The organism is Streptomyces sp. CLV115, from assembly GCF_038448545.1.
Taxonomy (GTDB): domain Bacteria; phylum Actinomycetota; class Actinomycetes; order Streptomycetales; family Streptomycetaceae; genus Streptomyces; species Streptomyces sanglieri.
In genome coordinates this window covers 1-49,544 of sequence record NZ_JBCEWQ010000055.1, presented here as the reverse complement: position 1 = coordinate 49,544, position 49,544 = coordinate 1, and the positions used below count along the sequence as shown (strand labels likewise).

Genomic DNA, 49,544 nt, shown 5'->3' with positions numbered 1-49,544 from the left:
CCCTCGCCCCCCTGACCACCTTCCGGCTGGGCGGCCCCGCCACCCGCCTCCTCACGGCGACGACCGACGCCGAGGTGATCGAAGCCGTGCGCGAGGCGGACGGGAGCGGCACTCCGCTGCTCGTCATCGGCGGCGGCAGCAACCTGGTCATCGGCGACAAGGGCTTCGACGGCACCGCCCTGCGCATCGCCACCGAGGGCTTCGCGCTGGACGGCACGGCACTGGAGCTCGCCGCCGGGGAGATCTGGACGGACGCCGTGGCCCGTACCGTCGAAGCCGGTCTCGCGGGCATCGAATGCCTGGCCGGAATCCCGGGATCCGCGGGTGCGACCCCGATCCAGAACGTCGGCGCGTACGGCCAGGAGGTCTCCTCCACCATCACGGAGGTCGTCGCCTACGACCGGCACACCGAGGAAACGGTCACCATTCCGAACGCCGAGTGCGCGTTCTCGTACCGGCACAGTCGTTTCAAGGCCGAACCCGACCGTTTCGTGGTGCTGAGGGTCCGCTTCGAGCTGGAGGACGCGGGCGGCCTGTCCGCGCCGCTGAAGTACGCCGAGACGGCCCGCGCCATGGGCGTCGAACAGGGCGAGCGGGTGCCCGCGGCGGCCGCCCGCGAGACCGTGCTCGGGCTCCGCGCCGGCAAGGGCATGGTGCTGGACCCGGCCGACCACGACACCTGGTCGGCCGGCTCCTTCTTCACCAACCCGATCCTGACGGAGGCGGAGTACGCGGCGTTCCTCACCCGCGCCGCGGACCGGCTCGGCCCGGGGGCGACGCCCCCCGCCTTCCCCGCGGACGGGGGACGCGTCAAGACCTCCGCGGCCTGGCTCATCGACAAGGCCGGTTTCACCAAGGGGTACGGCGCCGGCCCGGCCCGCATCTCCACCAAGCACACCCTCGCCCTCACCAATCGCGGCGAGGCGGCCACCGAGGACCTCCTCGCGCTCGCCCGCGAGGTCGTCGCAGGGGTCCGCGAGGCATTCGGCGTCACGCTCGTCAACGAACCGGTGACGGTCGGCGTGAGCCTGTAGGCCGCGCGGGGCGGGCCCCGGCCCGCTCAGTACGCCACGCCCACGCCCTGCTTCACCGACGCCGGGTCGTCGGTCAGGGCCAGCATCGCGTGCGCCACATCGGCCCGCGAGATGGTCCGGCCGCTGCGCGGAGCGCCGCCGACGACCGTCCGGTACTTCCCCGTCAGCGGCCCGTCGGTGAGCTTCGGCGGCCGTACGGACGTCCAGTCCGTCGCGCTCCGGGCCAGCGCGGCCTCCATCAGCGTCAGGTCCGCGTAGACCTCCTTGAGGACCGCCCCGATCACCTTGCGGGCCAGCCGGTCCGGCAGCGGGTCGTCGGCCGGCCGGGGGCCGACCGGGGCCGCGCTGACGACCAGCAGCCGCCGTACCCCCTCCGCCTCCATCGCGGCCAGCACCGACCCGGTGAGCCGCTCGGCGACCCCGTCCGCCTTCCGGCCGCGCGAGCCGAGCGCGGAGAGCACCGCGTCCCGGCCCGCGACCGCCTCGCGCAGCGCCTCCGGGTCGTCCATGCGCGCGACGGTGTGGACCCGTACGTCGGAGAGCGGGACGGGCAGCCGCGCCGGGTCGCGGACCACCGCCGTCACCTCGTGGCCCGCCGCCAGCGCCTGGCGGACGATCTCCTGACCGACGCCGCCCGTGGCGCCGAACACCGTGATCCTCATTGCGCACCCTCCCAGGGTGGGTAAGTATTCACTCACCCCTAGAGTGAGTGGATACTCACCACCTCGTCAAGCCTCGTTGGAGTACGCATGGAGCAGAAGCCGGCCCGCGTCCGCGTCATCGACGCCGCCCATCAGCTGATGCTCACCATCGGCCTGGCCCGCGCCACCACCAAGGAGATCGCCAGGGCCGCGGGCTGCTCGGAGGCCGCGCTCTACAAGCACTTCGCGAGCAAGGAAGAGCTGTTCGTGACGGTGCTCAAGGAGCGGCTTCCCAGGCTCAACCCGCTGCTGAAACGGCTTGTCGTGTCACCCGGGGCGGGGGAGCGGAGCGTCGAGCAGAACCTCACCGAGATCGCCCGCCAGGCCGCGCTCTTCTACGAGCAGAGCTTCCCGATCGCCGCCTCGCTGTACGCCGAGCCCAGGCTCAAGGAACGCCACAACGAGGCGATGCGGGAGCTCGGCACCGGCCCGCACATGCCCATCAGGGGCCTGGACGCCTATCTGCGCTCCGAACAGGCGGCCGGCCGGGTCCGCGCCGACGCGGACACCTACGCGGCCGCTTCGCTGCTGATGGGGGCCTGCGCACAACGCGCCTTCGCCTACGAGGCCACGGCGGACGGAGAGCCGCCGCAGCCCCTCGACGAGTTCGCCGCGTCCCTGGCGAGCACGCTGATGCGCGGCGTCGGCGCCTGATCCGGAGCCCTACCCCGCGGGCTTCGCCAGCCAGTCGTCGACGCCCGCCAGGAGCTGCGCCCGCACCGGAGCCGGTGCGGCGGAGCCCCGGACCGACTGCCGGGCCAGCTCGGCCAGTTCCTCGTCGGTGAACGCGTGGTGGCGCCGCACCAGGTCGTACTGCGCGGCCAGCCGGGAACCGAAGAGCAGCGGATCGTCCGCGCCCAGCGCCATCGGCACCCCGGCCTCGAACAGTTTGCGCAGCGGTACGTCGGCGGGCTTCTCGTAGACGCCGAGCGCCACGTTCGACGCGGGGCACACCTCGCAGGTCACCCCGGCCTCCGCCAGCCGGCGCATCAGCCGGGGGTCCTCCGCCGCCCGCACCCCGTGCCCGACCCGGGCCGCGTCGAGGTCGTCCAGGCAGTCCCGGACGCTGGACGGGCCCGACAGCTCGCCCCCGTGCGGTGCGGCGAGCAGGCCGCCCTCCCGGGCGATGGCGAAGGCGCGGTCGAAGTCGCGGGCCATCCCGCGCCGCTCGTCGTTGGAGAGCCCGAATCCGACCACGCCCCGGTCCGCGTACCGCACCGCGAGCCGGGCGAGCGTCCGGGCGTCCAGCGGATGCTTCATCCGGTTCGCCGCGATCACCACCCGGATCGGCAGCCCGGTCCCGCGCGAGGCGCTGTCCACCGCGTCCAGGATGATCTCGATCGCCGGGATCAGTCCGCCGAGCAGCGGCGCGTACGAGGTGGGGTCGACCTGGATCTCCAGCCAGCCCGAGCCGTCCGCGACGTCCTCCTGGGCCGTCTCGCGCACCAGCCGCTGAATGTCCTCGGGGGACCTGAGACAGGACCGGGCGATGTCGTAGAGCCGCTGGAAGCGGAACCATCCGCGCTCGTCCGTGGCCCGCAGCTTCGGCGGCTCGCCGCCGGTCAGGGCATCGGGCAGGTGCACGCCGTACTTGTCGGCGAGTTCGAGCAGGGTCGTCGGCCGCATCGACCCGGTGAAATGCAGGTGCAGGTGGGCCTTGGGCAACAGCCGTACATCACGCTCCATTCCAAGATCCTGCCGCACATCCGGGGTCGAGCGGTAGCCGCTTTCCCCATCGGGTTGGCCCCCGAACGCGGGACGTACTAGGCCCTGGCCTCGCCCAGCAGCTTCTGGAGCCGCGAGACGCCCTCGACGAGGTCGTCGTCGCCCAGCGCGTACGAGAGCCGCAGGTAGCCCGGCGTGCCGAAGGCCTCGCCCGGTACGACCGCGACCTCGGCCTCGTCCAGGATCAGCGCCGCCAGCTCGACCGAGGTGGCCGGGCGCCGGCCGCGGATCTCCTTGCTGAGCAGGTCCTTCACCGTCGGGTAGGCGTAGAACGCGCCCTCGGGCTCCGGGCAGAACACGCCGTCGATCTCGTTGAGCATCCGCACGATGAGCTTGCGGCGGCGGTCGAAGGCGGTGCGCATCTCGGCGACCGCGTCCAGGCTCCCGGAGACGGCGGCCAGCGCGGCGACCTGGGCCACGTTGGAGACGTTGGACGTGGCGTGCGACTGGAGGTTGGTCGCGGCCTTGACGACGTCCTTCGGACCGACGATCCAGCCCACCCGCCAGCCGGTCATCGCGTACGTCTTGGCGACGCCGTTGACCACGATGCACTTGTCACGCAGCTCGGGCACGATCGCGGGCAGCGAGGTGAACTTCGCGTCCCCGTAGACCAGGTGCTCGTAGATCTCGTCGGTCAGCACCCACAGGCCGTGCTCGACGGCCCAGTGGCCGATCGCCTCGGCGTCGGCCTCGCTGTACACGGCGCCGGTCGGGTTCGAGGGCGAGACGAACAGGACGACCTTGGTGCGCTCGGTGCGCGCCGCCTCCAGCTGCTCGACGGAGACCCGGTAGCCGGTCGTCTCGTCGGCCACGACCTCCACCGGGACACCGCCGGCCAGCCGGATCGACTCGGGGTAGGTGGTCCAGTACGGGGCGGGGACGATGACCTCGTCGCCCGGGTCGAGGATCGCGGCGAACGCCTCGTAGATCGCCTGCTTCCCGCCGTTGGTCACCAGGATCTGCGAGGCGTCGACCTCGTAGCCGGAGTCGCGCAGCGTCTTCTCCGCGATGGCGGACTTGAGCTCCGGGAGCCCTCCTGCCGGGGTGTAGCGGTGGTACTTCGGGTTGCGGCAGGCCTCGACCGCGGCGTCGACGATGTAGCCGGGGGTCGGGAAGTCGGGCTCACCGGCACCGAAGCCGATCACCGGACGGCCGGCGGCCTTGAGGGCCTTTGCCTTGGCGTCCACGGCGAGGGTGGCGGACTCGGAGATCGCACCGATGCGGGCGGAGACCCGGCGCTCGGAGGGGGAAGTTGCAGCGCTCATGGTCCCCATGGTTCCAGACCGTGATCCCTGTCGGCACAACGGTTTCAGGGACCGGACACGACTCGGACAGCATGCGGACAACATGCGAACAGGAGCGGTCGGGAGCTATCTGTTCGACGCCGGGCCGCTGAACACGTACACTCACCTGTCGTTGGCCTTCACCAGCCGCACCGTTCCTGCACCCGGGCCGTCCGGGGAGATGCGGTAGGTTGGTGGAAACCACAAAGGGTCGTAGCTCAATTGGTAGAGCACTGGTCTCCAAAACCAGCGGTTGGGGGTTCAAGTCCCTCCGGCCCTGCTACACACTCCTTCGCCAGGATGTGTGCGCATGTACGTACTTCAATGCACCGCCGTGCGGCTCCACCGGGCGCGGCACGGCCATGACCCGGAATCAGGTGAGAAGCGTGACGGACGCCGTGGGCTCCATCGACATGCCTGATGCCGAGGATGAAGTACCCGAGTCGAAGAAGAAGACCCGGAAGGGCGGCAAGCGCGGAAAGAAGGGCCCTCTGGGCCGTCTCGCGCTCTTCTACCGCCAGATCGTCGCCGAGTTGCGCAAGGTCGTCTGGCCGACCCGCAGCCAGCTGACGACATACACCAGTGTGGTGATTGTCTTCGTCGTCGTCATGATCGGTCTGGTTACCGTGATTGACTTCGGATTCCAGCGGGTCATCAAGTACGTCTTCGGCTGATCCCGCGGAGGGCGCCTCATGGGCGCCCCTTTCGCATGTTCCACCCATTTGTATCCAGGAAGAAGCAGCCACCGTGTCTGACCCGAACCTGAACGACGCCGTCGAGCCGACGGCGGGCGCCTTCGAGTCCGCCGAGGACGAGCTCGACATCGTCGAGGCGGCGGACGCCGAGGAGCCGGACCAGGCCGAAGCTGCCGACGCCGCCGCGGGTGAGCCCGCCGAGCAGGCCGCCGTGCACGCCGAGGACGAGGAAGAGGCCGCGGAGGCCGACGCCGAATCCGAGAGCGACGAGGACGACGAGGAAGCGGCCGAGCCGGCCGAGCCCGTCGATGCCGTCACCGCCCTGCGCGACGAGCTGCGCGGCCTTCCCGGCGAGTGGTACGTCATCCACACGTACGCCGGCTACGAGAAGCGCGTGAAGGCCAACCTGGAGCAGCGCGCCGTCTCGCTCAACGTCGAGGACTTCATCTACCAGGCCGAAGTGCCCGAGGAAGAGATCGTCCAGATCAAGAACGGCGAGCGCAAGAACGTCCGCCAGAACAAGCTCCCGGGCTACGTCCTGGTGCGCATGGACCTGACGAACGAGTCCTGGGGCGTCGTCCGCAACACCCCCGGCGTCACCGGCTTCGTGGGCAACGCCTACGACCCGTACCCGCTGACCCTGGACGAGATCGTCAAGATGCTCGCCCCGGAGGCCGAGGAGAAGGCCGCCCGCGAGGCCGCCGAGGCCGAGGGCAAGCCGGCTCCGGCCCGCAAGGTCGAGGTTCAGGTGCTCGACTTCGAGGTCGGCGACTCGGTCACCGTCACCGACGGCCCGTTCGCGACGCTGCAGGCGACGATCAACGAGATCAACGCCGACTCGAAGAAGGTCAAGGGTCTCGTCGAGATCTTCGGCCGCGAGACCCCGGTCGAGCTCAGCTTCGACCAGATCCAGAAGAACTAGCGGTATTCCGCCAGTCTCTGGACACATGCCTACCGAGCAGGTCAGACCGGCTGCAAAGCCCGTCTGACCTGCTTGGTTTTTGGTCGCGCAGCTATACCCGTTATCGTTGTGCGGTATGCCTCCATCCGGATGACCGGAAGGCGGCGAAACACTCTCACTAGGACCCGGAGAGAGCAATGCCTCCCAAGAAGAAGAAGGTCACGGGGCTGATCAAGCTCCAGATCAACGCCGGTGCGGCCAACCCGGCCCCGCCGGTCGGCCCCGCGCTCGGCCAGCACGGCGTCAACATCATGGAGTTCTGCAAGGCCTACAACGCCGCGACCGAGTCGCAGCGTGGCATGGTCGTGCCGGTGGAGATCACGGTCTACGAGGACCGTTCCTTCACCTTCGTGACCAAGACTCCGCCGGCCGCGAAGCTGATCCTCAAGGCCGCGGGCGTGGAGAAGGGCTCCGGCGAGCCGCACAAGACCAAGGTTGCCAAGCTGACGGCTGCCCAGGTCCGTGAGATCGCCACGACGAAGCTCCCCGACCTGAACGCCAACGACCTCGACGCCGCGTCGAAGATCATCGCTGGCACCGCCCGTTCCATGGGCATCACGGTCGAAGGCTGATTCAGCCCCTCAGATCCTCAGTGGTAGGGCCAAGCGCTGGCCCGCACCACGACTCCACACCCTGAAACCCACAGGAGTAGAAGTGAAGCGCAGCAAGAACCTCCGCGCTGCGGACGCCAAGGTCGACCGGTCGCGCAACTACGCGCCGCTCGAAGCCGTCCGTCTCGCCAAGGACACCGCCTCCACGAAGTTCGACGGCACCGTCGAGGTCGCGTTCTGCCTGGGTGTCGACCCGCGCAAGGCCGACCAGATGGTCCGTGGCACCGTGAACCTCCCGCACGGCACCGGCAAGACCGCCCGGGTCCTGGTCTTCGCGACCGGTGACCGTGCTGCGGCCGCGGAAGCCGCTGGAGCCGACATCGTCGGCGCCGACGAGCTCATCGACGAGGTGGCGAAGGGCCGTCTGGACTTCGACGCCGTCGTCGCCACTCCGGACCTCATGGGCAAGGTCGGCCGCCTCGGCCGCGTGCTCGGTCCGCGTGGTCTGATGCCGAACCCGAAGACCGGCACCGTCACCCCCGACGTCGTGAAGGCTGTCAACGACATCAAGGGCGGCAAGATCGAGTTCCGCGTCGACAAGCACTCGAACCTGCACTTCATCATCGGCAAGACGTCGTTCGACGACACCAAGCTGGTGGAGAACTACGCAGCGGCGCTGGAGGAGATCCTCCGTCTGAAGCCGTCCGCCGCCAAGGGCCGCTACATCAAGAAGGCCACCCTGGCCACCACGATGGGCCCCGGCATCCCGCTGGACGCCAACCGCACCCGTAACCTCCTCGTCGAGGAGGACCCGGCCGCAGTCTGAGCCCCAGCGCTCGGCAGCAAGCCGCGTCACGTGTGACATGGACGGGCCCCGCAACCTTTCGAGGTGCGGGGCCCGTCCTTGTATCCGTATTGCCGGAGGCCCTGTCGGACCCGTGCGTTAGCGTGAGGCCCCGACAGAGCCGAACGAGGGGTGGAAGCTGACATGAGGACCAGTACCGTGCGACGCGTGTGTCTGTCGGTGGCGGCGGCAGCGGCGCTGACGTCGGTCGCGGCCTGCAGCGGATCGGACAGCGGCAAGAGCGACAAGCAGGGCAGCGGCGTCGTCAAGGCCGACCCGATAGCCGCGCTGCTCGACGTGCAGAAGAAGACCGGCGGGGAGAACTCCGCGAAGGTCGAGGGCACCACTCAGATGGGCACCACCATGTCCATGGAGCAGACCGGTGTCATCGACTGGACCGACGGCCTCACCGGCACCATGGAGATCACGTACACCGGCGGCAGCATGGCGGACGCCATGAAGCAGACCGGTGGCACCGGCACGATGCAGGCCCGCTACTTCAAGGACGGATACGTCGTCAACATGGGCGACGGCTTCGCGAAGCAGACCGGCGGCAAGCACTGGATCAACTACGGCTACGCCGACCTCGCCAAGATGGCGGGTGCCTCCGGCGAGGCGATGAAGCAGCAGATGCAGAACACCACCCCCGACCAGGGAGTGAAGTCGCTGCTGGCCTCCGGCGACGTCAAGAAGGTCGGCAAGGAGGACGTGCGGGGCGTCTCCGCCACGCACTACTCCGGCACCGTCGACGTCGCCGCGCTGACCGCGAAGAACTCCGAGCTCGACGCCGACCAGCTGGAACAGCTGAAGAAGCAGCTGAGCGACGCCGGCATCACCACGGAGACGGTCGACATCTGGGTCGACGACAACGACCTGCTGGTCAAGAAGACCGAGCGCGGCCAGATGAAGACCGGCGAGCTCAACTCCACGGTGTACTACAGCGACTACGGGACGAAGGTCTCCGTCGAGCAGCCGCCGGCCTCGGACACGGTCGACTTCGCCGAGCTCCTGAAGCAGCAGCAGGGTGCGGGCGCGGGCGCGTCCTAAACCTCATCCACCGCATTGAACGGGACGGATTTGCTCGGCGCGACCCCGGTCGCGTACTCTCCTACAGAAGCCAAAGACCGCTGGTCGTTGCTGTGCTCTCGCAAGAGGGAACAGTGACCGAAGGATCCGTTGAGTACGGGCGACCTGCGCAGGTGACTGTGGAAAGCTCCCGGATTCTTTCGGTCGAGCTACGCCCTGGCGCCTGCGCCGGGGCGTTTCGTCTTTCCCGGCCCCTTCTGAGCGGTCCTCATCACCCGGAAGGAGGCCGACGCTCATGGCAAGGCCCGACAAGGCTGCCGCGGTAGCCGAGCTCGCGGACCAGTTCCGCAGCTCGAACGCCGCTGTGCTGACCGAGTACCGGGGTCTCACCGTGGCGCAGCTCAAGACGCTGCGTCGTTCGCTCGGTGAGAACGCCCAGTACGCCGTGGTGAAGAACACGCTGACCAAGATTGCGGCCAACGAGGCCGGGATCACTTCGCTGGACGACCAGTTCACTGGTCCGACGGCGGTTGCCTTCATCACCGGTGACCCGGTGGAGTCGGCGAAGGGTCTTCGTGACTTCGCCAAGGAGAACCCGAACCTGATCATCAAGGGCGGTGTCCTTGACGGTAAGGCGCTGTCCGCCGATGAGATCAAGAAGCTTGCGGACCTCGAGTCCCGCGAGGTTCTGCTCAGCAAGCTGGCCGGTGCCTTCAAGGGCAAGCAGTCCCAGGCTGCTTCGCTCTTCCAGGCGCTGCCGTCGAAGTTCGTCCGCACCGCGGAGGCGCTTCGCGTCAAGCTCGAAGAGCAGGGCGGTGCCGAGTAACTCGGCTCGCGCAATGACCGCCGCCCACTAGGGAGACGGTCGCAGCGGGCCGAACGTACGCCCGCCTACATGTACATCCGGCACCTGCCGAATTAGTGGAAGGACGCCATCATGGCGAAGCTGTCCCAGGACGACCTGCTCGCGCAGTTCGAAGAGATGACCCTCATCGAGCTCTCCGAGTTCGTGAAGGCCTTCGAGGAGAAGTTCGACGTCACCGCCGCCGCGGCCGTCGCCGTCGCCGGTCCGGCCGGCCCGGGCGCCGTTGCCGAGGCCGCCGAGGAGCAGGACGAGTTCGACGTCATCCTCACCGGCGCCGGCGAGAAGAAGATCCAGGTCATCAAGGTCGTGCGTGAGCTGACCTCGCTGGGTCTGAAGGAGGCCAAGGACCTCGTCGACGGCACCCCGAAGCCGGTCCTCGAGAAGGTCGCCAAGGAGGCCGCCGAGAAGGCTGCCGAGTCCCTCAAGGCCGCCGGCGCTTCCGTCGAGGTCAAGTGACTCAGGGAGTCTGCTGACTCCTCCTGACGCCTCCTGCCGTACGGCACGGACGTCATCACACGAAGGGCGATCACCCATCCGGGTGGTCGCCCTTCGGCGTACCCGAGGCGGCTGCCTTGCTCTTCCGGTGGCGACGAGTATGGTGATCTTCGCCGTTGCCTCTCCGGGACGGCCGGCCGGCGCCGGGAGGCGGTCGGGTGCGGACCTCGGGGCGTTGTCCCCGCAGGGGGGCCTTGACGAACCGCACGCGGCGCGCAATTCTCAGGACGCGTCGTCACATCGATCCGAATCCGAGGCATGGATCGTGGGCGAAGCGGGCAGTAAAGAAGAGCGCACCACGCGCAAGGTCTACACATAGGTGTTGAGAACAGCTGTTGAGAGCAACGTGGGTCTCTGAGAACCCCGACTGGACATCAGTGTGCCGTTTGGCTACACTGACCCTTTGCGCTGCCTGTTAGCTGCCTCCTGCCCGTCACCAGGGGCATGCCCTCGCTTGAGCACCGATGACTGATCGTCTCTGACCTGGCCTTATTCGGTCGAATCAGGAACCGACTGTCTCCGTGTCCGGCTTGGGACCGGTACGCGCGTAGTGAGTCCGAGCCCTCGGAAGGACCCCCTCTTGGCCGCCTCGCGCAACGCCTCGACCGCGAATACGAACAACGGTGCCAGCACCGCCCCGCTGCGCATCTCCTTTGCAAAGATCAAGGAGCCCCTCGAGGTTCCGAACCTCCTCGCGCTGCAGACCGAGAGCTTCGACTGGCTCCTCGGCAATGCCGCATGGAAGGCTCGCGTCGAGGCTGCTCTGGACAGTGGACAGAACGTCCCGACCAAGTCCGGCCTGGAAGAGATCTTCGAGGAGATCTCGCCGATCGAGGACTTCTCCGGGTCGATGTCGCTGACTTTCCGCGACCACCGCTTCGAGCCCCCGAAGAACTCGATCGACGAGTGCAAGGAGCGCGACTTCACGTTCGCCGCCCCGCTCTTCGTCACCGCCGAGTTCACCAACAACGAGACCGGCGAGATCAAGTCCCAGACGGTCTTCATGGGCGACTTCCCGCTCATGACCAACAAGGGCACCTTCGTCATCAACGGCACCGAGCGTGTCGTCGTGTCGCAGCTGGTCCGCTCGCCGGGTGTCTACTTCGACTCCTCCATCGACAAGACGTCCGACAAGGACATCTTCTCCGCCAAGATCATCCCGTCCCGGGGTGCCTGGCTGGAGATGGAGATCGACAAGCGCGACATGGTCGGTGTCCGTATCGACCGCAAGCGCAAGCAGTCCGTCACCGTTCTCCTGAAGGCTCTCGGTTGGACGACCGAGCAGATCCTGGAGGAGTTCGGCGAGTACGAGTCCATGCGCGCCACCCTGGAGAAGGACCACACCCAGGGCCAGGACGACGCGCTGCTCGACATCTACCGCAAGCTGCGTCCGGGTGAGCCGCCCACCCGTGAGGCCGCTCAGACGCTGCTGGAGAACCTCTACTTCAACCCGAAGCGCTACGACCTCGCGAAGGTCGGCCGCTACAAGGTGAACAAGAAGCTCGGCGCCGACGAGCCGCTCGACGCCGGTGTGCTCACCAGCGACGACGTCATCGCGACGATCAAGTACCTGGTCAAGCTGCACGCCGGTGAGACCGAGACGGTCGGCGAGTCCGGTCGCTCGATCATGGTCGAGACCGATGACATCGACCACTTCGGCAACCGTCGCATCCGCAACGTCGGCGAGCTGATCCAGAACCAGGTCCGTACGGGTCTCGCCCGTATGGAGCGCGTCGTGCGCGAGCGCATGACCACCCAGGACGTCGAGGCGATCACGCCGCAGACCCTGATCAACATCCGGCCGGTCGTCGCCTCCATCAAGGAGTTCTTCGGCACCAGCCAGCTGTCCCAGTTCATGGACCAGAACAACCCGCTGTCGGGCCTGACGCACAAGCGTCGTCTCAACGCGCTCGGCCCCGGTGGTCTCTCCCGTGAGCGGGCCGGCTTCGAAGTCCGTGACGTGCACCCCTCGCACTACGGCCGCATGTGCCCGATCGAGACGCCCGAAGGCCCGAACATCGGTCTGATCGGCTCGCTGGCCTCCTACGGCCGGATCAACGCGTTCGGCTTCATCGAGACGCCGTACCGCAAGGTCGTCGACGACCAGGTCACCGACGAGGTCGACTACCTGACCGCCGACGAGGAGGACCGCTTCGTCATCGCGCAGGCCAACGCGCCGCTGACCGACGAGCTCCGGTTCGCCGAGTCCCGCGTGCTGGTCCGCCGCCGTGGCGGCGAGGTCGACTACGTGCCCGGCACGGACGTCGACTACATGGACGTCTCGCCGCGCCAGATGGTGTCCGTCGCGACCGCGATGATCCCGTTCCTGGAGCACGACGACGCCAACCGTGCCCTCATGGGCGCGAACATGATGCGTCAGGCGGTGCCGCTGATCAAGTCCGAGGCCCCGCTCGTCGGCACCGGCATGGAGTACCGCTGCGCCACCGACGCCGGCGACGTGCTCAAGGCCGAGAAGGACGGTGTGGTCCAGGAGGTCTCCGCGGACTACATCACCGTCACGAACGACGACGGTACGTACACCACGTACCGCATCGCCAAGTTCATGCGCTCCAACCAGGGCACCTCGGTCAACCAGAAGGTCGTCGTCTCCGAGGGCGACCGGGTCATCGCCGACCAGGTCCTCGCCGACGGTCCGGCCACCGAGTTCGGTGAGATGGCCCTCGGCAAGAACCTGCTCGTGGCGTTCATGCCGTGGGAGGGTCACAACTACGAGGACGCGATCATCCTGTCGCAGCGCCTCGTGCAGGACGACGTCCTCTCCTCGATCCACATCGAGGAGCACGAGGTCGACGCCCGTGACACCAAGCTCGGCCCGGAGGAGATCACCCGGGACATCCCGAACGTCTCCGAGGAGGTCCTCGCCGATCTCGACGAGCGCGGCATCATCCGTATCGGTGCCGAGGTCGTCGCCGGCGACATCCTCGTCGGCAAGGTCACGCCCAAGGGTGAGACCGAGCTGACCCCCGAGGAGCGTCTGCTCCGCGCGATCTTCGGTGAGAAGGCGCGCGAGGTGCGCGACACCTCGCTGAAGGTGCCGCACGGTGAGATCGGCAAGGTCATCGGCGTCCGCGTCTTCGACCGCGAAGAGGGCGACGAGCTGCCGCCGGGCGTGAACCAGCTGGTCCGCGTCTACGTCGCGCAGAAGCGCAAGATCACCGACGGTGACAAGCTCGCCGGCCGTCACGGCAACAAGGGCGTCATCTCGAAGATCCTGCCGATCGAGGACATGCCGTTCCTGGAGGACGGCACCCCGGTCGACATCATCCTCAACCCGCTGGGTGTCCCGTCCCGAATGAACCCGGGACAGGTCCTGGAGATCCACCTCGGCTGGCTCGCCAGCCGCGGCTGGGACGTCTCCGGCCTCGGTGACGAGTGGGCCAAGCGCCTGCAGTCCATCGGCGCCGACCAGGTCGCCCCCGGCACCAACGTCGCCACCCCCGTCTTCGACGGTGCGCGCGAGGACGAGATCTCCGGTCTCTTCGAGGCCACGATCCCGAACCGCGACGGCGACCGCCTGGTGCAGCCCTCCGGCAAGGCCAAGCTGTTCGACGGCCGCTCCGGCGAGCCGTTCCCGGACCCGGTCTCGGTCGGCTACATGTACATCCTCAAGCTGCACCACCTCGTCGACGACAAGCTGCACGCTCGTTCGACGGGTCCGTACTCCATGATCACCCAGCAGCCGCTGGGTGGTAAGGCTCAGTTCGGTGGTCAGCGATTCGGTGAGATGGAGGTGTGGGCCCTTGAGGCATACGGTGCCGCATACGCCCTCCAGGAGCTCCTGACGATCAAGTCCGACGACGTGACCGGCCGCGTGAAGGTCTACGAGGCCATCGTCAAGGGCGAGAACATCCCCGAGCCCGGCATCCCCGAGTCCTTCAAGGTGCTCATCAAGGAAATGCAGTCGCTCTGCCTCAACGTGGAGGTGCTGTCCTCGGACGGCATGTCCATCGAGATGCGCGACACGGACGAGGACGTCTTCCGCGCGGCGGAGGAGCTCGGTATCGACCTGTCCCGGCGCGAGCCGAGCAGCGTCGAAGAGGTCTGACGGGTTGGCCGGCCGGATCCCAGTGATCCGGCCGGCTCTCCCCGGACCCGTTCAGACCATTGCTGAAGTGCCCCGATTTCTCGCCTGACGCGAGGGGGCTCGAACCCCCGAAAGAGGGATTGACGACAAGTGCTCGACGTCAACTTCTTCGACGAGCTGCGGATCGGCCTTGCCACCGCGGACGACATCCGGACCTGGTCCCACGGCGAAGTGAAGAAGCCGGAGACCATCAACTACCGCACGCTCAAGCCCGAAAAGGACGGACTCTTCTGCGAGAAGATCTTCGGTCCGACCCGGGACTGGGAGTGCTACTGCGGCAAGTACAAGCGTGTCCGCTTCAAGGGCATCATCTGTGAGCGCTGTGGCGTCGAGGTCACGCGCGCCAAGGTGCGCCGTGAGCGCATGGGTCACATCGAGCTTGCCGCTCCCGTCACCCACATCTGGTACTTCAAGGGCGTCCCGTCGCGCCTGGGCTACCTGCTCGACCTCGCGCCGAAGGACCTGGAAAAGGTCATCTACTTCGCCGCGTACATGATCACGTTCGTGGACGAGGAGCGCCGTACGCGCGACCTGCCGTCGCTGGAGGCGCACGTCTCCGTCGAGCGTCAGCAGATCGAGAACCGCCGCGACGCCGACCTCGAAGCCCGTGCCAAGAAGCTTGAGACCGACCTGGCCGAGCTGGAGGCCGAGGGCGCCAAGGCCGACGTGCGCCGCAAGGTGCGCGAAGGTGCCGAGCGCGAGATGAAGCAGCTGCGCGACCGCGCGCAGCGCGAGATCGACCGTCTCGACGAGGTGTGGAGCCGCTTCAAGAACCTCAAGGTCCAGGACCTGGAGGGCGACGAGCTGCTCTACCGCGAGCTGCGTGACCGCTTCGGCACGTACTTCGACGGCTGCATGGGCGCCGCCGCCCTGCAGAAGCGCCTGGAGTCCTTCGACCTCGACGAGGAGGCCGAGCGCCTCCGCGAGATCATCCGCACCGGCAAGGGCCAGAAGAAGACCCGTGCGCTCAAGCGCCTCAAGGTCGTCTCCGCGTTCCTGCAGACCAGCAACAAGCCCAAGGGCATGGTGCTCGACTGCGTGCCGGTCATCCCGCCGGACCTGCGTCCGATGGTGCAGCTGGACGGTGGCCGCTTCGCGACCTCCGACCTGAACGACCTGTACCGCCGTGTGATCAACCGCAACAACCGTCTGAAGCGTCTGCTGGACCTGGGCGCTCCGGAGATCATCGTCAACAACGAGAAGCGCATGCTTCAGGAGGCTGTTGACGCCCTCTTCGACAACGGTCGTCGTGGTCGCCCGGTCACCGGTCCCGGCAACCGCCCGCTCAAGTCCCTCAGCGACATGCTGAAGGGCAAGCAGGGTCGATTCCGTCAGAACCTTCTCGGCAAGCGTGTGGACTACTCCGCGCGTTCCGTGATCGTCGTCGGCCCGCAGCTCAAGCTGCACCAGTGCGGTCTGCCGAAGGCCATGGCACTGGAGCTCTTCAAGCCGTTCGTGATGAAGCGCCTGGTCGACCTGAACCACGCGCAGAACATCAAGTCGGCCAAGCGCATGGTCGAGCGCGGCCGCACGGTCGTGTACGACGTCCTGGAAGAGGTCATCGCCGAGCACCCGGTTCTCCTGAACCGTGCGCCGACGCTGCACCGCCTCGGCATCCAGGCCTTCGAGCCGCAGCTGGTCGAGGGCAAGGCCATCCAGATCCACCCGCTCGTCTGCACCGCGTTCAACGCGGACTTCGACGGTGACCAGATGGCCGTGCACCTGCCGCTCTCCGCGGAGGCGCAGGCCGAGGCCCGCATCCTGATGCTGTCCTCGAACAACATCCTGAAGCCGGCCGACGGTCGTCCCGTCACCATGCCGACCCAGGACATGGTGCTGGGCCTGTTCTTCCTCACCACGGACGAGGAGGAGCGCGAGGTCATCGGCCAGGGCCGCTCCTTCGGCTCCACGGCCGAGGCGATCATGGCCTTCGACGCCCGCGAGCTGTCGCTCCAGGCGAAGGTCGACATCCGCTTCCCGGTGGGCACCATCCCGCCGCGTGGCTGGGTGCCGCCGGTCGCCGAGGAAGGCGAGCAGGAGTACCAGCAGGGCGACACGTTCCGGCTGCGTACGTCCCTGGGCCGCGCGCTCTTCAACGAGCTGCTGCCCGAGGACTACCCGTTCGTCGACTACTCGGTCGGCAAGAAGCAGCTCTCCGAGATCGTCAACGACCTCGCCGAGCGCTACCCCAAGGTCATCGTGGCGGCGACGCTCGACAACCTGAAGGCGGCCGGCTTCCACTGGGCGACCCGTTCCGGTGTCACCGTGGCCATCTCCGACGTCGTGGTCCCCGAGGCCAAGAAGGCGATCGTCGCCGGCTACGAGGCGCAGGACGAGAAGGTCCAGAAGCAGTACGAGCGCGGTCTGATCACCAAGGACGAGCGCACGCAGGAGCTCATCGCGATCTGGACCAAGGCGACCAACGAGGTTGCCGAGGCGATGAACGCGAACTTCCCCAAGACGAACCCCATCTTCATGATGGTTGACTCGGGTGCCCGAGGAAACATGATGCAGATGCGTCAGATCGCCGGTATGCGTGGTCTGGTGTCCAACGCCAAGAACGAGACGATCCCGCGTCCCATCAAGGCGTCCTTCCGTGAGGGCCTCACCGTTCTGGAGTACTTCATCTCCACGCACGGTGCCCGTAAGGGGCTGGCGGACACCGCCCTGCGTACCGCCGACTCGGGTTACCTGACCCGTCGTCTGGTGGACGTCTCGCAGGACGTGATCATTCGCGAGGAGGACTGCGGCACCGACCGCGGCCTCAAGCTGAAGATCGCCGTCAAGGGTGCGGACGGCGTGCTCCGCAAGACGGAGGACGTCGAGACCTCGGTCTACGCCCGCATGCTCGCCGAGGACGTCGTGGTGGACGGCAAGGTCATCGCGCCTGCCAACGTCGACCTCGGTGACGTCCTGATCGACGCCCTGGTGGGCGCCGGCGTCGAGGAGGTCAAGACCCGTTCGGTCCTGACCTGTGAGTCCGCGGTCGGCACCTGTGCCTTCTGCTACGGACGCTCGCTCGCCACCGGCAAGCTGGTCGACATCGGTGAGGCGGTCGGCATCATCGCCGCCCAGTCCATCGGTGAGCCCGGTACCCAGCTGACGATGCGTACCTTCCACACCGGTGGTGTGGCCGGTGACGACATCACCCAGGGTCTGCCCCGAGTCGTCGAGCTCTTCGAAGCCCGTACGCCCAAGGGTGTCGCCCCGATCTCGGAGTCCGCGGGCCGGGTCCGGATCGAGGAGACCGAGAAGACCAAGAAGCTCGTGGTCACGCCGGACGACGGCAGCGACGAGATCCCGTTCCCGATCTCGAAGCGCGCCCGTCTGCTGGTGGGCGAGGGCGACCACGTCGAGGTGGGCCAGAAGCTCACCGTGGGTGCCACCAACCCGCACGACGTGCTGCGGATCCTCGGTCAGCGCGCGGTCCAGGTCCACCTGGTCGGCGAGGTCCAGAAGGTCTACAACTCGCAGGGTGTGTCGATCCACGACAAGCACATCGAGATCATCATCCGGCAGATGCTGCGCCGCGTGACGATCATCGAGTCCGGCGACGCGGAGCTGCTGCCGGGCGAGCTCGTCGAGCGCTCGAAGTTCGAGACCGAGAACCGTCGTGTGGTCACCGAGGGCGGTCACCCCGCCTCCGGCCGTCCGCAGCTGATGGGTATCACCAAGGCCTCGCTGGCGACGGAATCCTGGCTGTCGGCCGCCTCCTTCCAGGAGACGACCCGAGTCCTGACGGATGCGGCGATCAACGCCAAGTCCGACAGCCTCATCGGCCTCAAGGAAAACGTCATCATCGGTAAGCTCATCCCGGCCGGTACGGGCCTGTCCCGCTACCGCAACATCCGGGTCGAGCCGACCGAGGAGGCCAAGGCCGCGATGTACTCGGCCGTCGGCTACGACGACATCGACTACTCGCCGTTCGGCACGGGCTCCGGCCAGGCCGTTCCGCTGGAGGACTACGACTACGGTCCGTACAACCAGTAGGCGAGTCGCTTGACCGACCGGAGGGCGGTCACCCCGTTTCGTACGGGGTGGCCGCCCTCCGGCGTGTGATACGTCACGTCCTTCCCGGCGGCCTGAGCGGCCCGGCTGCCGGGAGTGGGGCCCGGAGGCCCTGTGCGGGGCTGTGGACGGCCTTCGGGGCGCGGGAAGCCACAGGTACGGGTCGGGACAAGCCGGGCACACGGTCCGGCGTGTCGTGGCGGACAGCATTTGTTTTGACCGGAGTCGACGAGGTAGGTACGCTCAGACCTTGTGCCTGGGGTGTGCCTGGGCTCGTGTGCGTGTCCTCAACCGCATGGCGAGTCCGTCAGTGGCTACCGCAATCTGCGCTCCTTCTGCCTTGCGGCAGAAGCCTGCAGTATTCGACACACCCGACCGCGTGGGTCGGTGACGTTCCAGGTTAGTTTCACGAACGGCACACAGAAACCGGAGAAGTAGTGCCTACGATCCAGCAGCTGGTCCGGAAGGGCCGGCAGGACAAGGTCGAGAAGAACAAGACGCCCGCGCTCGAGGGTTCGCCCCAGCGCCGCGGCGTCTGCACGCGTGTGTTCACGACCACCCCGAAGAAGCCGAACTCGGCCCTCCGTAAGGTCGCGCGTGTGCGTCTGACCTCCGGTATCGAGGTCACGGCCTACATCCCGGGTGAGGGACACAACCTGCAGGAGCACTCCATCGTGCTCGTGCGTGGTGGCCGTGTGAAGGACCTGCCGGGTGTTCGTTACAAGATCATCCGCGGCTCGCTCGACACCCAGGGTGTCAAGAACCGCAAGCAGGCCCGCAGCCGCTACGGCGCCAAGAAGGAGAAGTAAGAATGCCTCGTAAGGGCCCCGCCCCGAAGCGCCCGGTCATCATCGACCCGGTCTACAGCTCTCCTCTTGTCACCTCGCTGATCAACAAGATCCTGCTGGACGGCAAGCGCTCCACCGCCGAGCGAATCGTGTACGGCGCCATGGAGGGCCTCCGCGAGAAGACCGGCAACGACCCGGTCATCACGCTGAAGCGCGCGCTTGAGAACGTCAAGCCCTCGCTTGAGGTCAAGTCCCGCCGTGTCGGTGGCGCCACCTACCAGGTGCCGATCGAGGTCAAGCCCGGTCGCGCCTCCACCCTCGCACTGCGCTGGCTCGTGGGTTACTCCCGCGCCCGCCGTGAGAAGACCATGACCGAGCGCCTCATGAACGAGCTGCTCGACGCCTCCAACGGTCTTGGCGCTGCTGTCAAGAAGCGTGAGGACACCCACAAGATGGCCGAGTCCAACAAGGCCTTCGCGCACTACCGCTGGTAGTCGCTACCCACATCGAGACCGAGAGAAGATTGAGCCTTATGGCCACCACTTCGCTTGACCTGGCCAAGGTCCGCAACATCGGGATCATGGCCCACATCGACGCGGGCAAGACGACCACCACTGAGCGGATCCTGTTCTACACCGGCGTCTCGTACAAGATCGGTGAAGTCCACGACGGCGCTGCCACGATGGACTGGATGGAGCAGGAGCAGGAGCGCGGCATCACGATCACGTCCGCCGCGACGACCTGCCACTGGCCGCTCAATGATGTTGACCACACCATCAACATCATCGACACCCCGGGTCACGTCGACTTCACCGTCGAGGTGGAGCGTTCGCTCCGCGTCCTCGACGGCGCCGTCACCGTGTTCGACGGTGTGGCGGGCGTCGAGCCGCAGTCCGAGACCGTCTGGCGTCAGGCGGACCGCTACGGCGTGCCGCGTATCTGCTTCGTCAACAAGCTCGACCGCACGGGCGCCGACTTCCTGCGCTGCGTCCAGATGATCGTGGACCGCCTCGGCGCGACCCCGATCGTCATGCAGCTTCCGATCGGCGCGGAGGCCGACTTCACGGGCGTCGTCGACCTCGTGTCGATGCAGGCCTTCGTGTACCCGGAAGAGGCCGCCAAGGGCGAGATGTACAACGTCGTCGAGATCCCGGACAACCTGAAGGAGTCCGCCGCGGAATGGCGCGGCAAGCTCCTTGAGGCCGTGGCCGAGAACGACGACGCCATGATGGAGCTGTACCTGGAGGGCAACGAGCCCACCCAGGAGCAGCTGCACGAGGCCATCCGCCGGATCACCCTCGCATCGAAGGGCGGCGCCGACTCCGTCACCGTCACCCCGGTGTTCTGTGGCACCGCGTTCAAGAACAAGGGCGTCCAGCCCCTGCTCGACGCGGTCGTCCGCTACCTGCCCTCCCCCCTGGACGTCGAGGCCATCGAAGGCCACGACCCCAAGGACCCGGAGAAGGTCATCGAGCGCAAGCCCTCGGACGACGAGCCGTTCTCCGGCCTGGCGTTCAAGATCGCGAGCGACCCGCACCTCGGCAAGCTCACCTTCGTCCGGATCTACTCCGGTCGCCTGGAGGCCGGCACCGCGGTGCTGAACTCCGTCAAGGGCAAGAAGGAGCGCATCGGCAAGATCTACCGCATGCACGCGAACAAGCGTGAGGAGATCGCGTCGGTGGGCGCCGGTGACATCATCGCCGTCATGGGCCTGAAGCAGACCACCACCGGTGAGACGCTGTGCGACGACAAGAACCCGGTCATCCTGGAGTCCATGGACTTCCCGGCGCCGGTCATCCAGGTCGCCATCGAGCCCAAGTCCAAGGGTGACCAGGAGAAGCTGGGTGTCGCCATCCAGCGCCTCTCCGAGGAGGACCCGTCCTTCCAGGTGCACTCCGACGAGGAGACCGGCCAGACCATCATCGGTGGTATGGGCGAGCTTCACCTTGAAGTGCTCGTCGACCGCATGAAGCGCGAATTCCGCGTCGAGGCGAACGTCGGCAAGCCGCAGGTCGCGTACCGCGAGACGATCCGCAAGGCCGTCGAGCGCATCGACTACACGCACAAGAAGCAGACTGGTGGTACCGGCCAGTTCGCGAAGGTGCAGATCGCCCTTGAGCCCATCGAGGGTGGCGACGCGTCCTACGAGTTCGTCAACAAGGTCACCGGTGGCCGCATCCCCCGTGAGTACATCCCCTCGGTGGACGCGGGTGCCCAGGAAGCCATGCAGTTCGGCATCCTGGCCGGCTACGAGATGGTGGGCGTCCGCGTCACCCTTCTCGACGGTGGTTACCACGAGGTCGACTCCTCCGAGCTCGCCTTCAAGATCGCCGGTTCGCAGGCGTTCAAGGAGGGTGCTCGCAAGGCGTCCCCCGTGCTCCTTGAGCCGATGATGGCCGTCGAGGTCACCACGCCCGAGGACTACATGGGCGATGTCATCGGTGACCTCAACTCCCGCCGTGGCCAGATCCAGGCCATGGAGGAGCGCAGCGGCGCTCGCGTCGTGAAGGGCCTCGTGCCCCTCTCGGAGATGTTCGGCTACGTCGGAGACCTCCGCAGCAAGACCTCGGGTCGCGCAAGCTACTCGATGCAGTTCGACTCCTACGCCGAGGTTCCGCGGAACGTCGCCGAGGAGATCATCGCGAAGGCCAAGGGCGAGTAACTCTCCCGAGCTCACGCTTTAGGCTTGTCACCGGAGCCTGGTGGGGCATTCGTCGCAGAGCGGAAGTTCTGCGGTGATTGCCCCCGGCACCGGCATCCCAGCAAAGATCACCTGGCGCCGATGAAGCAAGGCGTACAGAACCACTCCACAGGAGGACCCAGTGGCGAAGGCGAAGTTCGAGCGGACTAAGCCGCACGTCAACATCGGCACCATCGGTCACATTGACCACGGTAAGACGACCCTCACGGCCGCCATTACCAAGGTGCTGCACGACGCGTACCCGGACCTGAACGAGGCCTCGGCCTTCGACCAGATCGACAAGGCTCCCGAGGAGCGCCAGCGCGGTATCACGATCTCGATCGCGCACGTCGAGTACCAGACGGAGTCGCGTCACTACGCGCACGTCGACTGCCCGGGTCACGCGGACTACATCAAGAACATGATCACGGGTGCCGCGCAGATGGACGGCGCCATCCTCGTGGTCGCCGCCACCGACGGCCCGATGCCGCAGACCAAGGAGCACGTGCTCCTGGCCCGCCAGGTCGGCGTTCCGTACATCGTCGTCGCCCTGAACAAGGCCGACATGGTGGACGACGAGGAGATCCTGGAGCTCGTCGAGCTCGAGGTCCGTGAGCTCCTCTCCGAGTACGAGTTCCCGGGCGACGACCTGCCGGTCGTCAAGGTCTCGGCGCTCAAGGCTCTTGAGGGCGACAAGGAGTGGGGCCAGACCGTCCTCGACCTGATGAAGGCCGTCGACGAGAACATCCCGCAGCCCGAGCGTGACGTCGACAAGCCGTTCCTGATGCCGATCGAGGACGTCTTCACGATCACCGGTCGTGGCACCGTCGTCACCGGTCGTATCGAGCGCGGTATCCTGAAGGTCAACGAGACCGTCGACATCGTCGGTATCAAGCAGGAGAAGACCACCACCACGGTCACCGGCATCGAGATGTTCCGCAAGCTGCTCGACGAGGGCCAGGCCGGTGAGAACGTCGGTCTGCTCCTCCGTGGCATCAAGCGCGAGGACGTCGAGCGCGGCCAGGTCATCATCAAGCCCGGTTCGGTCACGCCGCACACCGAGTTCGAGGCCCAGGCCTACATCCTGTCGAAGGACGAGGGTGGCCGTCACACCCCCTTCTTCAACAACTACCGCCCGCAGTTCTACTTCCGTACCACGGACGTGACGGGCGTTGTGACCCTTCCCGAGGGCACCGAGATGGTCATGCCGGGCGACAACACCGTCATGAGCGTCTCGCTGATCCAGCCCGTCGCCATGGAAGAGGGCCTGAAGTTCGCCATCCGTGAGGGTGGCCGGACCGTGGGCGCCGGCCAGGTCACCAAGATCGTCAAGTAATTACCTGACTGTCTGACCTGGTTGCTCCGCACAGAGCACCGAGAAGGGCCCCGGCCCGCCGCGCGAGCGGTGGACCGGGGCCCTTTTCTTCATGTCTTCATGTGCGGACCATGTGCGGCGGGGGCACCGCTCAGGGCCGCCAGAGCCAGGGCAGGGCGTCCGGGCCCATCGCCACCACCGTCGGCCGTCCGTCCTCCCCGACGTGCAGGGCCGGCCCGTCCAGCGCCACCGGTCCGCGCCGTCGTACGGAGTGCCCGGCGGGCGTACGGAGCTGGAGGAGGCCCGAGGCGGTGCGGCCGAGCAGCACCGGGGCCCCCGGCGAACCGGCGGCGGCCACCGGTCCGTAACCGTCCAGGCCCGCCCGGCCCCCGACCGGCCGCCCGAACCCGTCGATGCCGGTCTCGTCGGCCGTCTCCCCGGTCCGTACGGTCGTCAGGGCGGCCTTCGCCGCCGCCCGGTAGAACAGCTCGACGGTGCCGTCCGCGCCGGGCAGCGCGGCCGGGCCGTCCCCGGGCACCGGCACCCCGGAGATCTGGGTGCGCGCGGTCAGCGCCTCGCCGGGCGCGTCCTGCGTCCAGTGGTGCACCGCGAACCGGCCCGCCGCGTAGACATGGACGCACCCCTCGGAGTCCACCACGGCGCTCAGCCCGTCCTGGATCTCGCCGCCGCCCATGTCCTGCCACCGGCTCCACCGGCCGGCCGTGTCCCGTACCCGGGTGCTGACGCCCTTCTCCGCGTTCCGCACGAAGAGATGCACCCGCCCGTCCGGCGCGGCGACCGCGACCGGGACGCCGATCCGGCGCCCGCCGTCGTGGCCGTGCACCGGGTTCCCCAGCCCCTGCCAGGCGCGGAAGGGGCCGCCGGGGGAGCGCTGCTCCAGCGCGACGATCTCGCGCTCGTTGTCCGCGCCGTGCCCGCCGATCGCCGAGAACCGCAGCCCGAAGAGCAGATGGCGCCCGTCCGGCAGCGTCGCGCTCCCGAGCACCGGTGCGAGCGGTCCGCCGCCGAGGTCGTCCGGCGCGTCCCACACCCCGCTGCCCGGCGCGCTCTCGCGCCACCGGACCGCCCGCAGGCCCAGCACCCCGTAGGCGACGAGCCGGTTGTCCGGTTCGGCGGCGACGGCGGGGCGGGGGCCCGGGTAGCGGTAGTGGGTGGAGCGCACCCAGCCCTTCCGGTTGGTCAGCGGCCGGTCGCCGCCGACGTTGTAGTCCCCGCAGCCCGCCGGATTGCCGCACCGCCAGTCCGCGGAGCCGCCGTACGGCACCAGGTGCGACGCCTTCTCGGCCAGCACGACGGGCGGCAGGTTCTTCGGCCAGTGCCGGTTGTAGTAGGCCCGGAACGCCGCGGTGGCGAAGCTCGGCACCTGGCCGCCGTCCCGGGTGGTCCGGGCCACCCACCGGATCAGCGACGCCCAGGTGAACAGGGCCGCGGCGGTGTGGTCGGGGTGGTCGGAGTAGCCCTGCTGCTCGCTGTCCCGGCGCCGGACGGCCTCGCTGCTGTGCTGGATGTCGGGGTCCGGGTCCATGGTGTGCAGGACGCTGGGCCGGTACCGCTCGAACAGCCCGGCCAGTACGTCGATCAGCCCGTCGTAGGTGTACGAACCCACCTTCCTGAGCGGCGAGCCGTCGGCGACGACGGTCGGCAGCACCAGCCGCCGGTCCTGCCAGAGGCTGGGCAGGCCGAGCCGCCCGTAGGTGGTGTGCATGGCGGTGTTGATGAAGATCAGCTCGACCCGCCGGCCGCGGTCGGCGAGGGTGTCGATCTCGGCGCGGTGGCCGCCGTGCAGCTCGATGACGGACTTCTGCCACGGGGTGAACCTGCCGAGGCCGAGCAGGGTCGCGTACGCCTGGCGGAGACCCTGGTGGCGCGAGGAGGAGTACGCGGCCTTGTCGGGCACGGGCACCGGCCGGCCCGGCATGCGGTTTATGCCGGTGGCCTCACCGCCGGTCAGATAGACGCAGACCAGCGGGGTTCCGGCGTCGAGGGCCTGCTGCGTGTCCGGGTTCATGAAGTACAGGTCGTCGTCCGGGTGGGCGAGGACCTGCATCATCAGGGCCGGGTGCGAGGTGCTTATCCGCAGTCCGGGCATCGGGTCCGCGGCCGGATCGCGGCGGCGGGGCGGCGAGGGCGCCGTGCAGGCGCTGAGGGCCGCCAGGCCGGTCGCGCCGGCCGCCGCCAGCAGGGTGCGCCGCGGCATTCCCGGGCGTGCTGCGCCCGGGGCGGGTCGATCCGTCACGCCGTGCTCCGTCCACTTCCCCCGCAGCGGGCGGCCGGACGGCCCTGTGCTGCGTACCGAATCCATGCAGGTCGCGGCGGGTGGCGAGCCGCTGCTGCGGGGGGATAGACGGAGATTCCCGGAGGCGGGTTGCCTGGATATCCGATGATGTGACCCAGGCAGTTCAACGCGCGGGTGGACGCACCATGAACACATCGATCGGGTCCTGGCGCTCCTCGGTGAACCCGTGCCGTTCGTAGAGTGCGCGGGCGGCGCTGCCCCGGAGCACGTCCAGCCGCACGGTCGCACCCTGCTCGTCGGCCCGCGCGAGCAGCGCGCGGAGCACCGCGGTGCCCGTGCCGCGTCCGTGGAGTGCGGGGGAGAGGCAGAAGTTCTCCAGCCGCAGCCCACTGTCGACCGGGCGCAGGGTGACGGTCCCGGCGATCTCGCCGTCCACGATCACGACCGAGGTGTGCCCCGGTACGTAGCCGTCCCGCATCCGCCGGCGTACGCGGTGCTCGTCGTAACGCCCGAGCCGCTCCAGGTCGGGACGCATCGCGGTGGCCCTGAGTTCGGCCAGGGCCTCGATGTCCTCGGGCAGGGCGGGGCGCAGGGCCCAGGTGGCGGTGGTGCTCGTGTTCATGGACGGATCCTCGCGGGGCAGGAGGGGCGGGAGGGGAGGGGCGGGCCCGTTCCGGCCGCCCTCACCGCAGGTCCGGCGCCTGGGCGCGGTCCGTCCGGCGCAGCCCCGCCTCCGGGATGCCGCGCAGCAGCGCCGCGCCGATCTCCGCGAGCCGGTTCCCGTCGGGCGGGGTACGGCCCAGGCCGATGGCGTACTGGACGTGGGTCGGGTCGCTGCCGCACGGGCGGGGCCAGGCGTGCGCGTCCGGGGAACCGGCCTCCGCGAGGGCGGCGAGCAGGGCCAGGAGGCGGCCGCGCAGCCGTCCCTCGTCGGCGCCCCGCCGCACGGAGACGATCGCCCAGGCGGCGTGGCGCAGGCGCAGCGGCGGCGGGGTGCGGAGCAGGTCGTGCGGTACGGGGCCGGTGTCGCCGGCGGACTCCAGGATCTCCCAGGCGCGGAAGAGCTCCTCGGCGATCAGGTCGCGGCCGGCGGGGGAGACCTGTGTGGTGCAGGAGCGGACGGGGGCGGTCGGGGTGAGGACGGTGAGGGGGAGTGCGTTGGGGTCGTTGGCGTTGTTGGCGTTGTTGGGGCTGCCGGGGCTGCTGGTGCAGCCGGGCCCACTGGTCCCGCCGGTGCCGCCGGGGCCACCGGGACTGCCGGGTCCACCGGGTCCACCGGTCTCACCGAGTCCGCCGGTCCCGGCGGCCGTGCCGGAGCCGTCAGTGCCGCCGGCCCCGCCGGAGCCGACCGGGCGGTCCCAGTCCCAGGTGGCCCAGGTCGCGAAGAAATGCCTGAGCAGGGGGAGTGGAGGCAGGTCGCCCGACTCGTGGGCGGTACGGGCCGCGAGTACGGACCAGGCGAGGCCCGGCAGTCCGCCGCACGGCGCGGAGTCCAGGCCGCGCGCCCGCGCCCACCCCTTCACCTCGCGGGCGAGCCCCGCGAACGCCGCCCGGTGCGGGTCCGCCGCCGCGAGCACCGCATCCGCGTCGCTCACCGCGCTGAGCGCCGCGGCCGCCGCCTCGCCCAGCCCGGCGCGCCCGGCCACCGCCCCGGCCGGGGCGAGACCGCCCGTCGCCACGGTCACCAGGTCCACCTTCAGGCCGCCGAGGGCGAAGCGCAGGCCCGGTACGCGGGCGCCGGTCACCTCGTGCAGGTCCACGGCGTCCGGCAGGGCCGCGGCCAGCCGCTCCCGTACCCCCGGCAGATCCACGGCGCCCGGCAGCGCCGCGACCAGGTCCACGTCCGCGCCGGGCAGCGCACAGCCCATCCGCCGGGAGCCGGCCAGGTGGACAACGCCTTCAGGCAGGGCAGCGGCCACCCGGCGCACGACATCGGCCGCGCACGCCTCCTCGGCCGCGTCCACCCGCTCCTCCTCCGCAGCGTCCGCACGGACCGCTTCCGCCGCCCCGGCGGCCAGCTCCACGCGTACCCCGAAGTGGTCCGAGACGTACAGCCCGTCCGGTGCGGGGACATCGCCCAGCAGTACCGCCGACACGGGCCGCAGCCGCTCCGGACGGACGAGCACCCGGTCCAGCCGGGAGACCCGCCCGGTCAGGGATGAGACCGCGGCCAGCGGATTGACCGACGGGTCGAAGGTGGGAGTCCGGTCGTCCGCGCCGTGCACCCGGCTCCAGGCGTCCGTCATCCCCAACCGGACCTGCGGGGTGTCCCCGCCGTCGTTGAAGTCGCCGAGCAATGTCACATCGCCCTCGACCGCCGCCAACCCCGTTGCCAGATCGGTCAGTTCGGCATCGCGCCGGGCGGCGCCGTCGGCCGAGTGGTCGCTGCTGAGATGGGTCGCCGCGACCGTGACCGGTCCGCCCGGCCCGTCCACGACGACCGCCGCGACCGCCTTGTGCGGGCCGAGCACATGCAGGCCCGCCTCGCGCACCGGCACCCGGCTGAGCAGCAGCAGACCGCAGTCGGCGGCGTCCCGGCCCGCCGGGTCGGCCCAGAACGTGTAGTCCTCGCGGACCCAGGGCGCCGCCAGCAGCAGGGCGAGCAGGGCGGGTTCGGCCTCCTGGAGGGCGATCACATCGGTGTCCGCGGCGCGCAGCGCGTCGAGCAGGAGCGGCCGGCGCCGGGCGGTGTCGATGCGGTCGCTGTCGTAGCGGTCCCACAGAGTGTTCCAGGTCAGCAGCGTCAGGGGGCCGGAGGCCGGCTCGGGCTCCGGCGCGTCCTCGGGCACCGGCGTCCAGGCGGCCTCCGGCGCGGAGAACGCGTGCGGGGTGCGGGAGACGAAGTACGGGGACGGCAGCCGGCGCGGGGCGCGTATCCGCCCGGCGTCCGTCGCGTCGATCCGGTCCACGCCCGAGGACCGGTCCCACACCACCTCGCCGTCCGCCTCGAAGAACAGCACCCGGTGCCAGGGGATGTCCCCGCCGGGCGTGAAGCGGGGCAGCGGCACCCGCTTGGGCACGGTCCCGCGCTGCGCCACGCCCAGCACGAAGCGCGCCGGGTCGAACCGGGCGTCCCAGCGGACCCGGTGGTAGATCTCCTCGCTCGTACGCATTCAGACCCTTCCGTCCGGATCACGTCGGGCCCGTGTGCCCCGGTGCCGTGCCTCGCTGTGCCGTTGCTCGCGACGGCTCTGCCATCGCGCTCCTACGCCCGGTCCTCCACCGTTCCGCTCGCGCCGATGTACCAGGTGCGGTGCGCCTGGCCGGGGTACGGGGGCACGAATCGGCGCAGCTGGGAGGTCAGCACCTCGGGCGGTACGGGGTGGCTGCGGCAGCCGTTGCGGCGGATCAGCTCCGCCTCGTCGACCAGCGCCACGGCATGGGTGAGCAGCGCGTCCCTGCGCCTGGCGACCCCGTGCACCAGGGAGCGCTGATGGGCATTGAGGGAGGTGGCGTCCCAGACGACCGTGGAGCCCGCCGCGAGCGCGGCGTCCAGCCGGTCGAGCCCCTCGCGCAGCACGTCCCCGTTGGCCTTCTGGTCGGCGCGCGAACCCCGGGCGGAGCGCAGATCGTCGAGCGAGAGATACGTGTCGACACCGGGCAGGGCGCGCCCGAAGGTGCTCTTGCCGCTGCCGGACGGGCCCACCAGGTGGACCAGGCGCGGGAAGTCCCCGTCCCGCCAGCGCCAGGTCGCGGCGACCGCCTCCTCGGCGGTGGCGACCCGGCCCAGGGCGTACGCCTCGCGGGCCTGCGCCAGGCAGCGGTCGGCGGCGTCCGGTACCAGATCCGCGAACGCCTCCCGCAGCCCGGCCGGTTCGCGCACGCTCTCCGCGTGCAGCGCCGACCACTCCACCTGTTCGTGCGCCTCGGCGGTGTCCGCCACCGTGGCGGCCAGCGCGTGCAGCAGCGGCAGATCGGCGGCGAAGGACATCCGGACCAGCCCGGTGCGGCGCTCCTCGTCCGGGTACGGGCGGTGCAGCCCGGGGTGCAGTCCGACGAGGTCCGCGACGCGCCGCGCGAGCGGCATCCCCAGCGCCGGAGCCAGCGCGGGCGTGAGCCCGGCGCGCCGGGACCGGTGCAGCAGCGCGGCCAGCACCCCGGTCAGCCGGTCCTCGCCCGTCCGGCCCGCCGCGTCCAGGGCGTCGCCCATCGCGGCGGCGGCCCCGGCGTCCCCCGGGTCCGTCCCGGTGGCGGCGGCCAGCGCAGCCGCGTCGGCCGGGGCCCCGGACCTTACGGCCCACAGGGCCGCAGCCGGGCCCAGCCCGTTCGCCACGACGGCGGCGTGCATCCAGTGCGTATCGGTCCGTACGTGTCCGGGCCGCACCCACTTGGCCACCAGGCGCCGGAAGTCCGCCGCGCCGAAACCGTCCGCGGGCCGCACGACATATCCCTCCTGCCGGCCGGTGTCCAGCTTCAGCGCCCGCAGCGCCTTCTCGGCGCGGGCGTCGAACACCCCGCGCCACAGCACCGGCGGCACCGGTATCCCCAGGTCCCGCAGGAACGCCACGGTCCGGTCCCAGTCCAGGCAGTGCTCCCCGTCCCAGACGGAGAAGCCGTAGAAGAAGCTCTCCAGCTCCTCGTAGGGGATCGAGTGGCGCGCGAACATGTTCTCGCCGCACACCCGCCACCCCTCGGGGATCCGTGCCCCGACCCGGCCCTGGAGCGCCTTCACCCAGCCCCGTGAGGGGTGGTGTGCGGAGTCCAGGGAGCGGGCGTGCAGCCCGTCGGCGTAGAGCGTGGTGTTCTCGCCGTCCAGCTTCTCGGTGACGACGACCTCGCGGCCGGTCAGCGCGGTGAGACCGGCGATCCGTATGTCGTCCGAGGTGGCCCCGGGGGACCAGGGCAGATGGGCGGTGCGCGGATAGTGCGTACGCATGATCGATGCCCCTGGTGACGACGGTTTGCCCGGCCGGTCACTGTAGGCACGGCGGTGCGGACCGCTCGACCGAATTAGGGTCGGGACCGCCCGGCACGGCTCCCGCTGCGCGCCCGCGTTTGACCGGGCGACCACGCGAGGTAGGATCCTCGGCCCGATTGGCCAGGCTCAGGCCCCGTATGGCACACTGACCAGGTTGCTCGGTTGAGTGTCAATGCTGCGCGCCTCCCGCCGGGAGGACCGGAAGCGAGTCCCACAGTACTCGTCGACCCCTCGCGGGTCGGACGTACGGGAATCTTCCGGGAAGCGTCAGTGGGGCACCGGCCAGGCACCCGGTGGGTGTTTCGCCCCCGGTCCTGCGGTCCTCGGGCCCGCACCCCCTTGGTTGGGAAATCCTTCGGGAGATCTGCGTAGAGGGGATGCGACACGCCCGACCGCGTGGGTCGGAGGTGGAGTCGTTAGAACTCCCGGGTTCCAGAGCGTTATTGAGAGACAGGACTACTAGTAGCCATGGCGGGACAGAAGATCCGCATCCGGCTCAAGGCCTACGACCACGAGGTCATCGACTCCTCGGCGAAGAAGATCGTCGAGACGGTGACCCGCACTGGTGCGTCGGTCGCGGGCCCGGTGCCGCTGCCCACTGAGAAGAACGTGTACTGCGTCATCAAGTCGCCGCACAAGTACAAGGACTCGCGCGAGCACTTCGAGATGCGCACGCACAAGCGCCTCATCGACATCCTCGACCCCACGCCGAAGACGGTTGACTCGCTGATGCGTCTCGACCTGCCGGCGGGCGTCGACATCGAGATCAAGCTCTGAGGTGACGCGCGAGATGGCTAAGAACATTAAGGGCGTCCTGGGCGAGAAGCTCGGCATGACCCAGGTCTGGGACGAGAACAACCGGGTCGTCCCGGTGACCGTCGTCAAGGCCGGGCCCTGCGTCGTCACCCAGGTCCGCACCAACGACAACGACGGCTACGAGGCAGTCCAGATCGCCTTCGGCGAGATCGACCCCCGCAAGGTGAACAAGCCCCTCAAGGGCCACTTCGCCAAGGCCGACGTGACCCCGCGCCGCCACCTGGTGGAGCTCCGCACCCCTGACGCCAGCGAGTACACGCTGGGCCAGGAGGTCACTGCCGAGGTGTTCGAGTCCGGCGTCAAGGTCGACGTCACGGGCAAGAGCAAGGGCAAGGGCTTCGCCGGTGTGATGAAGCGTCACAACTTCAAGGGTGGCAAGGCGTCCCACGGTGCCCACCGTGTGCACCGTATGCCCGGCTCCATCGGTGGCTGTGCCACCCCCGGCCGTGTCTTCAAGGGCATGCGCATGGCGGGTCGCATGGGCAACGAGCGTGTCACCACCCAGAACCTGACCATCCACGCGGTTGACGCGGAGAAGGGTCTGCTCCTCATCAAGGGCGCAGTCCCCGGTCCGAACGGCGGCCTCGTCCTGGTCCGTACCGCGGCCAAGGGGGCTTGAGGTAATGAGCACCATTGACATCCTTTCGCCGGCAGGCGACAAGGCCGGTACCGTCGAGCTCCCCGCGGAGATCTTCGACGCGAAGACCAGCGTTCCGCTGATCCACCAGGTCGTCGTCGCACAGCTGGCAGCTGCCCGTCAGGGCACGCACAAGACCAAGACCCGCGGCGAAGTCCGTGGTGGTGGCCGCAAGCCGTACCGCCAGAAGGGCACCGGCCGCGCGCGCCAGGGTTCGACCCGTGCGCCGCAGTTCGCCGGCGGTGGCGTCGTCCACGGCCCGCAGCCGCGTGACTACTCGCAGCGGACCCCGAAGAAGATGAAGGCCGCCGCCCTGCGCGGTGCCCTCTCCGACCGGGCCCGTCACTCCCGCATCCACGTCGTCACCGGCGTGGTCGACGGAGCTGTCTCCACGAAGGCCGCCAAGACGCTGTTCGGCAAGATCTCGGAGCGCAAGAACCTGCTCCTGGTCGTCGACCGTGCCGACGAGGCCGCGTGGCTGTCCGCCCGCAACCTGCCCCAGGTGCACATCCTGGAGCCGGGCCAGCTGAACACGTACGACGTGATCGTCTCTGACGACGTGGTCTTCACCCAGGCCGCCCTCGAGTCCTTCGTGTCTGGCCCCCAGACCGCTGAGACCGAAGGGAGCGACGCCTGATGAGCGAGGCGACCGTTACCAGCAAGACCTACTCGGACCCGCGCGACGTTCTCGTCAAGCCGGTCGTTTCCGAGAAGAGCTACGCGCTGCTCGACGAGAACAAGTACACGTTCATCGTCGCGCCCGGCTCCAACAAGACCCAGATCAAGCAGGCCGTGGAAGCGGTCTTCTCGGTCAAGGTCACCGGGGTCAACACGATCAACCGGCAGGGTAAGCGCAAGCGCACCAAGACCGGTTTCGGCAAGCGCGCTGACACCAAGCGCGCCATCGTGACCCTCGCCGAGGGCGACCGTATCGACATCTTCGGCGGCCCGACCTCCTGACGGAGGTCGAGTCGTCCGGAATCGGACGAGGACTGAGAAATGGGTATCCGCAAGTACAAGCCGACGACCCCGGGCCGTCGTGGCTCCAGCGTCGCCGACTTTGTCGAGATCACGCGGTCCACGCCGGAGAAGTCGCTGGTCCGCCCCCTGCACAGCAAGGGCGGCCGTAACAACGCCGGTCGTGTGACCGTTCGCCACCAGGGCGGTGGCCACAAGCGCGCCTACCGAGTGATCGACTTCCGTCGTCACGACAAGGACGGCGTGCCGGCCAAGGTCGCGCACATCGAGTACGACCCGAACCGCACCGCGCGCATCGCGCTCCTGCACTACGCGGACGGCGAGAAGCGCTACATCATCGCGCCGCGTGGCCTGACGCAGGGCGACCGTGTCGAGAACGGCCCGGCCGCCGACATCAAGCCCGGCAACAACCTGGCGCTGCGCAACATCCCGGTCGGTACGACCATCCACGCCATCGAGCTGCGGCCCGGCGGCGGCGCGAAGTTCGCCCGTTCCGCGGGTGCCTCCGTGCAGCTGCTGGCGAAGGAGGGCACCATGGCCCACCTTCGTATGCCGTCGGGTGAGATCCGCCTGGTCGACGCCCGCTGCCGCGCCACCATCGGCGAGGTCGGCAACGCCGAGCAGTCGAACATCAACTGGGGCAAGGCCGGCCGCATGCGCTGGAAGGGCGTTCGCCCGACCGTCCGCGGTGTCGCGATGAACCCGGTTGACCACCCGCACGGTGGTGGTGAAGGCAAGACCTCCGGTGGTCGCCACCCGGTCTCGCCGTGGGGTCAGAAGGAGGGTCGTACTCGTTCGCCGAAGAAGGCATCGAACAAGTACATCGTCCGCCGCCGCAAGACGAACAAGAAGCGCTAGGAGCGGGTTTAGATGCCGCGCAGTCTCAAGAAGGGGCCCTTCGTCGACGGCCACCTCATCAAGAAGGTGGACGTACAGAACGAGGCAGGCACCAAGAACGTCATCAAGACCTGGTCCCGTCGCTCGATGATCGTCCCGGCCATGCTGGGTCACACCATCGCGGTGCACAACGGCAAGATTCACGTCCCGGTGTTCGTCACCGAGTCGATGGTCGGCCACAAGCTCGGCGAGTTCTCGCCGACTCGCACCTTCCGCGGCCACGTCAAGGACGACCGGAAGTCGAAGCGCCGCTAACGCGGGGTGACTGACTATGACTTACACCGAAGGGACAACCATGGAAGCCAGGGCCCAGGCGCGGTACATCCGCGTCACGCCCATGAAGGCCCGCCGCGTGGTGGACCTCATCCGTGGCATGGATGCCACGGAGGCTCAGGCGGTCCTGCGTTTCGCCCCGCAGGCCGCGAGCGTGCCGGTTGGCAAGGTGCTGGACAGCGCCATCGCCAACGCTGCACACAACTACGACCACACCGACGCCTCTTCGCTGGTCATCAGCGAGGCGTACGTGGACGAGGGCCCGACCCTGAAGCGGTTCCGTCCGCGTGCTCAGGGCCGTGCCTACCGGATCCGTAAGCGGACCAGCCACATCACCGTGGTCGTCAGCAGCAAGGAAGGAACCCGGTAATGGGCCAGAAGGTAAACCCGCACGGGTTCCGGCTCGGCATTACCACGGACTTCAAGTCCCGTTGGTACGCCGACAAGCTGTACAAGGACTACGTCAAGGAAGACGTCGCCATTCGTCGCATGATGACGAAGGGCATGGAGCGGGCCGGCATCTCGAAGGTCGAGATCGAGCGCACCCGCGACCGCGTCCGCGTTGACATCCACACCGCCCGCCCGGGCATCGTCATCGGCCGCCGCGGCGCCGAGGCCGACCGCATCCGTGGCGAGCTGGAGAAGCTGACCGGCAAGCAGGTCCAGCTGAACATCCTTGAGGTCAAGAACCCCGAGGTGGACGCTCAGCTGGTGGCCCAGGCCGTCGCCGAGCAGCTCTCCTCCCGCGTCTCCTTCCGTCGGGCCATGCGCAAGAGCATGCAGTCCTCGATGAAGGCCGGCGCCAAGGGCATCAAGATCCAGTGCGGTGGCCGCCTCGGCGGCGCCGAGATGTCCCGCTCGGAGTTCTACCGCGAGGGCCGTGTGCCCCTGCACACGCTCCGCGCGAACGTCGACTACGGCTTCTTCGAGGCCAAGACGACCTTCGGCCGCATCGGTGTGAAGGTCTGGATCTACAAGGGCGACGTCAAGAACATCGCCGAGGTCCGCGCCGAGAACGCCGCTGCCCGCGCCGGCAACCGCCCGGCCCGTGGCGGCGCTGACCGCCCGGCCGGCCGTGGTGGCCGCGGTGGCGAGCGTGGCGGCCGCGGTCGCAAGCCGCAGCAGCAGTCGGCTCCGGCTGCCGAGGCCCCCAAGGCCGAGGCTCCCGCCGCTGCCGCTCCGGCTGCCGAGAGCACCGGAACGGAGGCCTGACCGAAATGCTGATCCCCCGTAGGGTCAAGCACCGCAAGCAGCACCACCCGAAGCGCAGCGGTATGTCCAAGGGTGGCACGCAGGTTGCGTTCGGCGAGTACGGCATCCAGGCGCTGACCCCGGCGTATGTGACGAACCGCCAGATCGAGGCAGCTCGTATCGCGATGACCCGCCACATCAAGCGTGGCGGCAAGGTCTGGATCAACATCTACCCGGACCGCCCCCTGACGAAGAAGCCGGCCGAGACCCGCATGGGTTCCGGTAAGGGTTCTCCCGAGTGGTGGATCGCGAACGTCAAGCCCGGTCGGGTGATGTTCGAGCTGTCCTACCCGAACGAGAAGATTGCTCGTGAGGCGCTCACCCGCGCTGCTCACAAGCTTCCGATGAAGTGCCGGATCGTTCGGCGCGAGGCAGGTGAGTCGTGATGTCGGCCGGTACCAAGGCGTCCGAGCTGCGCGAGCTGGGCAACGAGGAGCTCCTCAACAAGCTCCGCGAGGCCAAGGAAGAGCTGTTCAACCTCCGCTTCCAGGCGGCGACCGGGCAGCTTGAGAACCACGGCCGGCTCAAGTCCGTCCGTAAGGACATCGCCCGGATCTACACCCTGATGCGCGAGCGCGAGCTGGGCATCGAGACGGTGGAGAGCGCCTGATGAGCGAGAAGACTGTGACTGAGACGAACACCGACCGCGGTTTCCGTAAGACCCGTGAGGGTCTCGTCGTCAGCGACAAGATGGACAAGACCGTCGTCGTCGCTGTCGAGGACCGTGTCAAGCACGCGCTGTACGGCAAGGTCATCCGCCGTACGAACAAGCTCAAGGCGCACGACGAGCAGAACGCCGCCGGCGTTGGCGACCGCGTCCTCCTGATGGAGACCCGGCCGCTGTCCGCCACGAAGCGGTGGCGCATCGTCGAGATCCTCGAGAAGGCCAAGTAATTCCTGAGGGGCATTCCCCTCAGGCAAGTTCCGCCAGGCTCGGCGGGGGCTCGTTCCGGTGACGGAGCGGCCCCCGCCGGGAACCGGCAGACGATCAGGAGATAGACGTGATCCAGCAGGAGTCGCGACTTCGCGTCGCCGACAACACGGGTGCGAAGGAAATCCTCACCATCCGTGTTCTCGGTGGTTCGGGTCGCCGCTACGCGGGCATCGGTGACGTCATCGTCGCCACCGTCAAGGACGCGATCCCCGGTGGCAACGTGAAGAAGGGTGACGTCGTCAAGGCCGTCATCGTTCGCACCGTCAAGGAGCGTCGCCGTCAGGATGGCTCGTACATCCGCTTCGACGAGAACGCCGCCGTCATTCTGAAGAACGACGGTGACCCCCGCGGCACCCGCATCTTCGGCCCGGTGGGCCGGGAACTGCGCGAGAAGAAGTTCATGAAGATCATCTCGCTCGCGCCGGAGGTGCTGTAAGCATGAAGATCAAGAAGGGCGACCTGGTTCAGGTCATCACCGGTAAGGACAAGGGCAAGCAGGGCAAGGTCATCGTGGCCTACCCCGCTCAGGACCGCGTCCTCGTCGAGGGTGTCAACCGGGTCAAGAAGCACACCAAGGCCGGCCAGACCGCTCGCGGTTCGCAGACCGGTGGCATCGTCACGACCGAGGCCCCCATCCACGTGAGCAACGTTCAGCTCGTCGTGGAGAAGGACGGCAACAAGGTCGTCACGCGCGTCGGTTACCGCTTCGACGACGAAGGCAACAAGATCCGCGTTGCCAAGCGGACGGGTGAGGACATCTGATGGCTACCACCACCACTCCGCGTCTGAAGACGAAGTACCGCGAGGAAATCTCCGGCAAGCTGCGTGAGGAGTTCTCGTACGAGAACGTCATGCAGGTCCCCGGCCTGGTCAAGATCGTGGTCAACATGGGTGTGGGCGACGCCGCCCGCGACTCCAAGCTGATCGACGGCGCCGTGCGCGACCTCACCACGATCACCGGCCAGAAGCCGGCCGTCACCAAGGCCCGCAAGTCCATCGCGCAGTTCAAGCTGCGCGAGGGTCAGCCGATCGGCTGCCACGTCACCCTCCGCGGTGACCGCATGTGGGAGTTCCTGGACCGTACGCTGTCGCTCGCGCTGCCGCGTATCCGTGACTTCCGTGGTCTGTCGCCGAAGCAGTTCGACGGCCGTGGCAACTACACCTTCGGTCTCACGGAGCAGGTCATGTTCCACGAGATCGACCAGGACAAGATCGACCGGGTCCGGGGCATGGACATCACCGTGGTCACCACGGCGACCAATGACGACGAGGGTCGTGCCCTCCTTCGTCACCTCGGCTTCCCGTTCAAGGAGAACTGACCGTGGCGAAGAAGGCTCTGATCGCTAAGGCCGCCCGTAAGCCGAAGTTCGGCGTTCGCGGGTACACCCGCTGCCAGCGCTGCGGCCGGCCCCACTCCGTCTACCGCAAGTTCGGCCTGTGCCGCGTGTGCCTTCGTGAGATGGCTCACCGTGGCGAGCTGCCGGGCGTGACCAAGAGCTCCTGGTAATTCTCCTTCGCCCTCCGGGCGTTGGGAATTGACGGAAGCTCTCGGTAAGCATCTGGTCGGCAGGAGCCCGCCCTCACATGCCGTAGGCTTGTGGGGTTGGGCGCCTGCCGCCCAAGACCGACTTACTACGCCGTAGGTCCCCGCACCGCACCCGTCCCGCCTATGAGTGGGGAGAGGGATGGCGCATACAGGAAACCCCGGCGAGAGAGGCCGAAGGCCAATTCATGACCATGACTGATCCCATCGCAGACATGCTCACGCGTCTGCGCAACGCGAACTCGGCGTACCACGACTCCGTCGTGATGCCGCACAGCAAGATCAAGTCGCACATCGCGGAGATCCTCCAGCAGGAGGGCTTCATCACCGGCTGGAAGGTCGAGGACGCCGAGGTCGGCAAGAACCTCGTCCTTGAGCTGAAGTTCGGCCCGAACCGCGAGCGCTCGATCGCCGGCATCAAGCGAATCTCGAAGCCGGGTCTGCGTGTATACGCAAAGTCCACCAACCTGCCGAAGGTCCTCGGCGGCCTGGGCGTGGCGATCATCTCCACGTCCCACGGTCTCCTGACCGGCCAGCAGGCCAGCAAGAAGGGCGTAGGTGGGGAAGTCCTCGCCTACGTCTGGTAGTCGGGAACGGAGGAATAGCTCATGTCGCGAATCGGCAAGCTCCCCATCCAGGTTCCCGCCGGTGTGGACGTCACCATCGATGGCCGCACGGTCGCGGTGAAGGGGCCCAAGGGCACCCTCACGCACACCGTCGCGTCGCCGATCGAGGTCACCAAGGGTGAGGACGGCTTCCTCAGCGTCACCCGCCCGAACGACGAGCGTCAGAACAAGGCCCTTCACGGCCTGTCCCGCACGCTGGTGGCGAACATGATCACCGGTGTGACCCAGGGATACACCAAGGCGCTCGAGATCAGTGGTGTCGGTTACCGCGTCCAGGCGAAGGGCTCCAACCTGGAGTTCGCCCTGGGCTACAGCCACCCGATCCTGATCGAGGCCCCGGAGGGCATCACCTTCAAGGTGGAGTCCCCCACGAAGTTCTCCGTCGAGGGCATCGACAAGCAGAAGGTCGGCGAGACCGCGGCCAAGATCCGCAAGCTGCGGAAGCCTGACCCGTACAAGGCCAAGGGCGTCAAGTACGCCGGCGAGGTCATCCGCCGCAAGGTCGGAAAGGCTGGTAAGTAGCCATGGCATACGGCGTGAAGATCGCCAAGGGCGACGCCTACAAGCGTGCCGCCCTCAAGCGTCGCCACATCCGCGTCCGCAAGCACATCTCCGGTTCGCCGGAGCGTCCGCGCTTGGTCGTGACGCGGTCCAACCGCCACATGGTGGCTCAGGTCATCGACGACATCGCGGGCCACACGCTCGCGTCGGCGTCGACCCTGGACGTCTCCATCCGTGGTGGCGAGGGCGACAAGAGCACCCAGGCCAAGCAGGTCGGCGCCCTGGTCGCTGAGCGCGCCAAGGCCGCAGGCGTCGAGGCCGTCGTGTTTGACCGCGGTGGTAACCAGTACGCCGGGCGGATTGCCGCTCTGGCTGACGCCGCCCGTGAAGCCGGTCTGAAGTTCTGAGCCCGGTTCCTACGCACAGCGGACGTAACAGAGAGAGGTAAATCCAATGGCTGGACCCCAGCGCCGCGGAAGCGGTGCCGGTGGCGGCGAGCGGCGGGACCGGAAGGGCCGTGACGGCGGCGCAGCTGCCGCCGAGAAGACCGCGTACGTTGAGCGCGTTGTCGCGATCAACCGCGTCGCCAAGGTTGTGAAGGGTGGTCGTCGCTTCAGCTTCACCGCGCTGGTCGTGGTGGGCGATGGTGACGGCACCGTCGGTGTCGGTTACGGCAAGGCCAAGGAAGTTCCCGCGGCCATCGCCAAGGGTGTCGAGGAAGCCAAGAAGAACTTCTTCAAGGTTCCGCGCATCCAGGGCACCATTCCTCACCCGATCCAGGGCGAGAAGGCTGCGGGCGTCGTCCTGCTGAAGCCTGCTTCCCCCGGTACCGGTGTTATCGCCGGTGGCCCGGTGCGCGCCGTTCTGGAGTGCGCCGGCGTTCACGACATCCTGTCGAAGTCGCTCGGCTCCGACAACGCGATCAACATCGTGCACGCGACCGTGGAGGCCCTCAAGGGCCTGCAGCGTCCCGAGGAGATCGCGGCCCGCCGCGGTCTGCCGCTCGAGGACGTCGCCCCCGCGGCTCTGCTTCGCGCACGTGCGGGAGCGGGTGCGTAATGGCTCGCCTCAAGATCACGCAGACGAAGTCGTACATCGGCAGCAAGCAGAACCACCGCGACACCCTGCGTTCGCTCGGGCTCAAGCGCCTGCACGACGTGGTTGTCAAGGAGGACCGCCCCGAGTTCCGCGGAATGGTGCACACCGTCCGCCACCTCGTGACGGTTGAGGAGGTCGACTGACATGGCGGAGAACAAGCCGCTGAAGGCCCATGACCTCCGGCCCGCCCCGGGCGCCAAGACCGCCAAGACCCGTGTGGGTCGTGGTGAGGCGTCCAAGGGTAAGACCGCCGGTCGTGGCACCAAGGGCACCAAGGCCCGTTACCAGGTTCCGGAGCGCTTCGAGGGTGGGCAGATGCCCCTCCACATGCGTCTCCCGAAGCTCAAGGGCTTCAAGAACCCGTTCCGCACCGAGTACCAGGTCGTGAACCTGGACAAGCTCGCGACGCTCTACCCCGAGGGTGGAGAGGTCACCGTGGCCGACCTGGTCGCCAAGGGTGCGGTGCGCAACAACCACCTCGTCAAGGTCCTCGGACAGGGCGAGATCTCCGTGGCGCTGCAGGTTTCGGTTGACGCCGTCTCCGGCTCCGCCAAGGAGAAGATTGCCGCCGCCGGCGGCACCGTCACCGAGCTCGTCTGAGACAACTCGATGGCCTGAACATCCGACCGGGGATGCCTCTCATATGGGGCATCCCCGGTTGGTCGTTCCTAGGGGGGCATGGTCGCCGGTAAGGTGGCGTGCGTTGTTGTGTGGTACCCCCCTGGGCACCCGCCCCGGGGACTTTGACTTTTACGTATTCGTCGATCCTCAAGACCGTCACCTCTACGCATTGCGCGGGGGTCGCAGGAGGCACCGTGCTCACCGCGTTCGCCCGGGCGTTCAAGACGCCCGACCTGCGCAAGAAGCTGCTCTTCACGCTCGGCATCATCGTGCTCTACCGGCTCGGGGCGCACATCCCGGTACCGGGAGTGAGCTACGAGAACGTCCAGACCTGTGTTGATCAGGCCAGCAAGGGCAACAACAGCCTCTTCGGCCTGGTGAACATGTTCAGCGGTGGTGCACTGCTGCAGATCACGATCTTCGCGCTCGGCATCATGCCGTACATCACGGCCAGCATCATTCTTCAGCTGCTGACCGTGGTCATCCCCCGACTAGAGGCGCTCAAGAAGGAGGGGCAGTCCGGCCAGGCGAAGATCACGCAGTACACGCGTTATCTGACCGTCGCGCTCGCCATCCTCCAGGGCACCGGCCTGGTGGCCACCGCCACCAGTGGCGCGCTCTTCAGCGGCTGCCCGGTCGCCGACCAGATCGTGCCGAACCAGTCGATCTTCACGACCATCGTCATGGTCATCACGATGACCGCGGGCACCGCGGCCGTCATGTGGCTCGGTGAGCTCATCACCGACCGCGGCATCGGCAACGGCATGTCGATCCTGATGTTCATCTCGATCGCCGCCAGCTTCCCCGGCGCCCTGTGGGCCATCAAGACCAGCGGCAAGCTGGCCGACGGCTGGATCGAGTTCGGCACCGTCATCCTGATCGGCTTCGTGATGGTGGGCCTCGTCGTCTTCGTCGAGCAGGCCCAGCGCCGCATTCCGGTGCAGTACGCGAAGCGCATGATCGGCCGCAGGTCGTACGGCGGTACCTCGACGTACATTCCGCTGAAGGTCAATCAGGCGGGTGTGATTCCCGTCATCTTCGCTTCTTCGCTGCTCTACATTCCCGCCCTGATCGTCCAGTTCTCCAACTCCACTGCGGGCTGGGCGACCTGGATCAAGGACAACTTCGTCAAGGGCGACCACCCGTACTACATCACGGCGTACTTCCTGTTGATCGTCTTCTTCGCCTTCTTCTATGTGGCGATTTCGTTCAACCCCGAGGAAGTCGCCGACAACATGAAGAAGTATGGTGGGTTCATCCCGGGTATCCGGGCTGGTCGACCTACTGCCGAGTACCTGAGCTACGTGCTCAACAGGATCACTTGGCCGGGCTCGCTGTACCTGGGTCTGATCGCTCTTGTGCCGACGATGGCGTTGGCAGGCTTCGGTGGAGCCAACCAGAACTTCCCGTTCGGCGGGACGAGCATCCTCATCATCGTGGGTGTGGGTCTGGAGACCGTGAAGCAGATCGAGAGTCAGCTCCAGCAGCGCAATTACGAAGGGTTCCTCCGCTGATGCGAATCGTCCTCGTCGGGCCGCCCGGTGCCGGCAAGGGAACGCAGGCTGCGTACCTTGCCAAGAACCTGTCGATTCCGCAGATCTCCACGGGCGATCTCTTCCGCGCCAACATCAGCCAGGGCACCGACCTTGGCAAGCGGGCCCGCGCCTTCATGGACGCAGGTCAGTTGGTTCCGGACGAGGTCACCATCGGGATGGCCAAGGACCGCATGTCCCAGCCGGACGCCGAGAACGGCTTCCTGCTGGACGGCTTCCCGCGCAACGTGGGTCAGGCCGAGGCTCTTGACGCCATGCTCAAGGACGAGGGCACCAAGCTCGACGCGGTCCTGGACCTGGAGGTCCCCGAGGACGAGGTGGTCAAGCGCATCGCCGGCCGCCGGATCTGCCGGAACGAGGGCTCCCACGTCTTCCACGTGACGTACAACCCGCCGAAGACCGAGGGCGTCTGCGACGTCTGCGGCGGCGAGCTGTACCAGCGGGACGACGACACCGAGGAGACGGTGCGTACCCGGCTGGAGGTCTACCACACGCAGACCGAGCCGATCATCGACTACTACCGGGCCCAGAACCTGGTGGTCACCATCTCCGCGCTCGGCAAGGTCACCGATGTGACCGAGCGGGCGATGGAGGCCCTCAAGTCCGACAAGGGCTGAGTGCAGAACCCCGCAGTACTTGTGCAGTCGGCCGCGGCGTCCATGGGCGCCGCGGCCGACTGTTTGCGCCGTATCGTTGTGTGAGTACGCCGCAGACATCACCGTTCGATGCAGTCCGATGCAGAGAGGCGCCGCGCAATGGTGCAGATCAAGACCCCCGAGCAGATCGCGAAGATGCGCGAGGCGGGGCTGGTGGTCGCTGCCATTCACGCGGCCACCCGCGAGGCGGCGGTGCCCGGCGCCACCACGCTGGACCTGGACCAGGTCGCCCGCAAGGTGATCGCCGACCACGGTGCGAAGTCGAACTTCCTCGGTTACGGCGGGTTCCCCGCGACCATCTGCACCTCGGTCAACGAGGTCGTCGTCCATGGCATCCCGGACGAGAAGACGGTCCTCAAGGACGGGGACATCATCTCCATCGACGCCGGCGCGATCGTCGACGGCTGGCACGGCGACGCCGCGTACACGGCCTTCGTCGGTACCGGTCACGCACCGGAGCTGGTCGAGCTCTCCCGGGTGACCGAGGAGTCCATGTGGGCCGGCATCGCCGCGATGAAGGTGAACAACCGCCTGGTCGACATCTCGAAGGCGATCGAGTCCTACATCCGCCGCCAGCCCCGCCCCGCCACCGGCAAGTACGGGATCATCGAGGACTACGGCGGCCACGGCATCGGCACCGAGATGCACATGGACCCGCACCTGCTGAACTACGTCGCCCGCAAGCGCGGCAAGGGCATCAAGCTGGTCCCCGGCGTCTGCCTGGCCATCGAGCCGATGGTCTCGCTCGGTACGGCGCAGACCGAGGTGCTCCAGGACGACTGGACGGTCATCACGACGGACGGCACCTGGTCCTCCCACTGGGAGCACTCGATCGCCCTCACCGAGCAGGGCCCCCTGGTCCTGACCGCCCCCGACTGCGGCAGGGCGAGGCTGGCGCAGTACGGAATCGAGGCGGCACCGGACCCGCTGGGGTGAGGTGAACCCCCGGTGGAGGTCTAAGGATCTACTCCGGTGGGCAAACTTGACGGATTCGTCTTTTGGGGTCCGCTGACGTAGACTGACTCGTCGGCTGTCGTGCATCAGTGTGTCCGCATGCGATGCCGAAAGTCGATCAAGGTAGCCGATTCGAAAGGCGAAGCGTGGCCAAGAAGCAAGGTGCCATCGAAATTGAGGGCACCGTGATCGAGTCCCTCCCGAACGCCATGTTCAAGGTGGAGCTCCAGAACGGTCACAAGGTCCTCGCGCACATCAGCGGCAAGATGCGGATGCACTACATCCGAATCCTTCCGGATGACCGGGTCGTCGTGGAGCTCTCCCCGTACGACCTGACGCGTGGCCGGATCGTCTACCGCTACAAGTAGATCTTGCCTCCACCTCGCTTCCGCGTGGTGACGGCACTGACCCGGAGAACCTGACATCCCATGAAGGTCAAGCCGAGCGTCAAGAAGATCTGCGACAAGTGCAAGGTGATCCGCCGTCACGGTCGGGTCATGGTCATCTGCGACAACCTGCGCCACAAGCAGCGCCAGGGCTGACGCACGACCCCCTGCATCTCGCAGTACTTCGCGCGACGCACGTAAAACGTACATACGCAGAGTCCGTCCAAGCTTCGGCTGACGACACCTCCGGTGGGGGCCGGGGACCTGGGCGTACCACCTCTCGTCATGAGAGGTCGGCGGTCGGGAGCGGCTCTGCGGAAGACCCCCGAATTAACAACTGGAGCCATTGAATGGCACGCGTTTCAGGTGTTGACATCCCGCGCGAAAAGCGCGTGGAGGTTGCCCTCACCTACGTCTTCGGTATCGGGCGCACCCGGTCCAAGGAGATTCTCGCCACCACTGGCGTGAACCCCAACACCCGCGTTCGCGACCTGGCCGAAGAGGAACTGGTCAAGATCCGCGAGTACGTGGACGCCAACCTCCGCACCGAGGGTGACCTCCGTCGCGAGATCCAGGCCGACATCCGCCGCAAGGTCGAGATCGGCTGCTACCAGGGCCTGCGTCACCGCCGCGGCCTGCCGGTCCACGGCCAGCGCACCAGCACGAACGCTCGTACCCGCAAGGGCCCGCGTCGCGCGATCGCCGGCAAGAAGAAGCCGGGCAAGAAGTAGTCCTCAGCGGACGCACTGCGGGCGTCCGGGCCACCGGTCATCCGCAGCAACCAGCGGTCTTCGCTGTAGGACCGATCACCTCCCCTCTCCATCTGGAGTCAAGACATGCCCCCCAAGGGTCGTCAGGGCGCAGCCAAGAAGGTGCGTCGCAAGGAAAAGAAGAACGTCGCTCACGGCCACGCGCACATCAAGAGCACGTTCAACAACACGATCGTCTCGATCACGGACCCCTCGGGCAACGTGATCTCCTGGGCCTCCGCCGGCCACGTCGGCTTCAAGGGCTCGCGCAAGTCCACCCCCTTCGCCGCGCAGATGGCCGCCGAGTCGGCCGCCCGCCGCGCGCAGGAGCACGGCATGCGCAAGGTTGACGTCTTCGTCAAGGGTCCGGGCTCCGGCCGCGAGACCGCGATCCGTTCGCTCCAGGCCACCGGCCTGGAGGTCGGTTCGATCCAGGACGTCACCCCCACCCCGCACAACGGATGCCGCCCGCCCAAGCGTCGCCGCGTCTGATTTTTTCGGGCTCTGCTCCAGGCAGTAGCTCGTGGGTCCGGGCGGTACGGCCCCTTCGGGGTCGTGCCGCCCGTACCCTTGTCAGTATCTGGGGGCGTCAAATAGTGGGCGCCCACGACTGAAGGAACGCAACATGCTTATCGCTCAGCGTCCGTCGCTGACCGAAGAGGTCGTTGACGAGTTCCGCTCCCGGTTCGTCATCGAGCCGCTGGAGCCGGGCTTCGGTTACACCCTCGGCAACTCTCTTCGCCGCACGCTCCTCTCCTCGATCCCCGGTGCCGCTGTCACCAGCATCCGGATCGACGGTGTCCTGCACGAGTTCACCACCGTGCCGGGCGTCAAGGAGGACGTCACCGACCTCATCCTCAACATCAAGCAGCTGGTCGTCTCCTCGGAGCACGACGAGCCGGTCGTGATGTACCTGCGCAAGCAGGGCCCCGGCCTGGTCACCGCTGCCGACATCGCCCCGCCGGCCGGTGTCGAGGTGCACAACCCGGACCTGGTCCTGGCCACGCTCAACGGCAAGGGCAAGCTGGAGATGGAGCTGACCGTCGAGCGCGGTCGCGGCTACGTCTCCGCCGTCCAGAACAAGCAGGCGGGCCAGGAGATCGGCCGTATCCCGGTCGACTCCATCTACTCGCCGGTGCTCAAGGTCACGTACAAGGTCGAGGCGACCCGTGTCGAGCAGCGCACCGACTTCGACAAGCTGATCGTCGACGTCGAGACCAAGCAGGCCATGCGTCCCCGTGACGCCATGGCTTCGGCCGGCAAGACCCTGGTCGAGCTGTTCGGTCTGGCGCGCGAGCTCAACATCGACGCCGAGGGCATCGACATGGGCCCGTCCCCGACGGACGCCGCGCTCGCCGCCGATCTGGCGCTGCCGATCGAGGAGCTGGAGCTCACGGTCCGTTCGTACAACTGCCTCAAGCGCGAGGGCATCCACTCCGTGGGTGAGCTCGTGGCCCGTTCCGAGGCCGACCTGCTCGACATCCGCAACTTCGGTGCGAAGTCGATCGACGAGGTCAAGGCGAAGCTGGCCGGTATGGGCCTCGCGCTGAAGGACTCGCCTCCCGGCTTCGACCCGACCGCCGCCGCCGACGCCTTCGGCGCCGACGACGACGCGGACGCCGGTTTCGTGGAGACCGAGCAGTACTGAGCCTGTGCCCCGGCGGTCGAGGCGTTGTCCTCGACCGCCGGACGGGCTTGATTCGAGACTTCCGTGCGGCGACCGTCGCACGGGAACTGACACCGGTACCTGATACGGCCGGTGCAGCACACAAGGAGAAAAACCATGCCTCAGCCCGCCAAGGGTGCCCGTCTGGGCGGCAGCGCTGCGCACGAGAAGCTTCTTCTCAACAACCTCGCGAAGTCGCTGTTCGAGCACGGCCGCATCACCACGACCGAGGCCAAGGCCCGCCGCCTGCGTCCGGTCGCCGAGCGTTTCATCACCAAGGCGAAGAAGGGCGACATCCACAACCGTCGCCTGGTGCTGCAGTCGATCACGGACAAGGGCGTCGTCCACACGCTCTTCACCGAGATCGCCCCGCGGTACGAGAACCGCCCCGGTGGTTACACCCGCATCACCAAGATCGGCAACCGTCGTGGCGACAACGCCCCGATGGCGGTCATCGAGCTGGTCGAGGCGCTGACCGTGGCCCAGCAGGCCACCGGTGAGGCCGAGGCCGCGACGAAGCGCGCGGTCAAGGAAGACGCCCTCAAGAAGGACGAGGCTCCGGCCGAGGCCGTCGAGGACGCCAAGCCGGCCGACGACGCCGAGTCGAAGGACGCCTGAGCGTTCTGAGACCACTGGACGGGCCCGCACCACCCTTCGGGGCGGTGCGGGCCCGTTCCGCATGTACCCGCGTGTGCCGCGTGCACCGGTAGAAAAGGACCCATGGGTGAGTGACGAGGTGGAGCCCGGCTTCGTACGGGTGCGGCTGGACCTGGCCTACGACGGCAAGGACTTCTCGGGCTGGGCGAAGCAGACCGCCAGGCGGACCGTCCAGGGTGAGATCGAGGACGCGCTGCGGACCGTGACGCGGTCCTCGCGGACATACGACCTGACCGTCGCCGGCCGGACCGATGCCGGGGTGCACGCCCGGGGCCAGGTCGCGCACGTCGACCTGCCCGACGAGGTGTGGGCCGAGCACGGCGACAAGCTGCTGCGGCGGATGGCCGGACGGATGGCGCCGGACGTGCGGATCTGGCGGATCGCGCCCGCCCCGGAGGGCTTCAACGCGCGGTTCTCGGCGCTGTGGCGCCGCTACGCCTACCGCGTCGCCGACCGTCCCGGCGGGGTGGATCCGCTGTTGCGCGGTCATGTGCTGTGGCACGACCGGCCGTTGGACGTGACCGCCATGAACGAGGCGGCCGCCCGGATGGTCGGCGAGCACGACTTCGCGGCGTACTGCAAGAAGCGCGAGGGCGCGACGACCATCCGTACGCTGCAGAAGCTGAGCTGGGTCCGGGACGGGGCGAGCGGCATCATGACGGCGACCGTGCAGGCGGACGCGTTCTGCCACAACATGGTCCGCGCGCTGATCGGTGCCGCGCTCTTCGTGGGCGACGGGCGCCGCCCCGCCGAGTGGCCCGCCCAGGTGCTCGCGGCCCGCGTCCGTGACCCCGGCGTGCACGTGGTGCGTCCGCACGGCCTGACGCTGGAGGAAGTGGCCTACCCCGCCGACGAGTTGCTGGCCGCCCGTGCCCGGGAAGCGCGCAATGTGCGGACGCTTCCCGGGGGCGGATGCTGCTGAGGGGCGCGGGCCGGCCGGGGCTGGGCCGTCAGCGTCTGCGCACGATCCGGGCGACCCGGCCGAGCAGGCGCGACGTGCGGGGCCGGGGAGCGGCGGCGGCCGGCTTCGGCGGCTCGGGGACGTCGACGCGCAGCGACAGGTCGCGGTGCGGATCGGTCCAGTACGGGGTGATGCGCAGGGCCCGCTCGGTGGGGTGCGCCACGGCGGTGAGCTGTGCGGGGACCTCGGGCGCTCGTACCCTGCCGAGGCGGGCGGACTTGGTCCAGCCGAGCGCGTTGAGGCGTACGGACAGGTCCCAGACGCCCCGGCCGAGCGGTGAACCGGCGACCGCGCGGGCGGGATCCAGCCCGGTGGAGCCGGTCACCTTCAGGCCCCCGTCGCCGCGTACGACGGTGCTCCTTGTGACCATGCGGTACTCGGCGCCGCTGCTGCGCTCCCGCAGGACCAGGACCACGGACGCCTTGTCCGGGGAGGCGCCGCCGGTGAGCGGTTCGGCTGCGAAGCGATCGAGGAGGGGCCGGGGGAGGCCCGTCGGGGCGAGGACGTGCCGGTCCCCGTCGGCGCCGTCGTCGGTGGTGACTCCGACCGGGCCGTCGGCGGCGTGCAGCCGGGCGTCGAAGGCGATGTGCATCGTGCCGTCGTCCTGCCACGACAGTTCGGTGAGGATGGGGCGGCAGGCGATGGAGTTCTCCCACTCGACGATCCGCGCCAGGGAGTCCTGGTCCTCGTCCTCGATCAGGCCGACGGCCACGCGCCGGGAGACCGGAAGGCCCGCAACCGCGGTCTCGGACACCCGGCCGCTCAGCGCCTTGCGGATCTCGTGGAGGGACTCGGTGCGGGCCTCCTCGTCCAGTGCCAGGAACTGTTTGCCGCCGATCCGGTCGAGCACCTCGACGCGCAGCCAGCGCCGGTGCAGCCGGTCGCGTGCCGCTCCGGGACCTGCCAGGGTGTCGGCGGTCTCCAGGAGTGCGGGCAGCGCCGCGTAGAACTCGGCGGCCGGTACGGGGGCGGCGGGCCGCTTCGGGCCGTAGTGGTAGCAGACCTGGCCGCCGAGCACGGAGGCGTGGGCCGCCCGCAGATACGCCTGTGCGGTGAACAGCTGCTCGGACAGCGGGTGCCGGTCCTCCGGGAAACGGAGGGCGTGCTCGGTGAGGAAGGCCCGGTCGAAGAGCTTGTTGGCGGTGAGGCTGTCGGCGAGGGGGTCCTTGGCGAGCGTCGCCCGGGGCCGGTCCCGTACGAAGAGTTCGCGCGGCAGGGCACGGTCCTTGCCGGCGAGCTTGCCCACGACGATGTCGGCGTCGTGCTCCACTCCGTAGTCGTACATCCGCCGCAGCGCCTCGGGGGCGAGACGGTCGCCGGGCTCCATGAACATCACGTACTGGCCGATGGCCGCGTCGATTCCGGTGTTGCGGGACGCGGCGTCGCTCGGCGGGAGCACCTCTCCCTCGCCGTCGCCGACGAGGACGACGTCGATGTCGTGGGCGGGCAGCGTCTGGGCGGTGAGCGAGTCGAGCGTTTCGCGCAGGGACTCCGGCGCGGCCCCACGGGTGGGGACGACGACGCTGACCTTGGGCG

The 49,544-nt window shown here is 68.2% G+C and carries 54 protein-coding genes and 1 tRNA gene; 47 read left to right on the top strand and 8 right to left on the bottom strand.

Annotated features, from left to right (window positions below; all coding sequences use genetic code 11):
• The coding region (locus AADR41_RS20255) for a UDP-N-acetylmuramate dehydrogenase (RefSeq protein WP_342282795.1) at window positions 1-1,034 on the top strand (1,034 nt) is incomplete at its 5' end.
• A 26-nt stretch (window positions 1,035-1,060) separates the two neighbouring features.
• On the opposite strand, the gene AADR41_RS20250 is transcribed toward AADR41_RS20255, so the two are convergent.
• Window positions 1,061-1,696, bottom strand: coding sequence for an NAD(P)-dependent oxidoreductase (locus AADR41_RS20250; RefSeq protein ID WP_342282794.1), 636 nt, complete (start codon window positions 1,694-1,696; stop codon window positions 1,061-1,063).
• An 87-nt stretch (window positions 1,697-1,783) separates the two neighbouring features.
• Here AADR41_RS20250 and AADR41_RS20245 point away from each other — a divergent pair, with 87 nt between their 5' ends.
• Window positions 1,784-2,389, top strand: a complete 606-nt coding sequence (locus tag AADR41_RS20245) for a TetR/AcrR family transcriptional regulator (protein WP_342282793.1) — start codon at window positions 1,784-1,786, stop codon at window positions 2,387-2,389.
• Window positions 2,390-2,398: 9 nt separating this feature from the next.
• On the opposite strand, the gene AADR41_RS20240 is transcribed toward AADR41_RS20245, so the two are convergent.
• Window positions 2,399-3,421: an adenosine deaminase gene (locus tag AADR41_RS20240; RefSeq protein WP_342282792.1), complete on the bottom strand. Its 1,023-nt coding sequence runs from the start codon at window positions 3,419-3,421 to the stop codon at window positions 2,399-2,401.
• A 77-nt stretch (window positions 3,422-3,498) separates the two neighbouring features.
• Window positions 3,499-4,725, bottom strand: coding sequence for a pyridoxal phosphate-dependent aminotransferase (locus AADR41_RS20235; protein WP_342282791.1), 1,227 nt, complete (start codon window positions 4,723-4,725; stop codon window positions 3,499-3,501).
• Between the two features lie 225 nt (window positions 4,726-4,950).
• Between AADR41_RS20235 and AADR41_RS20230 the strand changes: the two genes are divergently transcribed.
• The 14 genes from AADR41_RS20230 to tuf all read left to right on the top strand — a co-directional run bounded on the left by AADR41_RS20230 (window position 4,951) and on the right by tuf (window position 23,097).
• Window positions 4,951-5,023 (top strand) — tRNA-Trp (locus AADR41_RS20230).
• A gap of 106 nt (window positions 5,024-5,129) precedes the next feature.
• Window positions 5,130-5,417, top strand: a complete 288-nt coding sequence (gene secE, locus AADR41_RS20225) for a preprotein translocase subunit SecE (protein ID WP_072485564.1) — start codon at window positions 5,130-5,132, stop codon at window positions 5,415-5,417.
• A gap of 73 nt (window positions 5,418-5,490) precedes the next feature.
• On the top strand, window positions 5,491-6,360 hold the full coding sequence (gene nusG / locus AADR41_RS20220; RefSeq protein WP_342282790.1) for a transcription termination/antitermination protein NusG: 870 nt from the start codon (window positions 5,491-5,493) through the stop codon (window positions 6,358-6,360).
• A 176-nt stretch (window positions 6,361-6,536) separates the two neighbouring features.
• Window positions 6,537-6,971, top strand: coding sequence for a 50S ribosomal protein L11 (gene rplK / locus AADR41_RS20215; protein WP_006126872.1), 435 nt, complete (start codon window positions 6,537-6,539; stop codon window positions 6,969-6,971).
• An 82-nt stretch (window positions 6,972-7,053) separates the two neighbouring features.
• A complete protein-coding gene (rplA, locus tag AADR41_RS20210; protein WP_093540773.1) occupies window positions 7,054-7,776 on the top strand; it encodes a 50S ribosomal protein L1 in 723 nt (240 codons plus the stop codon).
• Between the two features lie 162 nt (window positions 7,777-7,938).
• A complete protein-coding gene (locus tag AADR41_RS20205; RefSeq protein ID WP_342282789.1) occupies window positions 7,939-8,841 on the top strand; it encodes a hypothetical protein in 903 nt (300 codons plus the stop codon).
• A 274-nt stretch (window positions 8,842-9,115) separates the two neighbouring features.
• Complete coding sequence (rplJ, locus tag AADR41_RS20200; protein ID WP_093540771.1) at window positions 9,116-9,646, top strand: 50S ribosomal protein L10; 531 nt, start codon at window positions 9,116-9,118, stop codon at window positions 9,644-9,646.
• Window positions 9,647-9,757: 111 nt separating this feature from the next.
• Window positions 9,758-10,141: a 50S ribosomal protein L7/L12 gene (gene rplL / locus AADR41_RS20195; protein WP_010058811.1), complete on the top strand. Its 384-nt coding sequence runs from the start codon at window positions 9,758-9,760 to the stop codon at window positions 10,139-10,141.
• Between the two features lie 619 nt (window positions 10,142-10,760).
• The gene (rpoB, locus tag AADR41_RS20190) at window positions 10,761-14,246 is read left to right on the top strand and encodes a DNA-directed RNA polymerase subunit beta (RefSeq protein ID WP_342282788.1); all 3,486 of its coding nucleotides are present in this window, start codon (window positions 10,761-10,763) and stop codon (window positions 14,244-14,246) included.
• Window positions 14,247-14,375: 129 nt separating this feature from the next.
• The gene (locus tag AADR41_RS20185) at window positions 14,376-18,275 is read left to right on the top strand and encodes a DNA-directed RNA polymerase subunit beta' (protein ID WP_342282787.1); all 3,900 of its coding nucleotides are present in this window, start codon (window positions 14,376-14,378) and stop codon (window positions 18,273-18,275) included.
• A gap of 455 nt (window positions 18,276-18,730) precedes the next feature.
• Window positions 18,731-19,102: a 30S ribosomal protein S12 gene (gene rpsL, locus AADR41_RS20180; RefSeq protein WP_003948652.1), complete on the top strand. Its 372-nt coding sequence runs from the start codon at window positions 18,731-18,733 to the stop codon at window positions 19,100-19,102.
• A gap of 2 nt (window positions 19,103-19,104) precedes the next feature.
• Window positions 19,105-19,575, top strand: coding sequence for a 30S ribosomal protein S7 (gene rpsG, locus AADR41_RS20175; protein ID WP_007445917.1), 471 nt, complete (start codon window positions 19,105-19,107; stop codon window positions 19,573-19,575).
• A gap of 38 nt (window positions 19,576-19,613) precedes the next feature.
• Entirely contained in the window at window positions 19,614-21,743 is a 2,130-nt protein-coding gene (gene fusA, locus AADR41_RS20170; protein ID WP_342282786.1) for an elongation factor G, read from the top strand.
• A 160-nt stretch (window positions 21,744-21,903) separates the two neighbouring features.
• Window positions 21,904-23,097 (top strand): elongation factor Tu, encoded by a 1,194-nt coding sequence (gene tuf / locus AADR41_RS20165; RefSeq protein ID WP_072485548.1) that lies wholly within the window; start codon window positions 21,904-21,906, stop codon window positions 23,095-23,097.
• Between the two features lie 130 nt (window positions 23,098-23,227).
• On the opposite strand, the gene AADR41_RS20160 is transcribed toward tuf, so the two are convergent.
• The 4 genes from AADR41_RS20160 to AADR41_RS20145 all read right to left on the bottom strand — a co-directional run bounded on the left by AADR41_RS20160 (window position 23,228) and on the right by AADR41_RS20145 (window position 30,209).
• Window positions 23,228-25,294, bottom strand: coding sequence for a PIG-L family deacetylase (locus AADR41_RS20160; protein WP_342282796.1), 2,067 nt, complete (start codon window positions 25,292-25,294; stop codon window positions 23,228-23,230).
• A gap of 202 nt (window positions 25,295-25,496) precedes the next feature.
• Window positions 25,497-25,955: a GNAT family N-acetyltransferase gene (locus tag AADR41_RS20155; protein WP_342282785.1), complete on the bottom strand. Its 459-nt coding sequence runs from the start codon at window positions 25,953-25,955 to the stop codon at window positions 25,497-25,499.
• A 61-nt stretch (window positions 25,956-26,016) separates the two neighbouring features.
• Entirely contained in the window at window positions 26,017-28,446 is a 2,430-nt protein-coding gene (locus AADR41_RS20150) for an RNA repair domain-containing protein (protein WP_342282784.1), read from the bottom strand.
• A 92-nt stretch (window positions 28,447-28,538) separates the two neighbouring features.
• Window positions 28,539-30,209: an RNA ligase family protein gene (locus AADR41_RS20145; protein ID WP_342282783.1), complete on the bottom strand. Its 1,671-nt coding sequence runs from the start codon at window positions 30,207-30,209 to the stop codon at window positions 28,539-28,541.
• Window positions 30,210-30,719: 510 nt separating this feature from the next.
• Here AADR41_RS20145 and rpsJ point away from each other — a divergent pair.
• From rpsJ to truA, 31 genes are all read left to right on the top strand, one after another.
• Window positions 30,720-31,028, top strand: a complete 309-nt coding sequence (gene rpsJ, locus AADR41_RS20140; protein ID WP_003948644.1) for a 30S ribosomal protein S10 — start codon at window positions 30,720-30,722, stop codon at window positions 31,026-31,028.
• Window positions 31,029-31,041: 13 nt separating this feature from the next.
• On the top strand, window positions 31,042-31,686 hold the full coding sequence (gene rplC / locus AADR41_RS20135; RefSeq protein WP_072485542.1) for a 50S ribosomal protein L3: 645 nt from the start codon (window positions 31,042-31,044) through the stop codon (window positions 31,684-31,686).
• 4 nt (window positions 31,687-31,690) lie between these two features.
• Complete coding sequence (gene rplD / locus AADR41_RS20130; protein WP_072485541.1) at window positions 31,691-32,341, top strand: 50S ribosomal protein L4; 651 nt, start codon at window positions 31,691-31,693, stop codon at window positions 32,339-32,341.
• The gene (gene rplW / locus AADR41_RS20125; RefSeq protein WP_014154589.1) at window positions 32,341-32,664 is read left to right on the top strand and encodes a 50S ribosomal protein L23; all 324 of its coding nucleotides are present in this window, start codon (window positions 32,341-32,343) and stop codon (window positions 32,662-32,664) included. The genes rplD and rplW overlap by 1 nt, the downstream gene beginning before the upstream one ends.
• Window positions 32,665-32,703: 39 nt before the next feature.
• Complete coding sequence (gene rplB, locus AADR41_RS20120; RefSeq protein ID WP_124716938.1) at window positions 32,704-33,540, top strand: 50S ribosomal protein L2; 837 nt, start codon at window positions 32,704-32,706, stop codon at window positions 33,538-33,540.
• A gap of 12 nt (window positions 33,541-33,552) precedes the next feature.
• A complete protein-coding gene (gene rpsS / locus AADR41_RS20115; RefSeq protein ID WP_003966956.1) occupies window positions 33,553-33,834 on the top strand; it encodes a 30S ribosomal protein S19 in 282 nt (93 codons plus the stop codon).
• A gap of 40 nt (window positions 33,835-33,874) precedes the next feature.
• Window positions 33,875-34,222, top strand: a complete 348-nt coding sequence (rplV, locus tag AADR41_RS20110; protein ID WP_004571827.1) for a 50S ribosomal protein L22 — start codon at window positions 33,875-33,877, stop codon at window positions 34,220-34,222.
• Window positions 34,222-35,064 (top strand): 30S ribosomal protein S3, encoded by an 843-nt coding sequence (rpsC, locus tag AADR41_RS20105; RefSeq protein ID WP_093540760.1) that lies wholly within the window; start codon window positions 34,222-34,224, stop codon window positions 35,062-35,064. The genes rplV and rpsC overlap by 1 nt, the downstream gene beginning before the upstream one ends.
• A gap of 5 nt (window positions 35,065-35,069) precedes the next feature.
• The gene (rplP, locus tag AADR41_RS20100) at window positions 35,070-35,489 is read left to right on the top strand and encodes a 50S ribosomal protein L16 (protein ID WP_014047785.1); all 420 of its coding nucleotides are present in this window, start codon (window positions 35,070-35,072) and stop codon (window positions 35,487-35,489) included.
• On the top strand, window positions 35,489-35,713 hold the full coding sequence (rpmC, locus tag AADR41_RS20095; RefSeq protein ID WP_015035581.1) for a 50S ribosomal protein L29: 225 nt from the start codon (window positions 35,489-35,491) through the stop codon (window positions 35,711-35,713). Before rplP ends, rpmC begins: the two co-directional genes overlap by 1 nt.
• The gene (rpsQ, locus tag AADR41_RS20090) at window positions 35,713-35,997 is read left to right on the top strand and encodes a 30S ribosomal protein S17 (RefSeq protein ID WP_073786784.1); all 285 of its coding nucleotides are present in this window, start codon (window positions 35,713-35,715) and stop codon (window positions 35,995-35,997) included. The genes rpmC and rpsQ overlap by 1 nt, the downstream gene beginning before the upstream one ends.
• A 107-nt stretch (window positions 35,998-36,104) precedes the next feature.
• Window positions 36,105-36,473, top strand: a complete 369-nt coding sequence (rplN, locus tag AADR41_RS20085) for a 50S ribosomal protein L14 (protein WP_003966950.1) — start codon at window positions 36,105-36,107, stop codon at window positions 36,471-36,473.
• A 2-nt stretch (window positions 36,474-36,475) separates the two neighbouring features.
• Window positions 36,476-36,799 (top strand): 50S ribosomal protein L24, encoded by a 324-nt coding sequence (gene rplX / locus AADR41_RS20080; RefSeq protein ID WP_003966949.1) that lies wholly within the window; start codon window positions 36,476-36,478, stop codon window positions 36,797-36,799.
• Window positions 36,799-37,356, top strand: coding sequence for a 50S ribosomal protein L5 (gene rplE / locus AADR41_RS20075; protein ID WP_342282782.1), 558 nt, complete (start codon window positions 36,799-36,801; stop codon window positions 37,354-37,356). Before rplX ends, rplE begins: the two co-directional genes overlap by 1 nt.
• Before the next feature lie 2 nt (window positions 37,357-37,358).
• Window positions 37,359-37,544: a type Z 30S ribosomal protein S14 gene (locus AADR41_RS20070; protein ID WP_003948630.1), complete on the top strand. Its 186-nt coding sequence runs from the start codon at window positions 37,359-37,361 to the stop codon at window positions 37,542-37,544.
• 224 nt (window positions 37,545-37,768) lie between these two features.
• On the top strand, window positions 37,769-38,167 hold the full coding sequence (gene rpsH / locus AADR41_RS20065) for a 30S ribosomal protein S8 (RefSeq protein WP_037688013.1): 399 nt from the start codon (window positions 37,769-37,771) through the stop codon (window positions 38,165-38,167).
• A 21-nt stretch (window positions 38,168-38,188) separates the two neighbouring features.
• Window positions 38,189-38,728 (top strand): 50S ribosomal protein L6, encoded by a 540-nt coding sequence (rplF, locus tag AADR41_RS20060; protein WP_266747962.1) that lies wholly within the window; start codon window positions 38,189-38,191, stop codon window positions 38,726-38,728.
• A gap of 2 nt (window positions 38,729-38,730) precedes the next feature.
• Complete coding sequence (gene rplR / locus AADR41_RS20055) at window positions 38,731-39,114, top strand: 50S ribosomal protein L18 (RefSeq protein WP_093540756.1); 384 nt, start codon at window positions 38,731-38,733, stop codon at window positions 39,112-39,114.
• 46 nt (window positions 39,115-39,160) lie between these two features.
• Complete coding sequence (gene rpsE / locus AADR41_RS20050) at window positions 39,161-39,766, top strand: 30S ribosomal protein S5 (RefSeq protein WP_072485533.1); 606 nt, start codon at window positions 39,161-39,163, stop codon at window positions 39,764-39,766.
• Complete coding sequence (gene rpmD / locus AADR41_RS20045) at window positions 39,766-39,948, top strand: 50S ribosomal protein L30 (RefSeq protein WP_018550611.1); 183 nt, start codon at window positions 39,766-39,768, stop codon at window positions 39,946-39,948. Before rpsE ends, rpmD begins: the two co-directional genes overlap by 1 nt.
• Window position 39,949: 1 nt before the next feature.
• Window positions 39,950-40,405, top strand: coding sequence for a 50S ribosomal protein L15 (rplO, locus tag AADR41_RS20040; protein ID WP_018550610.1), 456 nt, complete (start codon window positions 39,950-39,952; stop codon window positions 40,403-40,405).
• Window positions 40,406-40,620: 215 nt separating this feature from the next.
• Window positions 40,621-41,940 carry a preprotein translocase subunit SecY gene (secY, locus tag AADR41_RS20035; RefSeq protein ID WP_329818620.1) on the top strand — a complete coding sequence of 440 codons (1,320 nt, stop codon included), beginning with the start codon at window positions 40,621-40,623 and terminating at the stop codon, window positions 41,938-41,940.
• On the top strand, window positions 41,940-42,596 hold the full coding sequence (locus tag AADR41_RS20030; protein WP_266689127.1) for an adenylate kinase: 657 nt from the start codon (window positions 41,940-41,942) through the stop codon (window positions 42,594-42,596). The genes secY and AADR41_RS20030 overlap by 1 nt, the downstream gene beginning before the upstream one ends.
• 138 nt (window positions 42,597-42,734) lie before the next feature.
• Complete coding sequence (map, locus tag AADR41_RS20025; RefSeq protein WP_342282781.1) at window positions 42,735-43,571, top strand: type I methionyl aminopeptidase; 837 nt, start codon at window positions 42,735-42,737, stop codon at window positions 43,569-43,571.
• A 164-nt stretch (window positions 43,572-43,735) separates the two neighbouring features.
• The gene (gene infA, locus AADR41_RS20020) at window positions 43,736-43,957 is read left to right on the top strand and encodes a translation initiation factor IF-1 (protein ID WP_003956442.1); all 222 of its coding nucleotides are present in this window, start codon (window positions 43,736-43,738) and stop codon (window positions 43,955-43,957) included.
• A 60-nt stretch (window positions 43,958-44,017) separates the two neighbouring features.
• Window positions 44,018-44,131: a 50S ribosomal protein L36 gene (rpmJ, locus tag AADR41_RS20015; protein ID WP_003956441.1), complete on the top strand. Its 114-nt coding sequence runs from the start codon at window positions 44,018-44,020 to the stop codon at window positions 44,129-44,131.
• Window positions 44,132-44,325: 194 nt separating this feature from the next.
• Window positions 44,326-44,706 (top strand): 30S ribosomal protein S13, encoded by a 381-nt coding sequence (gene rpsM, locus AADR41_RS20010; RefSeq protein WP_342282780.1) that lies wholly within the window; start codon window positions 44,326-44,328, stop codon window positions 44,704-44,706.
• 105 nt (window positions 44,707-44,811) lie between these two features.
• Entirely contained in the window at window positions 44,812-45,216 is a 405-nt protein-coding gene (gene rpsK, locus AADR41_RS20005) for a 30S ribosomal protein S11 (protein ID WP_003956432.1), read from the top strand.
• Between the two features lie 133 nt (window positions 45,217-45,349).
• Window positions 45,350-46,372 carry a DNA-directed RNA polymerase subunit alpha gene (locus AADR41_RS20000; protein WP_024755423.1) on the top strand — a complete coding sequence of 341 codons (1,023 nt, stop codon included), beginning with the start codon at window positions 45,350-45,352 and terminating at the stop codon, window positions 46,370-46,372.
• Between the two features lie 135 nt (window positions 46,373-46,507).
• Window positions 46,508-47,008: a 50S ribosomal protein L17 gene (gene rplQ, locus AADR41_RS19995; RefSeq protein ID WP_124716932.1), complete on the top strand. Its 501-nt coding sequence runs from the start codon at window positions 46,508-46,510 to the stop codon at window positions 47,006-47,008.
• A gap of 106 nt (window positions 47,009-47,114) precedes the next feature.
• A complete protein-coding gene (truA, locus tag AADR41_RS19990; protein ID WP_259934010.1) occupies window positions 47,115-47,969 on the top strand; it encodes a tRNA pseudouridine(38-40) synthase TruA in 855 nt (284 codons plus the stop codon).
• Between the two features lie 28 nt (window positions 47,970-47,997).
• Here the strand turns inward: truA and AADR41_RS19985 are convergent.
• A partial coding sequence (locus AADR41_RS19985) for a glycosyltransferase family 2 protein (RefSeq protein WP_342282779.1) occupies window positions 47,998-49,544 on the bottom strand: 1,547 nt, incomplete at its 5' end.

What these genes read in the sequence shown, in the direction of transcription:
- AADR41_RS20250 (WP_342282794.1), bottom strand. Translation starts at nt 1,696, where the DNA reads ATGAGGATCACGGTGTTCGGCGCCACGGGCGGCGTCGGTCAGGAGATC.
- AADR41_RS20245 (WP_342282793.1), top strand. Translation starts at nt 1,784, where the DNA reads ATGGAGCAGAAGCCGGCCCGCGTCCGCGTCATCGACGCCGCCCATCAG.
- AADR41_RS20240 (WP_342282792.1), bottom strand. Translation starts at nt 3,421, where the DNA reads ATGGAGCGTGATGTACGGCTGTTGCCCAAGGCCCACCTGCACCTGCAT.
- AADR41_RS20235 (WP_342282791.1), bottom strand. Translation starts at nt 4,725, where the DNA reads ATGAGCGCTGCAACTTCCCCCTCCGAGCGCCGGGTCTCCGCCCGCATC.
- rplK (WP_006126872.1), top strand. Translation starts at nt 6,537, where the DNA reads ATGCCTCCCAAGAAGAAGAAGGTCACGGGGCTGATCAAGCTCCAGATC.
- AADR41_RS20205 (WP_342282789.1), top strand. Translation starts at nt 7,939, where the DNA reads ATGAGGACCAGTACCGTGCGACGCGTGTGTCTGTCGGTGGCGGCGGCA.
- rplJ (WP_093540771.1), top strand. Translation starts at nt 9,116, where the DNA reads ATGGCAAGGCCCGACAAGGCTGCCGCGGTAGCCGAGCTCGCGGACCAG.
- rplL (WP_010058811.1), top strand. Translation starts at nt 9,758, where the DNA reads ATGGCGAAGCTGTCCCAGGACGACCTGCTCGCGCAGTTCGAAGAGATG.
- rpsG (WP_007445917.1), top strand. Translation starts at nt 19,105, where the DNA reads ATGCCTCGTAAGGGCCCCGCCCCGAAGCGCCCGGTCATCATCGACCCG.
- fusA (WP_342282786.1), top strand. Translation starts at nt 19,614, where the DNA reads ATGGCCACCACTTCGCTTGACCTGGCCAAGGTCCGCAACATCGGGATC.
- AADR41_RS20160 (WP_342282796.1), bottom strand. Translation starts at nt 25,294, where the DNA reads ATGCCGCGGCGCACCCTGCTGGCGGCGGCCGGCGCGACCGGCCTGGCG.
- AADR41_RS20155 (WP_342282785.1), bottom strand. Translation starts at nt 25,955, where the DNA reads ATGAACACGAGCACCACCGCCACCTGGGCCCTGCGCCCCGCCCTGCCC.
- AADR41_RS20150 (WP_342282784.1), bottom strand. Translation starts at nt 28,446, where the DNA reads ATGCGTACGAGCGAGGAGATCTACCACCGGGTCCGCTGGGACGCCCGG.
- AADR41_RS20145 (WP_342282783.1), bottom strand. Translation starts at nt 30,209, where the DNA reads ATGCGTACGCACTATCCGCGCACCGCCCATCTGCCCTGGTCCCCCGGG.
- rpsJ (WP_003948644.1), top strand. Translation starts at nt 30,720, where the DNA reads ATGGCGGGACAGAAGATCCGCATCCGGCTCAAGGCCTACGACCACGAG.
- rplC (WP_072485542.1), top strand. Translation starts at nt 31,042, where the DNA reads ATGGCTAAGAACATTAAGGGCGTCCTGGGCGAGAAGCTCGGCATGACC.
- rplD (WP_072485541.1), top strand. Translation starts at nt 31,691, where the DNA reads ATGAGCACCATTGACATCCTTTCGCCGGCAGGCGACAAGGCCGGTACC.
- rplW (WP_014154589.1), top strand. Translation starts at nt 32,341, where the DNA reads ATGAGCGAGGCGACCGTTACCAGCAAGACCTACTCGGACCCGCGCGAC.
- rplB (WP_124716938.1), top strand. Translation starts at nt 32,704, where the DNA reads ATGGGTATCCGCAAGTACAAGCCGACGACCCCGGGCCGTCGTGGCTCC.
- rpsS (WP_003966956.1), top strand. Translation starts at nt 33,553, where the DNA reads ATGCCGCGCAGTCTCAAGAAGGGGCCCTTCGTCGACGGCCACCTCATC.
- rplV (WP_004571827.1), top strand. Translation starts at nt 33,875, where the DNA reads ATGGAAGCCAGGGCCCAGGCGCGGTACATCCGCGTCACGCCCATGAAG.
- rpsC (WP_093540760.1), top strand. Translation starts at nt 34,222, where the DNA reads ATGGGCCAGAAGGTAAACCCGCACGGGTTCCGGCTCGGCATTACCACG.
- rplP (WP_014047785.1), top strand. Translation starts at nt 35,070, where the DNA reads ATGCTGATCCCCCGTAGGGTCAAGCACCGCAAGCAGCACCACCCGAAG.
- rpmC (WP_015035581.1), top strand. Translation starts at nt 35,489, where the DNA reads ATGTCGGCCGGTACCAAGGCGTCCGAGCTGCGCGAGCTGGGCAACGAG.
- rpsQ (WP_073786784.1), top strand. Translation starts at nt 35,713, where the DNA reads ATGAGCGAGAAGACTGTGACTGAGACGAACACCGACCGCGGTTTCCGT.
- rplX (WP_003966949.1), top strand. Translation starts at nt 36,476, where the DNA reads ATGAAGATCAAGAAGGGCGACCTGGTTCAGGTCATCACCGGTAAGGAC.
- rplE (WP_342282782.1), top strand. Translation starts at nt 36,799, where the DNA reads ATGGCTACCACCACCACTCCGCGTCTGAAGACGAAGTACCGCGAGGAA.
- rpsH (WP_037688013.1), top strand. Translation starts at nt 37,769, where the DNA reads ATGACCATGACTGATCCCATCGCAGACATGCTCACGCGTCTGCGCAAC.
- rplF (WP_266747962.1), top strand. Translation starts at nt 38,189, where the DNA reads ATGTCGCGAATCGGCAAGCTCCCCATCCAGGTTCCCGCCGGTGTGGAC.
- rplR (WP_093540756.1), top strand. Translation starts at nt 38,731, where the DNA reads ATGGCATACGGCGTGAAGATCGCCAAGGGCGACGCCTACAAGCGTGCC.
- rpsE (WP_072485533.1), top strand. Translation starts at nt 39,161, where the DNA reads ATGGCTGGACCCCAGCGCCGCGGAAGCGGTGCCGGTGGCGGCGAGCGG.
- rpmD (WP_018550611.1), top strand. Translation starts at nt 39,766, where the DNA reads ATGGCTCGCCTCAAGATCACGCAGACGAAGTCGTACATCGGCAGCAAG.
- rplO (WP_018550610.1), top strand. Translation starts at nt 39,950, where the DNA reads ATGGCGGAGAACAAGCCGCTGAAGGCCCATGACCTCCGGCCCGCCCCG.
- AADR41_RS20030 (WP_266689127.1), top strand. Translation starts at nt 41,940, where the DNA reads ATGCGAATCGTCCTCGTCGGGCCGCCCGGTGCCGGCAAGGGAACGCAG.
- map (WP_342282781.1), top strand. Translation starts at nt 42,735, where the DNA reads ATGGTGCAGATCAAGACCCCCGAGCAGATCGCGAAGATGCGCGAGGCG.
- rpmJ (WP_003956441.1), top strand. Translation starts at nt 44,018, where the DNA reads ATGAAGGTCAAGCCGAGCGTCAAGAAGATCTGCGACAAGTGCAAGGTG.
- rpsM (WP_342282780.1), top strand. Translation starts at nt 44,326, where the DNA reads ATGGCACGCGTTTCAGGTGTTGACATCCCGCGCGAAAAGCGCGTGGAG.
- rpsK (WP_003956432.1), top strand. Translation starts at nt 44,812, where the DNA reads ATGCCCCCCAAGGGTCGTCAGGGCGCAGCCAAGAAGGTGCGTCGCAAG.
- AADR41_RS20000 (WP_024755423.1), top strand. Translation starts at nt 45,350, where the DNA reads ATGCTTATCGCTCAGCGTCCGTCGCTGACCGAAGAGGTCGTTGACGAG.
- rplQ (WP_124716932.1), top strand. Translation starts at nt 46,508, where the DNA reads ATGCCTCAGCCCGCCAAGGGTGCCCGTCTGGGCGGCAGCGCTGCGCAC.